Consider the following 57671-nt stretch of genomic DNA (forward strand, 5'->3'; position numbering starts at 1 on the left):
TATTTGCCTATCTATAATGAATGTATAAAAAAAGTGGAGGGATGAAGATGGCGAAAAAATTCTTTAATCGTATTTTATATGGAGGAGATTATAATCCGAATCAATGGCCAAAAGAGATTTGGGAAGAGGATATGCGGATATTTAAAAAGGCGGGGATTAATTCAGCGACGATTAATGTTTTTTCATGGGCAAAAATTCAACCTTCTGAAGATGAATACTACTTTGAGGAGCTAGATGACATAGTTGAAATGCTAAGCCGGGATAAGTATGATATCATCCTGGCCACGTCAACAGCTTCGTTACCAGCATGGATGGTAAAAAAATATCCAGAAGTAGCACGAACTGATTATGAGGGCAGACACCATAAATTTGGACAGAGACATAATGCCTGCCCAAACAGTCTCGTTTACCAAAAGTATGCAAGTAAACTAGCGGGGAAATTAGCAGAAAGATACGGAAATAATCCATATGTTACTTGTTGGCATATTAACAATGAATATGGCGGCGAGTGTTACTGTGAAAACTGTGAAAAGGCATTTCGAGTGTGGCTGAAAAAACGATATCAAACGATTGAAGCATTGAACCAAGCATGGAATTTGGAATTTTGGGGTCATACCATCTATGAGTGGGATGAAATCGTTCTTCCGAATGCATTAAGTGAAGGGATTGGCAGTGATAAAACCGCATTTGCAGGAATATCTATCGATTACCGCCGCTTTAATTCCGATAGTATGCTGGAAAATTACAAGATGGAACGGGATGCTATACGAAGATATGACGCCGATACGCCTATCACCACAAATTTAATGGGCACTTATAAAAATTTAGATTACTTTAAATGGGCAAAAGAAATGGATCTCGTTTCATGGGATAATTATCCAAGCTATAATACACCATTGAGCTACACAGCGATGTGTCATGATTTAATGCGCGGACTTAAAGATGGGCAGCCGTTTATGTTAATGGAACAAACTCCTAGCCAGCAAAACTGGCAGCCTTATAATTCCTTAAAGCGACCTGGGAAAATGCGGGCACAAAGTTACCAAACGATAGCACATGGAGCAGATACGATTCAATTTTTCCAGCTGCGCCGTTCCGTCGGAGCATGCGAGAAATTTCATGGTGCTGTTATTGAGCATGTCGGCCATGAAAATACAAGAGTGTTTCGAGAGGTAAGAGAACTTGGGAATGAATTGCAGAATTTAGGGGATGAATTTTTAGGCTCTACCATTGATAGTAAGGTTGGCATCATTTTTGACTGGGAAAACTATTGGGCACTCGAGTATACGAGTGGACCAAATAAAGATTTAAAATATGTTGATCAAATTCATCAATACTATCAATATTTTTATACAAAGAATATTCCAGTTGATATGATCTCGGTTGATAGTGACCTCTCTAAGTATGACATGGTCGTTGCCCCAGTTCTTTATATGATGAAAGCAGAACTGGCAGAGCGAATCACTGCATTTGTGGAAAATGGCGGACATTTTGTTACTACTTTTATGAGCGGAATTGTTAATGAATCAGATAATGTCTACCTTGGCGGGTACCCAGGACCATTAAGAGAAATAGCAGGAATCTGGGTCGAGGAAATTGACGCATTAGCCCCAGAACAAAAAAACGGGGTTGAATTTGCGGATGGAAATATCTATACCTGTCAGCTGCTATGTGACATTATTCATCTAGAAGGAGCAGAGACCGTCGCTGCTTATAAAAAAGATTTTTACGGAAATACACCGGCTATTACAAAAAACACTTATGGAAAAGGGACTGTTTGGTATGTTGGTACACAAGTAGAACAGACTGGTCTTACTCATTTATTGAACCAAGTGATAGAGGGAACAGAGGCAAAGCCAATTTGTTCAAATGGAGAGGGTTTAGAAATTACGAAAAGAGATACAGACAAAGCTTCGTTTTATTTTGTCATTAACCAACAGGTAAACAAGCAGCAATTACCGGAAGAGCTGGTTGGTAAGGTTAATCTACTAACTGGAGAAGTGGTGAAGGAAGCTGTGGAATTAAAGCAATTTGATGTACTTATATTGAAATAAAAATTACGTGGAGTTTGGCTACATCGAATAAGTCGATGTAGCTTTTTTAAAAGATAAGAAAGTATAAAAATTTGGGTCTACCACAGTCATTTAAGCTGTGGTATTTTCATTTTATGGAGACCAATATATTGAGAAGAATATTTTTTGATAAACACCAACATTGGGAAGCTTTCAAAAGAAAACACGGTGCTAAAATCCGCCCTATCGTAATTAAGGAGGTTGAGAAATTTCGAGATTGTGGGGATATCAAAAATGGATTTAAGTTATTTGTGTGTGAAGGTTGTCATGATGTGCGAAAGGTTCCTTACCGATGTAAAGGTCGATTTTGTACCACGTGCTCTGTTGGAGAAAGTGAAGAATGGAGTAGGTTACTTACTGAAGATGTTCTTCAGGTTAATCATCGGCACGTAATTTTTACGATTGATGAAGGACTAAGAGATGTATTTCTCCTTCACCGACATCTATTAAAAGATTTAATGGATGCTTCTGCAAGACTACTTACTGACTTCTTCAAAAAGAAAGCAAAGGTAACACCTGGGATTATTGCTGGACTCCACACTTTTGGTTCAAGGGTCAACTTCAATCCTCACGTACATATGTTAGTTACAATGGGTGGATTAACAGAAAAAGGAGAATGGAAGCAGTATGATTTCTTGCCATTTACGATGCTTCGTAAACAATGGCAAACGGTCGTATTAAAATTAATTAGAAACGGAGTTTCACCAAGAGAAAAGAAAAGAATCCAACCAAGACTTCAAAAGGCGTTCACCAATAATGGCGAAGGCTTCTATGTGTATGCACCTAAACAGAGGGGAAAAATAAAAGAACAACTTCGTTATATTGGCCGTTATATTCGTCGACCAGCGATTGGAATCAATCGGATTGAGGCATATGATGGGCAATTCGTTACGTTCAAATATAAGGATAAAACTGACGGAAAAGACAAATCCGAAACCGTAAGTGTCGAAGAATTTATTTCACGTTTAATTCGCCATATCCCAGACGAGCAATTTAAAACTATTCGGCATTACGGTATGTATTCAAGAAGATCAAAAAACTTGTGTAAAAAAGTGTTGAGTACTTGGCAACAAAAAGCAAGACGTTGGGTTGTAAAAGTTAAGAAAACCTTACGTCGCCAGACGTGGCGTGAAAGAATAGTAGCCAGTGGCAAGAAAGACCCTCTCGTTTGTCAGAGGTGTGAATGTTACTATGAATACAAGGGAGAAGTCTGCCTTGAAAATGGTAAATTAGAAATAAAGGTAGCCTTATGCAAAACTACAAGAGCTTATTTAGAAAGGATGATTAACGATCTCACCGGTATCAAAAACCCGCAAAAAGGGAAAGAAAAAGAAGAAAAACATAAGCCTAAACCAGTCCAAGCAACAGAGCGTCAGCTATGTTTGTTTGGCGTGTCATGAGAAAGAAGAGATTCCTATTAACGTGGTAAGGGATTTCGATTTAATGGATGATGGAGATCCGACAACTCCTCCTATGTTTGCATGTGAAAAATGTGGGGGTGAAATGTATCCTGAGTATTATAAAGGGGTACATGGCATAGAGTACAAATTATCGGATATTCTCTAACCATGAAAAGGACCGGGCTATGCCCGGTTTTTCTTATTTGGGAGTATGGAGGAAGGCGGATGAGATTTGCTGCTAGATGAAGGGGCGGGCGAGATGATGTTGATGGATGGGATGAAAATCACAATTTGTGAGAGAGAAGGGAAAAGAGGCGTTCATGGAGAGGATGAAAGCCGAAATTTAGGAAGGAAGAGAGAAAAGAGGTGTTCATGAAGAGAGTGAAAGCCACAATCCGGGGAGGCTGAGGAAAAAATGGTGTTCATCAAGTGGATGAACACCACAATCCAGAAAGATCGAGGGAAAAGAGGCGTTCACGGAGAGGATGAAAGCCGAAATTTAGGAAGGAAGAGAGAAAAGAGGCGTTCACGGAGAGGATGAAAGCCATAATCCGGGGAGGCTGAGGGAAAAGAGGCGTTCACGGAGAGGATGAAAGCCGAAATTTAGGAAGGAAGAGAGAAAAGAGGTGTTCATGAAGAGGATGAAAGCCACAATCCGGGGAGGCTGAGGAAAAAATGGTGTTCATCAAGAGGATGAAAGCCACAATCCAGGGAGGCTGAGGGAAAAGAGGCGTTCACGGAGAGGATGAAAGCCGAAATTTAGGAAGGAAGAGAGAAAAGAGGTGTTCATGAAGAGGATGAAAACCACAATCCGGGGAGGCCGAGGGAAAAGAGGCGTTCATCAAGAGGATGAAAGCCACAATCCAGGGAGGCTGAGGGAAAAGAGGCGTTCATGGAGAGGATGAAAGCCGAAATTTAGGAAGGAAGAGAGAAAAGAGGTGTTCATGAAGAGAGTGAAAGCCACAATCCGGGGAGGCTGAGGAAAAAATGGTGTTCATCAAGTGGATGAACACCACAATCCAGAAAGATCGAGGGAAAAGAGGTGTTCATGAAGAGAATGAAAGCCATAATCCGGGGAGGCTGAGTAAAAGAGGCGTTCATCAAGGGAATGAACACCACAATCCAGGAAGACCGAGGGAAAAGAGGTGTTCATGAAGAGGATGAAAGCCACAATCCAGGAAGACCGAGAGAAAAGAGGTGTTCATGAAGAGGATGAAAGCCACAATCCGGGGAGGCTGAGGGAAAAATGGTGTTCATCAAGAGGATGAAAGCCACAATCCAGGGAGGCTGAGGGAAAAGAGGTGTTCATCAAGCAAATGAACACCAACAATCTCAGGACTAAACAAAAAAATGGTGTTCATTAAAAGAAGATTTAAAACAAAAAGAAAAGGTGCTTTTCTTCAAACACCTTTTCTTTAGACGTAAAGTTTTATTCTATTAATTTGTACGACTTTTATCGAATCGACTACACGGGATTACTATAATACGTAATGAAATTTATATCTTGATCGTAATTTCCAAACCCTTTTCCGAATAAAGTAACGCCGCCAAGATTTTCTGCATCTTCTTTTACTGCTACTTTTAAATCCCACATTCCACTTTGTTCTTCGCGAAACTGATCAATAGTAGTATCGGATAATTTTTTGCCATCAGCATAAACCCCGTGCTTGGTGATGCGAATAGTAAGCAAGATACCGTATTGGTTGGTTTCATTTGGCCACCAATCGGGGGTAAAACGGCCTCTTGTGTCAGAGAAGTCTCCTGGACTAGTCCACGTACACAGTTCTTTACCATTTAAAGAAAATGTAATATCAGAAGGCCAGACATTATTCGAATAAGGAAATTCAGAAGAAGCTTCCAAGACAATATCAATCATCTCTAGTCTATCTTTTTCTTTCAGAATAGAAGGAATGCGATATTCAATAAATCCTTTCGTGAACCACAGGATAGCTGCCTGATTTTTTTCTGGATCCATAAAGTATTTAGGATCATCGTATTCGCCAATAGCTTTAGCGGTAGTCGCCAGGCCGCAGGTTGGGTAAACTTCAAAATTAAAATAGTGACCAACTGGAATTGCCTGTTTATAGGTTTCAAAAGCAGAGTAAATCTTTTGAGGAAATTGTATTTCGATTCGATCTACTTTTAAGATAGCAATTTTTTGCAGACCAGATTTGCCAGGGATTGTTTCGGTTTTTACTAAACCTGCATCACTCATTTTTGTAATATGTCTACTGACTATGGCACTGCTTATATTCAATTCTTTTGCGAGCTCGCCAATATTCATTTTTTTCTTGGATAATAATTTAATAATGTTTATTCGTGTAGGGCTGGATAGAACCTCGTACACAGGGATAGAATTTTCCGATATATCTAATTGCATCTTTGGTACCCCCTTTATTACTATTATATTACTACAAGAATAAGTTAATAGCAAAATCAAATATTATATATAACTAATTAGTTAATTAAAAATAATGATATTATCATAATAGTATACCAGTAAGTTATTGACAACGCTTTCTTATTGTATTATATTTTAGTCATGAGTTTATCTTTTTAACTATGTAACTAGCAATAGTAGAAAGGAGGATATTATACATAGAATTGTGAACAACTTAGTAATTTGTTATTGTTTTTCCAAAAATTAAAAATGGAGGAATCACAACATGCAAGTGAAATTATTAGTAGATAAACAAGGACCAACAATAAGTAAATATATTTATGGACAATTTGCAGAACATCTAGGACGGTGCATTTATGAAGGTGTTTGGGTTGGTACCGACTCTGATATTCCAAATGAAAATGGAATTCGTAAAGATGTTGTAAATGCATTAAAAGAGATTCAAATTCCTGTAGTTCGGTGGCCAGGTGGTTGTTTTGCTGATGAATATCATTGGAAAGACGGGATTGGACCAATAGAGAATAGAAGTACAATAGTGAATACACATTGGGGTGGAGTAACAGAAAATAACCACTTTGGTACCCATGAATTCTTTGAATTGGTCCGCCAATTAGATTGTGAAGCTTATATTAATGGAAATGTAGGAAGCGGGACAGTTCAAGAAATGCAAGAATGGGTAGAATATATGACCATGAATGGCGAATCTCCAATGGCAAATCTCCGCCGGCAAAATGGCCAGGAGGAAGCATGGAAAGTAGAATTTTTTGGTGTTGGTAATGAATCCTGGGGCTGTGGCGGAAATATGCGTCCAGAATATTATGCGGACCTTTACCGGAGATATCAGACCTATGTTCGGAAATATGGAGAGCATAATATCTACAAAATTGCCTGTGGGGCAAGTGTAGATGACTATAATTGGACAGAAGTATTAATGAAAAATGCAGCAAGGTTTATGGATGGAATTAGCCTCCACCATTACTCCATTCCAACAAGAGTATGGGAGGATAAAGGCGATGCTATAAATTTCCCAGAAGAACAGTGGTATTCTGTATTAGAGCATGCTCAGTACATGGACGAATTGATTACCAAACACAGTACAATAATGGATAAATATGATCCAGAAAAACGTGTTGGTTTAATTGTAGACGAGTGGGGAGCTTGGTATAACGTAGAACCTGGTACAAATCCTGGCTTCTTATATCAGCAAAACACTATTCGTGATGCTATGCTTGCGGCAATTACATTAAATATTTTCCATAAGCATGCAGACCGAGTTCATATGGCGAATATTGCACAGATGGTGAACGTTTTGCAAGCAATGCTATTAACAGAAGGGGAGAAAATGATCAAAACCCCTACTTATCATGTTTTTGATTTGTATAAACATCATCAGGATGCAGAGTTAGTTGATTCCTATGGGGATGAAAGTAATCATGTAACATATACAGCTTCTAAGAAGGATGGAAAATTAACGGTTTCACTATGTAACTATGATTTAACGGAAACGAGAGAAATTACCCTTTCCAGAGAAGAAGGGGAGTTTGAAATAGTGGAAGCAGAATATATTACGGCAGATGCAATGAATGCTCATAATACATTTGAAGAACCAGAGGCTGTAGCAAAAAAAGAGTTTACTAGCTATATAGTTGAGAAAGGAACATTAAAGGTTACTTTACCACCTAGGAGTGTTGCAAGCATCGTAACAAAGGAAAACTGAGATGGCTTGTGTAGGCTGCGAGCTAAAGGAACAAGTTAGTCAATTAGATGTTGATGCACTTGTTCAAGAACAGCTTTCCTTCGAAGTAGATTTAGCGCGAGAGGAAATAAGAGATCTACGATTGAGCATATGTGTCCAGTGTGAGCACCTAAATCAACATACCTGTGGAAAATGCGGATGTTTTGTCCGCTTCCGTGCTAGCTTAGACAAAAAAAGCTGTCCTGATAAAAAATGGTAGGACTGACAAAAATGAAATATTAAGTGAGATAAAGGAAGGCAGCACATTGCTGCCTTCTTTCTTTATGGATAAAAGTACAAACAGATATTTTTAGAGAAAAAGGTGTAATCTTTTTAAGAGAAGGGAAAGAAAAAAGCAAAAAAATGTATGGAAAAAAATTGGCTGCAACCTTATAATAAACTTTTGAATTTAAATGGAAAAATAAAATTTTAATAAGATGACCTTATGCAAAAGAGTAATAAAAATTTATTAGCGTTTGTCTAAAGGCCAATATTTTTTAGGATGATAAAAAATGAAGAGCCTTCTTTTTAAATGAAAATTCTAATGAAAACAGTCTGTATCAAATGTTAGTTAAATTCATTCAAAATCATTCGACAAGGAAATATAAAAATCTATCAAATTTAAGCGATAATTGTTGACAAAAAAATATAAAAGTACGTTATTGACTCTTACCTCAAAAAAGGATTATATAGTCTTAGACACAATATATTGAAACGGAATATCGACATCTATCTATATTTAGTAGACTTTGTAAGAAATGGAGCGTATTGCTTAAAATATAGCTTTTTTTCTTTTTTTTATTCAAGTCTTTGTAAGGAGGGAGAATTTGTGCTTATTGTTTATGACAGTAAGACGGGAAATGTACGAAGATTTTTTAATAAATTAGGACTTCCAGCAAATAAAGGAATCGAGATAAGCGCTGGGTTAAAAGTTCATGAACCATATATACTATTAACTTACACAACCGGGATGGGACAAGTTCCTCAAACAACTTTAGACTTCCTTAAAATAAATCATCCAAACCTTCATGCTGTAGTTGCCAGTGGAAATAAAAACTGGGGCCAGAATTTTGCTTTAAGTGCTAATAAAATATCAACCATGTACGGAGTACCAATCTTACATAAATTTGAAATGAGTGGTATGCCTGAAGATGTAGAGATAGTTAGAGAAAGGGTGCAAAGTATTAGCTATGAGACATATAGAACTAAACAACGAAGTGACACAGCTTAATGAAAAGGGGTTTTTCCGCCTCGAAAAAGATAAAGAAGCTGTTGCTGAATTTCTAGAATCTGAAATCAATCCAAAATTGATTCGTTTTGACTCTATTGAACAAAGATTTAAATATATGGTGGAAGAGGACTTCTATTATCCACAGGTTTTAGAACAATACAAGATTTCGGAAATTGAGGAAATTACAAAGCTTGTATATGCATATGAATTTAAGTTTCAATCTTATATGGCTATATCCAAATTTTATAAAGATTATGCCTTAAAAACAAATGACAAGAAGCAATACCTTGAAACGTATGAGGATCGAATTATTATTGTCGCTCTATTCTTAGGACAAGGTGATTTCGAAAAAGCAAAGAAAAATGCAATTGCGATGATTGAACAGCGTTACCAGCCTGCTACACCTACTTTCTTGAATGCAGGTAGAAGTCGCCGTGGTGAGATGGTTTCGTGCTTCTTATTAGAAATGGACGACTCTTTAAATTCGATTTTCCATAATATTAATACATCTGGACAGCTATCGAAAATAGGAGGGGGCGTAGCGCTTAACCTTTCGAAGCTTCGTGCCCGCAATGAGCAAATAAAGGGAATTGATAATGCTGCATCAGGTGTAGTGCCTGTCATGAAGCTTCTAGAAGATACTTTTTCTTATGCAAACCAATTGGGACAGAGAAAAGGCGCAGGTGCCGTCTACTTAAATATCTTCCATTGGGACATTGTGGAATACTTGGATACAAAGAAAATCAATGCGGACGAGAAGTCACGGATTCAAACACTTTCAATCGGCTTAATTGTGGAAAATAAATTTTTCCAATTAGCGAAAGAAAACAAAGACCTATACGTATTCGCACCATTCAGTGTGTACAAGGAATATGGCATTCATATGGATGACATGAGAATGGATGAAATGTATGAGGAGCTTGTTGCTAATCCGAACGTGAAAAAGCGTGTCATTATGTCTGCACGTGAAATGCTGACAAAAATTGCGCAAATCCAATTGGAGTCTGGTTATCCATATTTTATGAATAAATCAAATGCCAATAATGGACATGCTCTTAAGGATATTGGACAAATTAAAATGAGTAATTTATGTACAGAGATTTTCCAGCTTCAAGAGACATCAGAAATTACGGATTATGGACAAGAAGATATTATTCGCCGTGATATTAACTGTAACTTAGGCTCTTTAAACATCCCTAATGTGATGAAGCCAGGCGAAGTATTCAGAGATTCTGTTCATGTTGGTATTGAAGCATTAACTACTGTATCAAATATTTCAGACATTCAAAATGCTCCATCTGTCAAAAAAGCTAATGAAGAACTTCATGCAGTCGGTTTAGGGGCGATGAATCTTCATGGCTATTTAGCAAAAAACAAGATTAGCTATGAATCAGAAGAAGCAAAAGACTTTACGGCGACTTTCTTTATGATGATGAACTTCTATTCAATTGAGAAGAGCATGCTAATTGCTAAAGAAAGAGAAGAAACATTTAAAGAGTTCGAAAAATCGGAGTATGCTAAAGGAACTTATTTTGAAAAATATAAACAAGTAAGCTTTGCTCCGAAAACAGACAAAGTAAAAGAACTATTTGCAGGCATCTATATTCCTACTTGTGAAGATTGGGCAGAATTAGCTGCACAAGTGCAAAAACATGGGATGTATAATGCGTATCGCTTGGCTGTTGCACCAACCCAATCAATAGGGTATATCCAAAATGCGACAGCATCGGTAATGCCGGTTGTTAACCAAATTGAGTCTCGCACTTATGCTAACTCTACGACTTATTATCCGATGCCATATATGGATGAAACAAACTTCTGGTATTATAAATCAGCGTTTGATATGAACCAATTCAAGGTAATGGACTTAATCGCTGCAGCTCAAGAACATGTCGACCAAGGGATATCAACGATTCTTTACGTAAACTCAGATGTTTCTACGAAAGAATTAGCTCGTTATTATATTTATGCAAATGAAATTGGATTAAAATCACTTTACTATACAAGAACTCGCAATCTAGCTATTGATGAGTGCATTGCATGTGCCGTTTAAGAGAAGAATGAAGAAGTAGGAGGAGGGAAACTCCTCCTGTTTTCTGGAATTACTGGGGGTAATAAAATGACAAAGTATGCTGTTAACTGGAATCAGCATGAAGATGATTTCACACAAATGTTCTATACACAGAATACTAGACAGTTTTGGCTGCCAGAAGAAATCAGCCTTTCTTCTGATAAAAATACTTGGGTGGAATTGTCGAAAGAGGAGCAAGATACTTACAAAAAAGTACTTGGTGGTCTTACGCTGCTGGATACAGAGCAAGGTGGCGAGGGAATGCCGCTAATTGGCATGCACATTGAAGGATTGCAGCGTAAGGGCGTTCTTTCGTTTATGGGTATGATGGAGCAAATCCATGCTAAATCGTATTCCACTATTTTTACTACATTAGCATCTGAAGAAGAGATTGACGAAGTATTTAATTGGGTGCATAATCACCCGCAGCTACAAGCAAAAGGGAAACGCATCTCTGAATATTATCAGAAGCTGTTTAGCCCGAAAATAAACAAATATGATCTCTATATGGCAATGGTTGCTTCCGTTTATTTGGAATCATTCCTTTTCTATTCCGGCTTCTTTTATCCACTATTTTTAGCTGGACAAGGAAAGTTAACTGCTTCAGGTGAGATCATTAACTTAATCATTCGGGATGAGAGCATTCATGGGGTCTATGTTGGGCTTCTCGCTCAAGAATTATATGCACAATTGACACCAGAGGAACAAGAACAAGCTACTCGCGAAAGATTAGAATTATTAGAATCTCTATATGAGAATGAATTGGAATATACACAGGATTTATATCAGCAAATCGGATTAGTCGAGGAAGTAAATAAATTTATCCGCTACAATGCTAATAAAGCTTGTATGAATCTTGGCTATGAACCTGTCTATCCTTCAGAACCAATCAACCCGATTGTTGAAAATGGCATGAAGACAGATACAAAGAACCATGACTTCTTCTCTGTAAAAGGAAATGGCTATGTTAAAGCGACAAAAGTAGAACCTATATCAGATGATGATTTTGTTTTTGATTGGAAGTAAGGCAAGCTATTAAAAAGAATAATTAGGTGAGTGCTAGTGCTCGATATCTAGCCTGCCTCGGAATCCCCTCCGGTTGCGGAGGGGATTTTTTTGCCTTCTTCTCATAAGGTTGTGTCTATATTTTACGGTTCGGTACACTGGGATAAACGGAACATGAATTTTTTTACAAAAAGTGCAACTTTATGTATGGGTGAAACGTGGTCTAGGTGAAAGGGGGAAAAAGTTTGGAGCTAGATGATGCATATCGCATGTATGTAAATGAATTATATCGTTATCTATATTCCCTTTCAAAGGACCATCATACTGCAGAGGACTTGGTGCAAGATGCCTTCTACCGAGCATATAAACAATTAGATACTTATGACATTCTGGAAATCAAGCCATGGTTATTCAAAGTAGCTTATCATGCATTTATCGATTACACCCGAAAAAGAAAACGAATTGTTCTAAAGGAATCCTTTCAGGAGGAAATAAACAATTCCACACCAGAAAGCAAAATCGTGCATAAAGAAAGCTTTAACCAGCTCTTATACTATATATCCCAGCTTTCAGAGAAAGAAGCAAATGCGATTATTTTGTGTGATTTCCATCAGTTTCCTTATAAAGAAGCAGCTGCAGTGCTAAATCTAAAAGAAAATACGGTGAAGAGTCATGTCTTCCGCGGAAGAAAAAAATTGAACAGGATGGTTCAAAAGGCAGAGGAAAATAGCATGGGGAAGAAAGGCAGGTAACTTATGAAAAAAGATGGATTTAAAGAAGAAGAAGAGAAAGATTATTTAAATAAAATCCAAGAAGCAATAGATGAATTTGAAGCAGAGACTCCATTTACGGATAAGGATCAGCAATTGATTGTAAGAAGAGGGAAAGTGGAGGCGAGACTTACCAACATTTTATATAGTCTTACTATTCTCCTCCTTATCATCCCGGTTGCAACGCTAGGGAGCTATCTGTACTACGGAATAGGAAATAAGGCGAATGATTTTATTGATATCATGGAGAAAACGATTTATATTACCAAACCGAATGTAAGCTTAGAAGAAATGGAGATTGACAGCAAGATAGGCTTCTTCAATATGGATTTATCCTATGATCTATATAAAAGGGTAGGAAAAAAGGATGTTCGAATTGGAGATTCAAAGGCTCACTTCACCTTCAGTACGCCTTCTTTTCCAGATACAAGTTTTATTACAGAAAAACCATTTACTGAATACCGTGATGAGGATAAGGAAGTATTATTTCACCCCCATAGAGCCATTCCTTATATGGTTAAACAAGACGAAACGGTATTAAAAGGATTGCCGGATGGAACTGTTGCAGAGGCTTTTGTTTCATTTGACCAATTATATACAGAAAAAGAGCTATTTAGTGAATTTCCAAAGGATCTAGATTTAGTATGGTTTGCAGTTGATACAGGTTTAGAAGAGAAAAATTTAAGTGCAGATGGTGATTATATTTCCCCTATTGGATATCCGGCACAAGAAGATCCAGATAATTGGTCTCCTTTTAATAGCGATGAAATTAACAGCAAGCAATTTATGGAGATACTAACGTATCTAAGCAAAAATCAAGAAACGGCAGAAACGATTGCGGAAAGACCATTGGCACTCCCTGAAAGAATTGAATATCTACAAAAAAACGGGATTCACATCTATGGTGCTGTTGTAACAGGGCCAAAAGAATCACTTGTTAAGCTGCAGGACAACGATATGGTTAAAGGAATGAAGCTAGGGGAAGTGAGGTTATGGAATTGGTATTGAAAAAACAAAGAATAAGATCAACAAAAAATACATGGACTGGACTTGTTTCCTTTTTATTAAGCTTAGTTGCATTAACAGGAATAAACTTAGGGCTTATTTTTGAGGTGGATATTCTTCCTGAATTAGTCTTTACAAAAATCCCATTCATTAGTTTGCTTTTAGGGATAATTGGTTTATTCACAAAACGTAGGTCAAGAGCCTTTGCGATTATGGGAATTTCTCTTAGTGTTTTTATTTTCGTTTTCTTCATTATGATGTTTGGCTTAGCCTGGACAATCAATCCAAAACCATAAGCTGAAAAAAGCTATCTATCAAGGTAGCTTTTTTGTTTTAAAAGGAAAGAATTTTCATCATCCGAAAAACTTTTAGAAATTATAGTGAATATTTTCATTATTTGTAATACAATAACTCTTTGTGGGGAGGAGAAAGAATGAACTTATTAAGAACTACTTTACAGCATTTTAAACCATATTGGCGCAAGTTACTGATTGCCTTATTTTTCTCATTAGTTGGCGGTGCGTCTACGATTTTACCTCCAATCCTAGTCGGGAAATTGGTAGACGAAGTAATCGGTGATAAAGCGATAGCCTTTATATTATGGATTGTTTTCGGAATATTAGCAGCATTTCTAGGAAAAGCGCTATTTGAATCCTTACAAGAATTTGTACAGGTGAAGATTGGCTTTGATGTTATTACAGATATGCAGATTCGTGCCTTTAAAAGGCTTCATCGAACACCAATGTCCTTTTTCTCGAATACACCTCGTGGAGACATGTTATATCGCCTGACCCATGATGTAGAATCCATCCAGAATTTGAACAATACCGTTGTACCTCGGATTCTTCAGCAAGTGATTAGTGCAGTAGCAGCTTTTATCACCGTGTTTGCAATATATTGGCCAGCAGCCATTGTGATGTTCGCAGTATTTGCTATTTATATTTTTCCATCCTTTAAATTAGGGAAGACCATGCGGAAGATGAGTGCTGTACAAAGAGATATGAGTGCAGATATGTATCAGCATCTCCAGGAAAGCATTGAGAGTGTTCGACTAGTAAGAACCTATCAAACACAAAAAGACGAAATGGCAACCCAAGAGCAGAAATTAACAAATTGGAAAAATTATTCTATCCGGGCAGCTTTAATCGGAAAAGTCAATTGGCGTCTCGGAAATTTATTTAATATTGCTACACCTGGTGTGGTGATGCTTATTGGTGGATTGGCAATTTGGCAAGGGAATATTACGGTTGGAACACTTATTTCTTGCTTGAATTTTATTCCGATTATGTTTCAGCCAGTTCGTTCCTTAGCGGAAAATGCTTTAACGATTCAGCAGGCGATTCCTGCTTTACAACGAATCTACGAATATTTTGATCTGCCAGAGGAGCATGAACAAAATCTTCCGAATTTTGGTTCAGTTCAAGGTGAAATTGATTTACATAATATTTGGTTCTCCTATCCAGGAAGTGATAAGCAAGTATTAAAAGGTGTGTCGGTATCGGTAGAGAAAGGAAAGCATATCGGTATTGTTGGAACGAGTGGGGGCGGAAAGAGTACACTTATTCAAATACTGCTGGGATTATATGAACCGGAGAAAGGTTCTGTCACCATTGATGGAAAAGATCTCTTTGCTTATAATCGCAATAGTTTTCGCAGGCAGGTAGGTGTGGTCTCACAAGAAACCTTCCTATTAAATAGTACGCTTCGCAACAATCTTTTATATGGCAAACCAGATGCAACGATGGAAGAGCTGGAACAGGCTGTAGAAGCGGCAGGGTTAAAAGAGCTGATTGATTCTTTAGAGGATAAATATGAAACGATTGTCGGAGAACGTGGTTTAAAACTATCTGGAGGTCAAAGACAGAGGGTTGCCCTTGCGCGAGCGATATTGCGCCAGCCGCCAGTATTGATTTTTGACGAAGCGACGTCGTCCTTAGATGGGGAAACCGAAGAGAAGGTTCAAGAATCGCTGGAACAGTTAATTCCAGGGAGAACAACCATTACGATTGCCCATCGCTTGATAACCGTTAGAAAGGCAGATACTATCCTTTTGCTTGATCAAGGAATGGTTGCCGAACAAGGAACTCATGAAGAGCTGCTAGCGTTAAAAGGGCAGTATTACCAATTATACCGAGCACAATATAGCGAGCTAGAAAAGGAGATGATTGGATGAGTAAGCAGAAAATCTCCAACCAAAAGCAAATGGGCGACGGCAAACGTGTTATTCGATTTTTAATGCCTTATAAGAAATGGGTAATTGGCGATTCTATCGTTATTGCAATTAGCCAAGTTTTTTCCGCGTTAATACCAACTTTAGCATTGAGCTGGCTTATTGATACCATCCTGCCAAGTGAGAATCATACATGGCTATGGGGATTAATGTGGTTATTGGTATTATCTGCTGTATTAGATTTAGGAATGATGATAATTGATGAGTATTTTTGCCATATTACAGCAAAGTCTGTTACAAATAGGCAAAAGCTACGATTATTTGGACATCTGCAAGTACTGCCTTTTTCATTTTATCAAAACAATTCATCTGGAGAATTGCTAGCACGAACTTCGGATGATCCAGATACCCTTCATAATTTTTTAGCATGGGAAGGGTCAACTTTTATGGCGAGTGCACAAGGGGTAGTGATTTATAGTATCGTTCTACTTTTCATTCACCCGTATTTAATGATTACAAGTGTTGTGCTTGGAATCATTTTTTACTGGGCATCGAACTATGTTGGCGCAAGAACGAGAGCAGCATCAGCAGACGCTCGGGCAGAAGCCTCTAGATATTTAGAGAGATTAAGAGAATCTGTAACAGGTATTCATCTTTCTCGAGTAATGGGTGTTTCCGATAGTGAAGTGGAAAGTGTTATTTCCATTAGGGATTCTTTTGTGAAACATTCTCTAAAAGAATTAAAAGCAAGAATGCAGTCGGTTGTAGTGATTGCCAGTTATAATGGTTTTGCATTAGGTCTAGTATATTTTATTAGTACATTACTTATTTGGAATAACGATTTAACAAGTGGTCAAATGCTAACGGCAGGTGGTTTAGTAACGATTGCAGCAAATGAAATGCAGCGTCTTCTTCGGAATTGGCTTTCGGTCAGAAGAACAGGACCAGCATTGGATCGTTCGGATATTTTGCTTTCACAACCGGTATCGGAAGCAGAAACGAAGCAAGGGTTGAAGGGAACAAGAGCAAAGGGTGACGTTCGTTTGAAAGATGTTTCCTTTGTTTACCCGGATAAAGAGGAGAATGTCTTAAAGGGTGTCTCATTTACCATTAAGGCAGGGGAAAAGATAGCGTTAGTTGGACCAAGTGGTTCAGGGAAATCAACGATTATTGACTTGCTGTTTCGATTATATGATACGACAGAAGGGGCGATTGAAGTAGATGGTCGAGAAATCAAAGAATGGGATACAGATTGGCTTCGCTCCCAAATGGCCATTGTCACACAAGATGTATTAATGCGAAGTGGGACATTAGCAGATAATTTACGAATTGGAAAAAAAGAGGCGACAGAGGAAGAATTGTATGAGGTTCTCCGTGCGAGTGGTTTAGGTGAATTAGTAGACTCCCTTCCAGATGGACTAAATACAAAAGTTGGCGAAAGAGGAAGCCTTCTCTCTGGCGGTCAAAAACAGCGTCTATCCTTAGCAAGGGCCATTCTAAAAGATGCGCCAATCCTTGTTTTAGATGAAGCAAGTTCGGCACTAGATCCAATAACAGAGGCGAAAATTAATGAAGCAGTTTTAAAAACAACGAAGAAACAAACAATATTCATTATTTCTCACCGGTTATCAACCGTATTAGCAGCAGATCGTATTATCGTATTAGATAATGGAGTCATTGTCGAAGAAGGCACCCATACAGAACTGTTGCAGAATAACAATGGAGTATATACGCGCTTATTCAAGCGGGAAACAGATATAGGAGAAGCAACCGTCAATCATACAAATGCACAGTTGCTATAATTAACGGCAAAGAACAGTAATTTCTTATGAGAGAGATTACTGTTCTTTTTGTAGATGGAAGAGGAGAAAAGGGAAGAGAAGAACCGCGTCAGTTACTGTTTGGTACTTGATGGAGGGAAAAGAAAACATTTATGAAATAAAAGCGCGTTCGTCCACTTTTATAAGAAACAAAAGAATAAACAGATAAAAAATACATCACAGAATATAAAAGTGCTATAGTTATTTTGTAGTCGAAATATTCTGAGAGAGAGTAGGGGAAAGAATGACCAATATATTAAGAGAATCCTATAGCAAAACAACATATAAATTAGGCAATCATGGCAAAAGAAATGTCCAAGTATTAAAAGAAGCGTTACAAGAAATAGATGAAAATGCAGAAAGTGATATTTACGGACAAGGAAAAATAATAGAGGACTTTCAGCAAAAAATGGCTGATCTATTAGGAAAAGAAACGGCTGTATTTTTTCCCAGTGGAACAATGGCACAGCAAATTGCTCTTCGTATATGGTGTGATAAAAAAGATTTAGGAAAAGTCGCTTATCATCCCTTGAGTCATTTAGAAATCCATGAACAAGATGGTTTAAAGAAGCTTCATAAAATAGAAACGATTCTTTTAGCCGATGAGACTAGAGTAATAGAGTTAGATGATATTAAAGAGATGGAGCGTGGAGTTGCCTGTGTGCTGTTAGAATTGCCGCAGCGAGAAATTGGCGGACAACTACCAAGCTTTGAGACATTAGAACAAATTTCATCCTATTGTAAAGAACAAGGCATTAAACTCCATCTTGATGGTGCAAGATTATTAGAGGTGCTCCCTTACTATCAAAAAACTGCTGCAGAAGTATGTGCATTGTTTGATAGTGTCTATCTGTCTTTTTATAAAGGAATTGGGGGAATTGCTGGAGCTATACTAGCGGGAAGCGCTGATTTTACTAGTCAATCCAAGGTTTGGAAAAGAAGATATGGCGGTGATTTAATCAGTTTGTATCCGTATATTTTGTCAGCTGACTATTATTATGAGAAGAGAGCTTCGAAAATGGCTGAATACTATGAATCTGCTAAAGAGCTGGCCGTATTATTTAATGGGTGTGAAGGAGTTCGTACTCTTCCGATTGTACCGGTGTCTAATATGTTCCACGTTCATTTTGAGTTGGGAAAAGAAGAAGTAGAACAAATTTTAACTGCTGTTCATGAGAAAGCAGGAATTGGAATAAGCGGCTATGTGAAGGAGATTGACGAGAAAAACGCCTCCTTTGAAATTAGCTTAGGGGATGCTTATCAAGAAGCTCCGAAAGAGGCTGTCAGGGAAATGTTTAGTTTATTTGCTGAAAAAATCAAGAAGAGAAGAGGATGACATAATGGAAATTATCCAGCAATGGGTTCAAGAAGATAGTGATTATATTCGAAGAAAATTGGTTGCCTATAATATGGAGCAACTACCAGAAAAATTAAAAAGCGCCTATGAAAATATTAGTTTTGTTTTAAAAGATGAGGAGGGCATAATCAAGGCAGGCATTACTGGTCATATGTTTTGGCACCATATGCATATCGATTTCTTATGGGTAGACACGAGTGTTAGAAAAAAAGGATATGGAAGCGAACTGCTGGCAAAAATGGAACAAGCTGCAATAGAAAAAGCATGTACATTTATTTACCTTGATACGTTCAGCTTTCAAGCCCCAGCCTTTTATGAGAAGCATGGCTATGAAGTATTTGGGACATTAGATAACTTTTCGGAAGGTATTAAACAATATTTCTTGCAGAAAAGGCTAGTTGATGAGAAAAAATAGAGGATTTGTTTGGCTGAAACCCCTAGGTTAGCCAAATAAATCCTAAATCTCACTGCTATTAATTAAATTAGAAAACTCTTATTTTGTTATACTCTGTTTGGAAAAAATAGGTTGCTAATTGATTGATATATTCGTATAATTTGAATAATATAAATATTTAGATAGAGGTAAAGAGGTCGATGAGAAAATTCGCGAAAATTATTATCTATTATTTACTTGGCACTATTACGATACTAGCATTAAGTGTTTTTCCAAAATACTTTCAAATGAGAGATTTTCCTGAGGGAGAGGGATATTTCTTCACTCTATTCTCCTTTTTGTCGAAGGAATTTTTTCAGAAAGAAGGCTGGGTATACACATTAAATGGTGTAGATCAAGAACCGATTCTAGATGTACTCTGGCCTGCTTTTATTTATTCGATAGAAATTCTGGTTTGCGCTATTCTCCTCGGATGCTTTGTTGCTTTTATTTTATCCTTATCATCTTTTTTTCTGCCGCAGTTTCTGTTACAGCCATTAAAAAGATTCCTGGATTTAATAGAATCAATTCCAGATATTATTATTGCTACACTTTTGCAAGCTTTAGTAGTTGTTATCTATAAGAAAACGGGTGTTGAGATTTTTACAGTGGCCAGCTATTCGGAAAATGCTTATTTAGGTCCGATTATTACACTTTCCATACTTCCTGCTATTTCGTTATTCAAAATTCTTATTCTTATGATGGAAGAGGAGTATTTGAAGGATTATGTAACATTTGCAAGAAGTAAAGGAATTCGCAATTTTCCAATCCTATGGAAACATATTATCCGCAATATTATTCCTGTGACCTTTCAGCATATGAAAATTATTATTTGGGGATTATTATCCAGCCAATTTATAATCGAAAGGCTGTTTAATGTCCATGGCTTTACCTATTTTCTGCTAGAAAATTTTACGCCGATAACAATTGCTGTATCTTTGCTGTTTATATTTACACCATTCTTTATCCTTTTTCAACTAGTCGATATATTGATTCATGAAGAGCAAGAGAAGGCTCGCGATGTGAAAAAAGGATTGTGGAGACAAAGAATGAGTTTTTCATATCTTTTGTTATCTTTAAAGGTGTTTGGTAGCAATCTAAGGGATGGTGGGCGAAGGTTTAGTTGGAAAAACTTTTCTATGATTCGTCCACTGTCCTGGTTAGGGAAAATAGTTGCCTTACATATGAAAAATTGGAAGGTTGCGGTGGGAAGCTTGTTCTTTATTGTGGTTATTGGATATAGTATTATTTATTCTGTAACGACCAATAATCATATCGATCAAATGCGATTGTTTTACGCAGAAGATGGAGTAACACTAATTTCTGCCATGCCATTTGCCCCTACGGAACCTTTTTTCTTTGGATCCGATAGACTAGGCTACAGCCTCTTTGATCAAATTGTGATTGGTGCTAAGTATACCCTGATTTTTGCCCTGCTTATCGCATTTTTACGGGTAGTAGGTGGGTTATTACTTGCAGTGATTTATTCTTTTTATTTGAAACATCCAGCACAGCAATGGATTGCAAAGATGGTAGATTCCATACATTTTATGCCGCTAAGTTTGATTGCCTATATCTTATTAACACCGATTCTTTTACCAGGTCTTGAAGGATTCAGCTATTCCTTTTGGGAAAGGGTATTTTTGGAAACAATGATTCTGACTTTGCTGGTGGTTCCATTAACTACCGTATTATTAGGCAAAGAAATCAATCGTGTGTCTGATTATGAGTTTATTGCGAGTGCAAAGGTAATGGGTGGAGGGAAATTTCAAATTTTAATCCGTCATATACTCCCTCATTTAGGTCCAAGACTTACCATTTTATTTGGGCAGCAATTTATTCAAGTATTATTAATTTTCATGCACTTAGGCATTTTTGATTATTTTTTGGGAGGAACAAAATTATCGATGGACCAAATGTTTCCTGATCCTCCGCAATCTACGACCTATGAATGGTCTGGATTAATCGGACAGGTAGGCAGAGGAGCAATAGGCTCTGGACAGTTCTGGTACTTATATATTCTTGTGCCCTTTGTGATTGCAATATTTGCCATGCAGCTAATTGTTCAGGGGGTGAAAGAAGTCCAGCAAGTAAAAGTGGGCGTGGTGTTTAAGCAACCAGGCTTGCGTAAAAATAAGGAGATTAAGCAATCAAAAGAAGCAGCACCAACTATTACAAAAGAGAGCTTTACACAGATAGGGAGAGATCCAAATGGAAATCAGGCAATTAGGCCCCGATGATGCAGAAGCATATTTCGCTCTCAGACTAGAAGCATTGCAAACAAATACAGAAGCATTTGGCTCTAGCTATGAGGAAGAAAAGGATTATCCATTAAGTCGAACACAAAGCAGACTTAGTGATCCAGCGTCCTATGTATGTGGGGCATTTGTGGAAAAGGATTTAGTAGGCGTTGTTACGTTAATGAGAGAAACCAAGAAAAAGTTGAGCCATCGTGCGAATATTTACGCTGTCTATGTGACCCCTAAATGTAGAGGGAAAGGTGTGGCAAAGCATTTGCTCAAAGCCACAATAGAAAAATCACGTGATTTACAAGGAATAGAACAAGTATACTTAGCTGTTGTTGCTGAAAATGCAGCTGCCAAAAAAGTATATCAAGCATTTGGGTTTGAAACGTATGGAATCGATCGAAAGGCTATAAAAATAAACGGAAAATACTATGACGAAGAGTTAATGGTTCTCTTTTTATAAAAAAATAAAACAGTGATAACTTTATGAGATAAAGCCATCACTGTTTTTATTATGGAAAGAAATATAAAATGAAAAGATTGAAAATAAAGAGAAATAATATAATAAAAAATTATTTAAATATAAACAAAAGGGTAAAAAGTCCGATAAAATATTTGTAAATAAAATTGAATTATTCTGTAAATTACATTAGTATTATACATATAAAGTAATAAAGTACCTTGCGTTATAAAGAATCTGATTCTATTTTACTAATTACAATCATACATAACCACAATAAAAATAGAGGCGGATAAGTAGAAAGAGCGATATTTAATGAGAAGGAGGAATAAACAAAAAGCAAAAATTACTATTTTGGTATAGAAGAGAAAAATCTCTTTAGTAGTGGAGGTTTGAAATCATCAAAGGGGAGAACTTGTGATGGCGAAAATGAAATTTAAAAAAATAAAAATAACCAGTTTAAAAAAAGAAAAAAAATCGCAGAAATCTATTTTTAGCAAACTCAATATTAGAAAGATATCAAGAAATGGAAATTTAAAAAGAGTTAATGGCAGGTTCACTAAATTAAATAATATTACAATTGGCTGGAAATATGGAATAACTTTATTATTTGTTTTTGCCCTTTTAACAATTACTACTGTATTAGTAACGACACGTTTAATCCATATTAATAATAGTATTGAGCAATTAAATAAAACAGATGAAAAAGCACTTATTATTACGGAAATGGGATCACTTACCCGAGAAAAAAGTCTAAGTATTTTAAATTATCTCGACTATCAAAACCCTACATATGTGGATGAATTTCAAGATATTAGTACTAAGTTTAATGAATATGAAGAACAAATAAAAAAGGATCTTCGAAATAAGGATGAAAAAGCATTATTCGATGAAATTATAGATCGCAATAAACAAATGAATGATTTATTCTTAGAACAAATTATCCCAGCGATTGAAGCAAACGATCGATCGGCCGTTAATTCCTTAAGTTTAACCAATACAACTATTCGCAAGAGAACGATTACGGCTTTAAATAAAATGCAAGAACAGGTCCAAGATAGTCGGACAGAGGCAGCGGAAGACGCAATCGCTAGTGGAAGTGTGGCAACAAAGACGTTAATTATTTCAATGATTATAGCACTTCTAATCGGTACTGCATTAATTATTATCATCAGCAGCAGAATTACACGTAACTTAAAGAAAGTAGTAGAGGTTAGTGATACGATTGCGCAAGGAGATTTAACGGTAGAAGAGGTTAACTACAAAGGTAAAGATGAGATTGGCCAATTAGCTCAGTCTATGAATAAAATGAGCAATAATCTACGAATGGTTATTCAAAAGATATCAGAAGTATCGATTACGGTAAACAAGCAGAGTGAGAATTTATCCCAATCTACTAATGAAGTAACTGCAGGAAGTCAGCAAGTTGCAACGACTATGCAAGAGCTATCGTCAGGAGCAGAAAGCCAAGCAAATACGGCTACTGATTTAGCCTCATCAATGGAATCCTTCTCTGGCACGATTGGTGATGCCTATAACCAAGGGGAGTTAATTTATCAATCATCAAACAAGGTATTAGGCATGACGAATGATGGCAGTCGCTTAATGGGAAATTCAATTGAACAAATGAATGTAATTAATCAAATTATGAAAGAAGCTGTGGAGAAAGTACGTGGCCTTGATACTCAATCGCACGAAATATCTAAGTTAGTTTCTGTCATCAAGGGGATTGCTGATCAAACAAACTTGCTAGCATTAAATGCTGCTATTGAAGCAGCACGTGCTGGAGAGCATGGAAAAGGATTTGCAGTAGTTGCAGATGAAGTAAGGAAGCTGGCTGAACAAGTTGCATACTCTGTCACAGATATTACTGATATTGTCGGAAGCATTCAAAAAGAATCAAGCGTGGTAACAGAATCCTTGCAAGGCGGTTATGAAGAAGTAATGAAAGGAGCGGAACAGATTAAGATGACTGGGGAAACATTCGAAGGCATTAAAGCTGCTGTTAATGATATGGTAAATAGCATTGAAGTTGTTTCCGAAAATCTAGCATCTATCTTAGAAACAAGTAAAGAGATGAATCGTTCGATTGAAGATATTGCTGCAATTTCCGAAGAAGCAGCTGCAGGGATTGAACAAACATCCGCTTCCGTTCAACAAACAAGCAGTTCTATGCAAGAGCTCTCAGATAGCTCACATGAATTATCTAACTTAGCAGTAGATTTAAATGGATTAGTAAAAGAATTTAAAATCAATTGAGTATTAAAAAAGGAGAAACATTGGATTGTTTCTCCTTTCAGACTGTCGACAAACTCCTAATTCAGTAATTAGGAGTTTGTCTTAGTTTATACATATACATTCTTTTAAATAAGAGTTGATTTCCGTTGCAGGGGTTCGCTTTCCGTGGGGCTCGCGCTGAGCCGCTTCGCCCTAAAGGCCTGCAGGGTCTCAGACTGTCTCGCAGATCCCACAGGAGTCTCACCCCTTCCACTCCAATCAATGCATAATAATTCCATTTGCATTTCCTAAATTCCTTTTGTCAACAAGCTGAAAGGAGAAACGTTAGATTGTTTCTCTTTTATTTCGCAGCCTAAATTATTCGGAAAATGGAAATTTCGGGTATAAAAATAAATGGTTGTATGCTATGATGGAGGAAATAAAATCTCATTGGCTTAGTTGTTGATTGCTGATGTTTTAGGAGAGCGATACTAAATGGAAATTTGGAAGCGGAATTTGCTTGTTTTATGGATAGGGGTTTTCTTTACCTCTGCATCCTTTAACATGGTAATTCCCTTTTTACCAATTTTTCTTATTGAATTAAATGTTCATGAAAACACAGAGATTTGGGCTGGAGTACTATTTAGTGCAGCTTTTTTTGCCGGGGCGTTTGCTTCTCCGTTTTGGGGAAGACTTGCCGATAAATATGGCAGAAAACCGATGATTATTCGCGCGGGATTTGTGCTATTTGTCGTTTATACATTAGCTGCATTTGTTACCAATCCCTATCAACTATTAGTGCTTCGTATTCTGCAAGGATTATTGTCTGGATTTATTCCTGGGGCGATAGCTTTAATTGGGACGAATACTCCTTCAGATAAAACTGGTTATGCCTTATCAATGATTTCAACGGCATCTGCATCGGGTGGGATTATGGGTCCGCTGATTGGAGGCGTGATTTCCCAATTAGTCGGAAACCGGCTTTCCTTTGCAAGTGCTGGTCTCCTTGTTTTTATTGCAACGCTTCTGATTATTTTCTGGGTAAAAGAGGATAATTTCTCTCCAAGTAAAGAAAAAGGATCTGTCAGAAACGATTTGCGGATTGCTTTTGCCAATAAACCATTAATGCTTGTGCTCTTGTTAACAATTGTTACCTCATGCTCGATTATGACGATTGAGCCAATACTTCCTCTCTATATATTAGAGATTGGAGGTTCCATGGATAAAGCCTCCTTATTAGCAGGTATAATCTTTTCACTCCCTGGTATTGCTAGTGTCATTATGGCACCATATTGGGGTAAGTGGGCGGATAAGGTTGGATTTAACCGCGTCTTATTTATCGGATTACTTGGTGGCGGTCTTGGTACTTTTTCTCAAATTATTTTCAGTAATATTTGGGGCTTCTCGATTACTCGTTTTATTTTTGGGCTCTTTTTCTGTGCGGTATTCCCAGCATTGAACGGGTTAGTTGTAAAATCAACTGCAGAGGATTTCCGTGGGAGAGCCTTTAGTTTAAATCAAACAGCCAATCAACTAGGAGGAATGTTTGGACCGATGATTGGTGGTTTTCTTGGAGGAGTTCTCCCTGCTCAGTCTGTGTTTATTGTAACAGGTATCCTGCTAATCGTAGCGACAGGGATTGCTTATAAAAAAGGAAATATATTTAGCCCAACCATGAAACAAAAAGTTAAAATAGTTACACATGGAAAATAACCTTATGAGACTTCTAATGCCTATGGCGGGCATAAAAGAGGTCTCTATTTTATTGCAAAAATTCATCTTGCCGCTTACATATTTCAAAAAGGAGCAAGAGAGAATAATGGGTGGAGGTGATAATCATGACAAAAAATAAAAATAAAAATGCGAAGCAAGCAGTACAAAATGATACAGCTCGTCAATATGATCATGAATTTGCCAATGAACCATTAACAGCAGCGGAGAAATTAAATAATAAAAAGACAAAAAAAAGACAATAAAGTGTTCCGAAAAGTATCCTTCAAATGAGGATGCTTTTTTATGTATGCAGGAAAAAATCAAAAAAATAGAAGGAGTAAGTAAACAAAAATTACAAGCTGTTGATATCTAAGAAAATAATTTGTGTGAAGAGAAGTGGAATATTTACTGAATAGCGAAGAAATGAAAAGATGTGATTTAGCGAATATAGGATGCCCAAGGGTTAAAGGAAGAAGAAGATATCTATATTCATGGATTGGCAGATAATTCTGCAATAGCTAAAAAGGACGGATGGATATTGCTGGAAGATGGTATATGGGATGTGATAGATTATAAAGTGAAATAAAGGAGGAGAAAAGAATGGATGCAAGAATCGAAAAATTAATTAATTTTACCAGGAGACAATGGGGGTTAGAAGATTATTATTTAGGTAGACACCATCTATTTAGACAGCTTACATTGGATGGCGAGACAGTGTATTTCTTAAATATGGAATGGTTTCCGAATAAATATGCCGATTGGACAGATGAAGAGGAGAATCCGGAAGGGACTGCTTCGATTGATATAAATATACATACGGAGGAATTCGAATCTGTTATTTTTGTCCAAGGAGTAACCTATGCGAAAAATGGGGTAGTATTTCCACATAAAGACGTAAAAGAGGTAAAAAAATGGCTTGCCGAATTCGCAGGTATAAATATAGAGAAGGACTTTATTTGCAAGCGAAGAGATGAAAGAGAGTATTACTTTGAGGAACAGTGGAATGGTATTCCATTATCTCCATCCTCTTCAATTACTGTAGAGTTTAATGAAGACGGAGAGCTAACATTTTATTCGAAAGATATCATGGTGTTAACGAATAAGAATGAGTTAGAAGAGGAATATACTTTATCGCTGGCGAATATCGAGGATATAGCGAGTGATCAAGTAGTTTTAGCTAAATTTCCTAAAGAGGATGGCATGTTAATCGTATATGGAGTGGAAGAAACTTATATTAGAAATGATCGGAAAGGAAGCCTTCCATTTATGGAGGAGAAGTTTGGTCTTCGAAAAAACATCAACAAAGAGATAATATGGCAGGAAGGAAAAGAGGATGATTTTGAAAGGAAGTTCTTAGATTGGGACGATGAAGTAAGTGTGGAAGATGCATATTTAAAAGTGACACATCCAGATTCGTTGCCAATAACGGACGAAGACACAGAAAAATGTATCCAAGAAGTAACCGATTTTTTGCGCATGAAGTATCCGAATGATTCAGGTAAATGGATGCTTAAATATTTATATAGAGAAAATTTTAATTTGCTTGCACGGATTGAGAAAAGTGCGCCTAAAAGTATATTTGCAGGAAAAATCCTTACTTTTCATGATCAAGAAGGCAAAATAGTGAATTTTATGGATAAAAAGGAATTTTGGGATGAAATTCTCGATAAAGAGGAAAAGGAACTAATTAAGAAAGAGAAGGAGATAAAAATTACTAAGGACGAAGCTTACAAAAAGCTGAAGCCGTATTTCACCTTAACCCCTTACTATGTGTTTGATCCAGCTGATAGGAAATGGGTGCTGTGCGGGAAGTTGGACTGTAACTACTGCGTCGATGTAGAAAGTGGAGAAATCAGTAATCTAGAGGATTCTTTTTCTTAAATTAATGATACATTACTAGTATTAAATACACCAAAGACTGCTGAACACAAGGAGGAAGAAAAATGAACTCTTCCCTAGAATTGCAAATGCTCATTCAATTATTTGAACGAGCTGCCCTTTTACTCATTACTTTATTTTTTATGACAAGAGTCCCGAAGTTTAAAGAGACCTTGCAAAAGGATCATCACTCGCCAACAGAGCTGACATTAATTACGATTATATTTTGTGCCTTCGCTCTGTTCGGGACCTATTCGGGAATACAAGTAGAAGGTTCGATTGTCAACATCCGCACAATTGCCATTATGTCAGGTGGTATCCTGTTTGGCCCATGGGTTGGAATTGTGACCGGAATTGTTTCCGGTCTACATCGTTATTTAATTGACATTGGTGGCGTAACCTCTATTCCTTGTTTAATTACAAGTATTTTAGCAGGGATTGTATCTGGTTATATTCACCTTCGCGTGAAAAAGAGTAGTCGCTGGATTTATGGAATAGTTGCTGGAATGCTATGTGAAATGCTAACAATGATTTTGATATTGTTTATGGCAGATCCTTTCGACTTAGGAATAGATATTGTTTCGATCATTGCTTTACCGATGATTTTAGGGCAAGGGAGCATTGGGCTAATTGTCTTGATGATTGCCAGCGTAGAAGGAGAAAAGGAAAGAATCGCGGCACAGCAGGCGCAATTAGCCCTTAACATTGCGAATAAGACCTTGCCTTATTTTCGTTCTATTAATGGGAATTCTTTGCGAACTATTTGTACCATTATAAAAGAAGATATTCAAGCAGACGCAGTAGCTATTACGGATACAAAAGATGTTCTTGCATATGTAGGGTTTGGGGAGGAAAAATATAAGATCGGCCAAGAGATTATCAGTGATTTAACGAAAGACACCATTCGAAGTGGCAAGATTACGATTCGGAATAATATTGCCGATCATCATACTCCGCAAATTCATTGTTTATTAATTATTCCGTTAGAAGAAAGAGGCGTTGTAACCGGTACCCTAAAAATTTATTACCGCAAAGCTTATACAATTACCAACACATTGCAAACCATGGCAATCGGATTGGCGCAAATTATTTCAACCCTTATGGAAGTGTCGCGAGTGGAACAAATGAAAGAGGAAGCAAATAAGGCCGAACTAAAAGCACTACAAACAAAAATTAATCCCCATTTCTTATTTAATGCGCTAAACGCGATTGCATCCACAACCCGTCGCGATCCTGAAAAAGCACGAGAATTAATTATTAATTTATCGGGGTATATGCGCTATAACTTAGAGGTTGGAGAAGAGCTTATTGATATCCAGCTCGCACTCAAGCAAGTGAGAGACTATATTCAAATTGAAAAAGCTCGTTTCGGAAACCGCCTGCAAGTGAACTATGAGATAGATGATATACATATTAAACTTCCGAGTCTTCTCATCCAGCCATTGGTCGAAAATGCGGTTGTGCACGGAATTTTAAAGCGAAAGGGTCCTGGAGTTGTAACGATATCAGTCAAAGATTTAGGAGAGACAGTAAGGGTTAGTGTGCGGGATACTGGAGAAGGGATTGCCCAGGAGGTAATTGATCGTTTAGCAAAAGAAGAGGTATCCTCCAAACAAATCGGTTTAACAAATGTTCATCAACGAGTAAAATTAATGTATGGAACAGGCTTAAACATTCGTAGATTAGAGCCAGGTACGGAAGTTTATTTTGACATAACGAAGGAGATAGCATGAAGGCAATAATAGTAGAGGATGAAATTCCAGCAAAAGAAGAATTAGAATATTTAATTCAAACCCACAGCAAAATTGATATTGTCGCCACTTTTGAAGATGGCTTAGATGTGCTTAAATTTTTGCAAGCAGAAGAAGTGGATGCCATCTTCCTAGATATTAATATACCTTCTTTAGATGGGATGCTTTTGGCAAGCAATATTAGTAAATTTGCGAAAAAGCCCTATATCATTTTTACAACTGCGTATAAAGAGCATGCAGCACAAGCTTTTGAATTAGAGGCATTTGATTATATTCTTAAGCCGTATGAAGAAAAGCGGATTGCCGCGATGCTGGCAAAATTAGAAGCATCTTTCAAAAAAGAAAGCGGTGGAGAAGAAGAGATTACGACAGAAGTAACACGTCGTATAAACTTGCGTAAAAATGAAAATATCATTGTGACAGATGTTAATGATATTTATTATGCAGAAGCGAGCGAAAAGGTAACATTAGTTTATACGAAGACAGATGAATATATGATGCCAATGAGTATCTCTGATTTTCATGATAAATTGCCGCAGGATACCTTTTTCCGCTGTCATCGCTCCTACACCGTGAATCTTTCAAAAATCCATGAAATTGTCCCATGGTTTAACCATACATATCTGGTGAGATTAAAGGATATTAAGGCGGAAATTCCTGTTAGCAGAAGCAAAGCAAAAGCATTTCGACAAATTATGCATCTATAAATACCATTCATTCCGAATAAAGGGCATTTCATTCTGATACCGGTTTCGAAAATGTTTCAGGCGGTATAATTTAACTATCAAAAGAAAGCATAAACAACCTTTTATAGTAAAAAATACTGTTTATAAACCGAGTAGAAAGAGGAGATCGGAATGAAAGAACGAAATGGCAATCGCTTACTGATAGTTATTGGTACCATTATTGTGCAAATGGGATTAGGAACAATATACACATGGAGCTTGTTCAACCAACCTCTTGTTGATAAATTTGGATGGGATTTGAGCGCAACGGCTATCACTTTTTCCATTACTAGTTTTGCGCTTGCCTTCGCAACCCTTTTTGCCGGGAAAATTCAAGATAAATGGGGACTCCGCCGCTTAATTGCCTGTGCTGGAATCATGCTAGGTGGAGGATTAATGGTTACTTCCCAAGTATCTTCTTTATGGATGCTTTATCTTGTAGCAGGTGTTTGTGTAGGTTTTGCAGACGGAACTGCGTACATCACGTCTTTATCTAATTTAATTAAATGGTTCCCTGAGAAAAAAGGATTAATTTCTGGTATCTCTGTAGGAGCATATGGAACCGGTAGCTTAGTTTTTAAATATATTAATACAAGCTTAATCGCAGCTTATGGTGTTTCAACAGCCTTCTTAATTTGGGGAATTATTGCTTTAGCGATGGTTGTCGGCGGATCATTCCTTTTAAAAGAAGCACAGGAAGTAGAAACAACTACAAATTCTTTAGCACCAGAGCAAAAGAATTATACAGTGAAAGAAATGCTAAAAACAAAGCAAGCATATTTACTCTTTGTTATTTTCTTTACCGCATGTATGAGTGGATTATACTTAATCGGTATTGTAAAAGATATTGGTGTCAGTCTAGCGAATCTAGATGTGGCGACAGCTGCCAATGCCGTTGCTTTAGTAGCGATATTCAATACAATCGGTCGTATTATTCTTGGAGCATTGTCTGACAAAGTAGGTCGAATAAAAGTTGTTTCTGGAACATTAGTTGTAACAGCTGTAGCAGTCACTGTATTAAATGTTGTTCCGTTAAGCTTTCCATTATTCTTTGCTTGTGTAGCCGCAATTGCATTTTGTTTCGGAGGTGTTATCACCGTATATCCGGCTATTATTGCTGATTTCTTTGGACTGAAAAATCAAAGTAAAAACTATGGTGTAATCTATCAAGGCTTTGGATTTGGAGCTTTGGCAGGAGCTATGATTGCAGCAGTACTTGGAGGATTCCATGCAACCTTTACAGTCATTACTGTTTTATGTGTCGTTTCCTTTATCATTACTTTAATCATAAAGCCGCCACACATGAAGCTGCAGCCAAAAGAACCAAAACAGCCGCAGCCTAGACTTGCAAATCGCCTTGGATAAGATAGCAAGAAAAGAACCCCGTAAATGGTAAATACCATTTCGGGGTTTTTGCTGTAAACTGGTTGCTTCCACATCTATCCAATAAAAGAGAAAACATGAAACAAGAGCCTAGATTTGATAGAATAAAAGCATCAAATCATTTTTTTATGCTTTTCCACATACACATAATGTAAGGACACATAACAAAATACGTCTTTAGTCGTAGAAAAGATTCCATTTAAAGTCTATAGCAAGAAAGAACTTGGTTACGTTAAAATAGAAGTAGATAAATCATCGATTTTTGAAACAAAAGCTGAAATGAAACGTATAAAAAATAAAGGAATACGAAGGCAGGAGTCGATTATAGTGAACTCATTTTTAATGTTTTTAGTACGAACAGGCATTTCTTTTCCTGTAGGTGCTTTAACATGGCTAATCAGTTATGTGGCATTTGACCAATATTTTATCCTATCCGTTCTATATGGAGTTGCGGCAACTGGAGTCTCTTATTTCATCTCAGATGGAGTAATTAAACATCAATTAATGGTAAGGCAAGGTTTATCAAGAAAAGAATATAAATTTATTCAAACACAGCTAAAGGAAGCGAATGAGAAAATTAGTCGATTAAATCGACATGTTTTTGCCATCCGCCACTTTCCTTCTTTTAAGCAAAGAATCGATTTAATGAGAGTAACAAAGAAAATCTATCGATTAACGAAGGAAGAACCGCGCCGTTTCTATAAAGCAGAGAAATTCTATTATTCGCACTTAGATTCATTAGTAGAAATTGCAGAAAAATATGCCCTTTTATCTGCCCAGCCGAAGAAAAACAGAGCACTGCAGGCAACCTTAAATGACACAAGAAGAACATTAGAGCAGCTTTCTAGAACGCTGGAAGACGATCTTCATGGCATTCTATCAGATGATATTGATGATCTGCATTTTGAATTAGATGTAGTAAAACATACTTCTAATAAGGAGAAGGACACTGATTTGTTAGATGAAAGCAGGCGGACTAAATGACAGATGAACGACAAATGAAAAACATTACAGATGATTATTTCTCCGATCCTTTAGGAGAAAGCAATAATTTGTTCATGCAAAAAGGCGAAACAGCTGAAACTGTTCGCCTTATTGATGTTTTATCTCCACAAAATCAAAAACGAGCATATGAACTTGCAGATAAACTAGATCCAACCAATCACCGTACGATGATTGCTTACGGGGCAGCAGCGCAGAAAAAATTACTTTCTTTTTCCCATACAATGATTGAGCATGTGCAGCGCAAAGATGTTGGAGAAGTCGGGGATATCGTTAGTGATTTAATGGAAAAATTAAATGAAATCAATCCTGATGAATTACGGGTGGAAAAGAAGGGTTTTTTCCGCCGATTATATAGTAAGCCTTCTAAAAGTGTCCATGAAGTCCTATCAAATTATCAAAAAGCAAGTGCCCAAATAGATCGCATGAGTGTGCGTCTTGAACGCAGTAAAAATGTATTGACTGCAGATATTCATTTATTAGAACAGCTTTATGAACATAATAAGACCTATTTTGAAGATTTAAACGTATATATTGCAGCAGCGGAAATGAAATACGAAGAAATGACGAAAAAGCTTATTCCGGAGCAAAAAAAACTTGCAGAGGAGTCCGGTGATCGAATGAAACTGCAAGAGGTCAATGATTTAATTCATTTTGCGGAATTACTAGAGAAACGTATTTATGATTTAAAAGTCAGCAGAGAAATTACCATACAAACAGCGCCACAAATCCGCTTGATTCAACATACGAACCGTACGGTTATTGATAAAATCCAGTCGTCGATCATGACATCGATCCCATTATGGAGAAACCAAGTTTCCATTGCTTTAACGCTTTTAAGGCAGCGTCATGCGATTGAAACACAAGCAAAACTGAATACAAGCAGAATGGATGCCAACGCAAAAGAGATGGTACAAATCGCCAAGGAAAACCGTCCGGCAATGGTCGAAATCGATTCGCTAAAAGAAACACAGCATAAACTGATGAGCTCATTAGAAGAGACTCTACATATCCAAGAAGAAGGAAAACAAAAACGTAATCAAGCAGAACAAGAGATTACGGAAAGAGAAGGTAATTTAAAACAAGCATTAGATACGGTTGACAATAGGTATTAAAAAAAACTAAATACATGAAATTTTGTTCCTTTTTTGTGGAGACCAACCACACGAAATATAAAAGTAGCAAAAAGACCAAATAGCATACGATTTGGTCTTTTCTTCTGCCAAAAGCGCAGTAAAACTGATGGGCAAGTTAATAAAAAGGATATATATAGAAGTTTCCGCTGAATTTTAATAAACTTTGACTACAAAATAAGGAGAATAAAAACTATGAAATTAAAAGTATATACAGCCCATTCATTTGCTAAAACATTAGAAGGGGGGAATCCAGCAGGTGTTGTGCTGGATTCAGATGCTTTATCTGATGAGAATATGAAGAAGATTGCAGGCGATGTTGGTTTTAGTGAGACAGCTTTTGTCATGAAGTCAGAATCAGCAAATTTTAAAGTGAGGTTTTTCATCCCTGAAGAGGAAGTAGACCTATGTGGACATGCTACGATAGCAACATTTTATGTACTCCTGAATAAGGGGATAATTAAGCCAGGGGTATTTCTTCAAGAAACAAAGGCAGGAATTTTAAGTGTGGAAGTAAGGGAAGATTCGACCATTATGATGGAACAAAACACACCAAGGTTTTATGAAACAGTAAATGAGAAGGAAATTGCTGATTCTTTAAACATTAATCAATATGATCTGATAGATGAATTACCAATACAAATCGTTTCAACAGGTCTAAGAGATATACTTGTACCGGTGAAAAATATAAATATTGTGAATTCTATTACCCCAAATCTTAAAAAAGTATCCCAAATTTGTAATAAATATAATAGTGTTGGATATCATGTTTTCACACTTGAAACTCTGATTGGGTCTCATAGTTACTGCAGGAACTTTGCCCCTTTATACGGTATAAATGAAGAGTCTGCTACTGGTACATCCAATGGCGCCCTTGCTAGTTATCTATTTAAGTATAAAAATCCAGAAATGGGATGTGATTATTCCTATTTAATGGAACAAGGTTATTCGATGAAAAAGCCTTCAGAGATAAAAGTTGAATTAATGGTTGAAGGAAAAGAAGTAATAGATGTCAAAGTTGGTGGAAAGGTAATGAATTTATCGGAATTAATAGTGGAAATATAAATTCTAGTTAACGGATAATTGAATAAGAAAATAAACAAAGAATGATTGGATTATATTTCATATAAAATAAAGAGATCAAAATAATCTTAAGGAGCAAGGTTATTTTGATCTCTTTGTATTTAATCCATTAACTTCCCAAAGGGAATTCGCTTGTTTAAGAAATGCATAATAGGTATACCGATTGCCATGACAACAAATTCACCAATAGCTGTTGTTCTCCAAGTGATTAAGAAAGGGAATCCAAGTGCAAGATGTAATTGATAGGCAATAATAAACATATTAAAGGTAAACACAAGGGTATTAATAATCATTCGTAAAAGGTGACTTTTAATAAACTTGCTTATACCAATTGTGATTAACAAACAAATAATAGAATGAGCAACCCCAAAAGTTAAATCGTATAACTTAATGGTTGACAGGAATAAGTTTGCTAAAAATACGCCAACGACTATTCCATAAATATATTTTTTGTTAAATACAACAAGATGATTAAATAATTCCGAAACACGATATTGAATACTGCCAAAACCAATCGGCGCAATCGCAATCGTAACAGCGACATACAATGCAGCCACTAAACCGTTCATTGCAAGTGTTTTTGTTTTCATTTTTTCTCTCCCTTAGTTTTTTTACGTGGGATGGTCTCGAACCACGTTATCCAATAACTTTCACACAATAAGTTATCATATAATAGGAAGCCTATGTTCGTCAATGGAATTTTATCCCGTGATGATGGAGGGATAAGGTTGGGTGATTAGAGAGGTATCGGATTAATTGAATATTAATTAATAAAAGCGGAGAAAGTTAACAGAGAATCCGTCTCTGTAACCACAAACAAGAAGAAAAGCAACAGAGCCCAATCCCCTGCACCCCCAAAACAAAATTGTAAATCCTAAAAAAGTTTTCCCCTGACTTCTTCCTGACACATAACTCTTTTATTCTATTACTTGTAAACAGCAAGACAATGAATCAAGTAAATTCATTAAAATAGAATAGAAAGAGGTTGAAGCAAAAAATGAAGAAAAGTATAAAGAAGTGGATTATTAGTGGAGTAACAGTTTTGGTAATAGGGACGGGGATTGGGTCTTATTATTATTTTAGCAATGATAATCAAACAGAAGTAAGAGCACAGGCTAGGTCGCAAACAGCAACGGCAGAAGCTGGTGATGTTGAAATAGAGGTAAGTGGTACTGGAAGCATTGCAGCTATCAATAAAGAGACTTTCACTTCTGAAGGAAATGCAACAGTAGACGAGGTGTTAGTCGAAGTAGGGGATGAGGTAGAAGAAGGCGACGAGCTAGTAACATTCGAGAATGATACACTCGACCCAATTGTTGCAACTTTTTCTGGTGAAATTACAGCTCTAAATGTTGCAGAAGATGGCAATGTATCAATGGGAACAGAAGTTGTAACAGTTACTGATTATGACAATCTAGAAATGGTAGTTAACGTAGATGAATTAGATATTTCGAAAGTAAAGGCGGGACAAGCTGTTAATGTAAAAGTGAGTGCACTGGAAGACAAAGAGTTTACTGGAAAAGTTACGAGTGTAGCAAAAGAAGCAAACAGTGACAGTACTAGTGTCGCAAAATATGCGGTTGCGGTGAAAATAACTAAGCCCAGTGGATTGTTGGTTGGAATGACAGCAGAAGCTACTATCACAACCGATAAAGCGGAAGATGTCGTGACGGTTCCTGTAGAAGCTGTACAAAAGGAGAATGAAGAATATTATGTTCTAGTAGCAAATGGCACAACTACTAATGAAGATGGCACAAAGGAAACTGCCTCAACAAAACAAACGGTGGAAGTAGGATTACAAAATACAGAAGTTGCGGAGATTAAAAGTGGTTTAGAGGAAGGAACAACGGTAGTACTGCCAACATTTGAATCATCAAGTGATAGTGAAACACAAGGAATGTTCCCTGGTGGTGGCCAAATGCCAAATGGAGAAGGTAGAGGTCAAATGCCAAATGGTGAATTCAGAGGCCAAGGCGGCGGAATGCCTTCCGGTGGATTTGGAGGTAGAAATGAATGATAGAAAAGCATGCAATTGTCGAAATAAAAAATGTGAAAAAGGAATATACACTTGGAGGAGAGACAGTTACGGCATTGGATAATGTAAGCTTTACAGTCAATAAAGGGGATTTTATTGCTATCATTGGGCCGTCTGGTTCAGGTAAATCAACATTAATGAATATAATCGGTTGCTTGGATACACCCGATTCTGGTGAATATTACTTGGACGGGCAAAATGTTTTTTCGTTAAAAAGCAAACAGTTAGCAGAAGTGAGAAATCATAAGATCGGTTTTATTTTCCAATCCTTTAATCTGCTTACGAAACAATCTGCCTTTGAAAATGTGGAGCTGCCCTTGGTTTATCGAGGAATCGGAAGTAAGGAAAGAAAAGAAATTGCCATGCAGGCATTGAAAAAAGTAGGATTACTGGAAAGAGCGGGACATAAACCAACAGAATTATCTGGTGGACAGCAACAGCGCGTGGCCATTGCCCGTGCTCTTGCGGGGAATCCGCCAATCCTGCTTGCTGATGAGCCGACTGGAGCGTTAGACAGTAAGACAGGAGTCGAGGTAATGAATTTAATGAAAGACCTAAATAGACAAGGACATACCATAATTTTAATCACCCATGATTTAGAAATCGCTAAACAGGCTAAGCGAGTTATTCGCATTCAAGATGGTCGCCTAGCAGAGACAAAGGAGGTAGTTGTCTCTTGAAATTAGGACAAGCAATCAAGATAGCTTTTAAAAATATAGCAATGAATAAATTAAGAGCAGTGCTTACCATGCTCGGTATTATCATTGGTGTGGCAGCGGTTATTGCTTTAACCTCATTAGGAATGGGAGCCTCCAATTCTGTTTCCGATGACATTGCCGGCTTAGGAACGACAACAGTTTCTGTAAATTTATCGGGAAACTCTAGTGAGGAAGAGGTTGTCGATTATAATGAACTGATGGCATTTGCAGAATTTGACGAAGTAAAGGCTGTTTCACCAACAGTGACAACATCCAGTACACTCAGAAATGGAACGACATCAAGCTCTGGAGTTACTGTTACAGGTGTTACTACTTCTTATGAAGAGGTACAGGATATTACTTTGAAGTCAGGAAGAAATGTCATGGACATTGACTTGGATAATCGCAATAAAGTAGTGGTGTTGGGGTATAATATAGCAACCGAGTTATTCGGATTCGCAAATCCAGTCGATAAAACCGTTCAAATTGATGGAACAACATTTAAAGTAATCGGAGTACTTGCTGAAAAAGGGGAAGAGTTAACTGGATCTGTAGATGATTCTGTCCTGATTCCATTTACAACAGCACAACGCTTTATCGGTCAAACCTATGTAACTTCAGCAACAGTGCTTATGACGGATGAGGATTCAGTTGAAATGGGAATGGCAAAAATGAAGCAAGAATTATACAATCAGTTTGATGGAGATGAAACTACTTATTCTGTGCGGAATCAATCTTCTGTATCGGAGGCCCTTGATTCTGTTTCCAATACGATGACATTGTTATTAGCCGGCATAGCAAGTATTTCCTTAATCGTTGGAGGAATCGGAATTATGAATATCATGCTTGTTTCGGTTACAGAAAGAACAAGGGAAATTGGGATTAGAAAAGCAATAGGTGCTCGGAAAAAAGATATTATGCTCCAATTTTTAATTGAAGCTATTGTACTTAGTGCATTAGGCGGAATTTTAGGAGCAGCTATTGGAATCGCTAGTGCAGACATATTGTCGAGCACATTAGAGATGACTTCCCAGATTACGTGGTGGGTTGTCAGTGGTTCCGTTAGTTTCTCTGTACTAATTGGCATTATCTTTGGGATTTTTCCAGCGAACAAAGCATCTAACTTAAGTCCCCTTGAAGCATTAAGATATCAATAAGCGGAATAGATCAGCTGGATAGAAGGCTGATCTATTTTTTCTTCTGACAATAATAGGTATAATGAGTTTCATTAGGAAAAAATAAAGCATAAGGAAAAAATGATGAGAAAAATTCTAATTGTGGAAGATGAACTAGCAATTTCTATGGTTTTAGGAGCTTATTTAGAAAATGCAGGCTATGATGTAGATTATGCTTATAATGGAGAAGAGGCTTTACGGAAGCTAGAGGAAGAAACTCCTGCCCTTATTCTATTAGATATTATGATGCCATATGTAGATGGCTGGAGCGTTCTTTCGTTTATTCGTAAGAAATCGGCATGTCCTGTTATTATGCTTACAGCTTTATCAGATACAGAGCAAAAACTAAAAGGGTTTGAAAATGGAGCGGATGATTATATTACCAAGCCGTTTGTAGGGGAGGAAGTCATCGCCCGTGTCCAAGCGGTACTAAGAAGATCCTCCCATTATCAAGAAGATGAGCGAGTGAAATACTATGGCGATTTAAAAATAAATTATGTCTCCCATCAAGTTTTTCTTAATGGAATTGAGGTTCCCTTCACTCCGCGAGATCTTTCTGTCTTTCTCTTTTTAGCAAGCAATCCAAATCAAACATTTACAAGGGATCAGCTTCTGGATCATGTATGGGGAAATAACTATGATGGAAGTGATCGGGCGGTTGATCTAGCGATTAAAAGAATAAGGAAATTATTAAATGGGTGGGATCCAAAAGATGGCGAAATTAAAACATTACGCGGATTGGGCTATCAATTTTATATTCAGGAAAAACAATAAAGAAAAAACGCCTCTTCTCTATTATTGGACAAAAAGATATTTGCTGACATTATGTGGAGGACTTTTGATTATCGGGATTATTTCAATTTTGTGGATTCGCCATAATGCTTTGGAAAATCGCTTAGAATTAACAAAATTAGTTGCCCAGGAAATAGCGGAGCATGCTAATGAAATGGTAGAAGGCAGATTGAAGGATATTCGTCTGCCATTTTTGCAGGATAGACAGAAGTTTATCAATGAAGGGCAGCCACTAGATGTTTTTCTAAAAGATGCTGCCGGTAATATCCGCTCTATGAATCAGAACTTCCCACCAGATTCTCGCGAAAAACAGCAGCTAATTGAGTCTTTGCCCTTAGTCAGTGAATTAACGATTAAAAAGGTCACGCTCTGGAATAATCAAAAAGCATCAGTTGTCATAGCCCCTATTCTAAAGGATGGGACGCCAACAGGTTCAGTCTATATCATTCAGCCGCATAATCAACTGCAGCATTTAAATAAGGAAGAATATCAATTACTGGGATTGTTGCTTCTTAGTTTGGCGCTGCTAGGCTGGTTCGTTATTTATTCTTTATCTAAAAAGATGGCAAAGCCGGTTGAAGAGGTTGCCAACGCTGCTCAACAATTAATGAATGGTAACTATCACATTACATTAAATGAAGAAGTGCAGGAAAAAGAGTTATACCAATTGATGCTGTCTTTTAACGAAATGACTAAGCGCCTCTATGCATTGGAAAGTTTACGGACACAATTGCTCGCAGGAGTTACCCATGAATTAAAAACACCGATCACCTCTATCAGTGCTTTAATTCAAGCTGTCAATGACAATGTCATTCCAGAAAAGAAGAAAAGCCAATTTTTATCGATGAGTTTAAAAGAAGCTGGCAGACTGCAAAGCATGGTAGAGGATTTACTAGATTTTAATAGCTTTAGTGCTGGTTCAATTAAAGTGAATAAGGAAAAGCTGAATGTACAGGCGACTTTAAAAGAAATTATTTATCAATGGGAAATTGTCCATACGGAGTCTTTGTCCTCTGCGAAACTTACCTTTATAAATCCAGAAAAGCCGATTTTTACCATGCTTGATAGTGTTCGTTTTCAACAAATTATCGTAAATTTATTAAATAATAGCTTACATGCAATCAAGGGGAAGCAGGGTGGAAAAATAACAATCCGATTAACCCATGATGACCAGAACATCAAAATTTTAGTTGAAGATAATGGCTATGGCATACCAAAAGAAGAACAAGCTTATATTTTTGAACGATTTTATCGAGGGAAAAATAAGAAAGATATCGAGCGTGGGCTCGGCTTAGGATTGCCATATAGTCTTCTGCTCGCCAAAGCACAGGGAGGACATTTATCTTTACAAAATTCAGATGGTAGATCTACAATATTTCTATTACAATTTTCAATACTTACTTAAAAAAAGGGGGCTGTTCGGAATGACAGTTCAAGAAGAAAAATATTGCAAGGAATCATTAGTAGTAAAAACAAGCCGAATATTCCCAATTGATACAAATAACCATAATTCCTTATTTGGAGGGAAACTGATGAGTTATATAGATGATGTGGCCTCTATTTCTGCATCGAGACATTCAAGAAGCGATGTAGTCACAGCTTCAACGGACTCCGTTGATTTCCTGTTTCCTATTCGCCCGACAGATTCTGTATGTTTAGAATCCTATGTAACACATACAGGAAAATCATCGATGGAAGTTTTTGTGAAGGTAATAGCAGAAAATTTAAAAACAGGGGAAAGAAAGCTCGCTGCTACATCTTTTTTAACCTTTGTTGCATTAGATGAGAACGGCAAGCCAAGACGGGTTCCTAAAGTAATCCCCCAGTCCGAGGAAGAGACCATGCTTTATAACACAGCAGAACAACGCGTAAAAATACGTAAAGATAGAAGAGAACATAGTAAGGCATTTGCAAGTGTTATTAGTACAGATATGCCTTGGGGATAAGTTGACCCTGGTTTGGCTGATATTGGCGAGAGTTTGGCTGATAAGTCGAGGAGTTTGGCTGATAACGGGCAAGTTGGCTGATAAGTCGAGAGGTTTGGCTGATAAATCAGTAGTTTGGCTGATAAATCGAGAGTTTGGCTGATAAGTTGAAGAGTTTGGCTGATAAATCGAGAGTTTGGCTGATAAATCGGTAGTTTGGCTGATAAATCGAGAGTTTGGCTGATAACTTTGCAAGTTGGCTGATATTGGCGAGAGTTTGGCTGATAAATCGAGAGTTTGGCTGATAAATCAGTAGTTTGGCTGATAAGTCGAGGAGTTTGGCTGATAAGTCGAGAGTTTGGCTGATAAGTCGTAAAGTTTGGCTGATAAGTCGTAAAGTTTGGCTGATAAGTCGTAAAGTTTGGCTGATAAGTTGTAGAGATTGGCTGATAAGTTGTAGAGATTGGCTGATAAGTCAGTAGTTTGGCTGATAAATCGGTAGTTTGGCTGATAAATCAGTAGTTTGGCTGATAAATCGGTAGTTTGGCTGATAAATCGGTAGTTTGGCTGATAAGTCGAGAGATTGGCTGATAAGTCAGTAGTTTGGCTGATAAATCGGTAGTTTGGCTGATAAATCAGTAGTTTGGCTGATAAATCGGTAGTTTGGCTGATAAATCGGTAGTTTGGCTGATAAGTCGAGAGTTTGGCTGATAAATCAGTAGTTTGGCTGATAAATCGGTAGTTTGGCTGATAAGTCGAAAGTTTGGCTGATAAGTCGTAAAGTTTGGCTGATAAGTTGTAGAGATTGGCTGATAAGTTGTAGAGATTGGCTGATAAGTTGTAGAGATTGGCTGATAAGTCAGTAGTTTGGCTGATAAATCAGTAGTTTGGCTGATAAGTCGAGAGATTGGCTGATAAGTCGAGGAGTTTGGCTGATAAGTCGAAAGTTTGGCTGATAAGTCGAAGAGTTTGGCTGATAAGCCGTAGAGTTTGGCTGATAAGTCGAAAAGTTTGGCTGATATCAGCCAAACTCAGACCCTCTACATTCAATTTGAGTGTAGAATTCTATTAATCTCAGAAAAAATGCTAAAAAATCACTAATAAAACGATAAAATAGACAATTTGACAACGAAACTACCCCGTTTCCACCACACCCACAAAGCGAATGATCTCCACTCAACCTCCCCATATTAGAAAGTAATGCCCAATCATTTGCTATCTTTTCTCTCATCCAATCCTCAAACTAAATTAAATTTCCCCCCAACAAATGTCCAATATGCGGAACAACCAATCATTCCTAATCATTTCGAAGTACGAAGAAAAGCTTCAGAATATATTAACTTTTCAGAAAAATATACTGTTAAATTTTCTGACAATATGAAAGACACTTGTCTAGAAGAAGATTATAATCCAAACATGGAACAGGAGCAATTGGGAAAATATCCTGTCGTTTCATAGATAAAAAGACAATGATAGGGGGCATATTATGTTATCCAAAAAAGTACTTTCTTTCGCGATGACTGCAACATTAGCTTTAGGATTTATGAGTGGTTGTGCTTCAAACACAAACTCGGATTCAGGGGATTCAGGAGACAAAAAAGTAATTAAAATTGTTACACAATCACCACTTTCTGGAGGCAGCGCTACATTAGGGGAAGCAATTAAATTAGGAGCGCAGCTGGCTATTGATCAACAAAAGGATAAGTTTGCTGAATTAGGATTCGAACTTAAATTAGATGCACAGGATGATCAGGGAGATCCGAAAAAAGGGGTTGCTAATGCTAACTTAGTGGTTGCGGATAAATCTGTATTAGGGGTAGTCGGTCACTTAAACTCAGGTGTTTCCATTCCAGCATCTGAAGTTTATGAAAAAAATAATCTTGTAAGTGTATCTCCGGCAAGTACAGCCACTGACTATACGGATCGCGGTTTAAAAACAGTGAGTCGTGTTGTTGCCCGCGATGATTTCCAAGGTCCTGCTGGGGCACAATATGCCGTGGAAACTTTAGGGGCAAAGAAAATTTTTGTTGTTCAAGATAAAACAGCTTACGGTTCAGGTCTAGCAGATGCCTTTAAAGAAGCAGCGGAAGATTTAGGAGCTGAAGTTGTTGGTTATGAGGGAATTACCGTTGGTGAAAAAGACTTTAACGGTGTTTTAAACCAAGTAGCCTCTAAAAAACCTGATCTAATCTATTACGGTGGCCTTTATGCAGAAGGGGGAATTTTGGTAAAGCAAGCACGTGAAAAAGGATTAGATATTCCATTCATGGGTGGAGATGGTTTAGACTCATCTACTTTTGTTGAAATCGCAGGAGATGCTGTGAAAAATACCTTCATTACTTCCGTTGCCGGTGATACAACCCAATCAGAAGAAGGAACAAAATTTGCTGAAGATTATAAAGCAGCATTCAGCAAAAACATTGAGTCCTATTCTGCCTATGCATACGACTCTGCAGCAGTTTTACTAGCAGGCATTGAAAAAGCAATTAAAGAGAATGATAACAAATTACCAACACGTGAAGAGGTTACTAAAGCTGTGCGTGCTACACAAGATTACAAAGGGGTAGTGACAGAAGTTGGATTTGATGAGAAAGGAGATAATAAATTCGCAAAAATCTTTATTTATAAATTTGATGAAGCCAAATACCCAGCTACATTAGATGGAGAAATTAGCCAATAAACGAGTAAATAAAAAGGACATGAATATCAATCGTCCTTTTTATTTGTAAAGAACTAAAATGCCGGAAATTAATCTTAGCTATTTAGTAGATAGAAATCAGCATATATGGTGATTACGTCAATAGAATGAATCTGTTGAGTAACCGTAGCGGGAAATCTTTCATCTTATGCGGTTAAACTCTATCTACTAAAACCATTAAATCAAAAGTGTGGGGAAGAGAATGCTAACTGAAATTTTACAAACATTACCGCAAGTTTTAATTGATGGATTAACATTAGGAGCGGTGTATGCCGTTATTGCATTGGGATACACAATGGTTTATGGAATATTAGAATTGATAAATTTTGCTCATGGGGAAATATTTATGTCAGGTGCATTCATTGGCACGGCCATCTTAATTACTTTAACAAGTCTAGGATGGACTTCGATGCTGCCTGCTGTACTTTCCTTAATTGTCATGCTCCTAATTACTAGTCTCATCACAGGTTTTTTAGGAATGGGAATCGAAAGAGTCGCTTATCGTCCACTGCGAAAAGCACCAAAGTTAATTGCTCTTATCTCAGCTATTGGTATCTCCTTTTTACTACAGGATATCGTTCGTTTCATTACAGAATTATTCAAAGGGAATTACATAATTACTTCGCCTAATCTATTTTCTGACAAAATAAATATCGGATCTGTTTTCGGTTCTCATGCTGCAAGTTTTAAAAGCTCGTTTTTAGTTGTTATTATAGTAGCCGTTATTTTGATGGTAGGATTAGATTTTTTTGTTAACAAAACAAAGTGGGGCATGGCGATGAGAGCTGTGGCGCAAGATAGAGACACGGCATCTTTAATGTCTATTAATGTGAATAAGGTTATCTCTGTCACTTTCTTTGTAGGATCTGCTTTAGGCGGCGCCACTGGTGTATTATTTGCTGTTCAATATGGAACAATCGATCCGTACATTGGATTTATACTAGGACTTAAAGCTTTTACTGCCGCAGTTTTAGGCGGAATTGGCAATATACGCGGAGCGATGCTCGGCGGTATGTTAATTGGACTGATTGAAATGTTCACCGCAGCGAATCTGTCGGTTATCACAGGCGGGATTATGGGAGCAGAATATAAAGATGTTGTTGCATTTGCCATATTGATTATCGTCCTTATTTTTAAACCAGAAGGCTTATTTGGCAAAGCCGTAGCAGAGAAAGTGTAGGTGGAAAAGATGGCTAACATGATTAAAACCATCCAAACAAATAAAGTTGCCCAAATTATTCTTTTCTTTGCTTATGTATTGGTGACAACTGCTGCATTGGCTTTCTCGCAAAAATCAGTGATTGCCTTTTTACTATTATTGCTATCGCTATTACTCCTATATTATATGAATCTTGGAAATAAAATGAAGTGGGGAATTGCTTTACTTATTTTAGTGATTGTTCTCCCGATTTCAGCTAGTCAAGGGCCATCCTATCAAGCATATATGGAAGTAGCAACTATGGTAGGGATTTATGTTTGTATGGCTTTAGGGCTGAATATCGTTGTTGGTCTTGCAGGGTTGCTTGATTTAGGATTTGTTGCTTTCTTTGCTGTTGGCGCCTACACATATGGCGTGTTTGCGACAGCACAAGCGAATAACTTCATGCCCTTTGGAACATATCCATTGTCCGGAAATAGCTTTTGGTTTTTTATTATCATTGGTTTATTTGTAGCTGCTCTATTTGGGGTTTTATTAGGGATTCCAGTATTAAGAGTAAAAGGAGATTATTTGGCTATTGTTACATTAGGTTTTGGGGAAATAATCCGGATTGTATTTAATAACTTAGATAAGCCAGTAAATATCACGAATGGAGCGATGGGGCTGCCAAGTATTCAACAGCCTGAATTATTTGGTATTACTTTGTCACAGCCGAACCAATTCTATTATATTGTGCTAGTTATGTTTATTATTGTAATTTATGCTGTGACTAGAATGGAACATACAAAATTAGGCCGTTCTTGGAAGGCGGTCAGAGAAAATGAGATTGCTGCACAAGCGATGGGAATTCCCCTTGTAAAAACAAAGTTGACGGCATTTGCTATTGGGGCATCCTTTTCCGGAATGATGGGAGTTGTGTTTGCCGCAAAGCAAATGTTTGTGGATCCAACAAGTTTCACTTACTTAGAATCTACGACCATTCTTGTTATGGTCATCCTTGGAGGAATGGGAAGTGTGCCAGGTGTTATTCTAGGAGCGGCAGTTGTAACGATATTAAACTTACAGGTGCTAACCGAGTTAACGGGGTGGCTAAGCCAAGTAACCACTATTCCTGATGCCTTATCTCCAGCAAAAATGCAAAGATTTATCTTCGGTGCCCTTTTAATTATTATGACCTTATATCGTCCACAAGGATTAATACCGGCAAAAAATAAAAAGGTTAATGCCAAGAAATTAAAAGAGAGCATAGCAGAAAAGCAGGAGTCTACTATATTGCTTAAGGAGGGGCACAAATGAATATACTCGAAGTGAAAGGACTAACGAAAAAGTTTGGTGGACTTGTTGCGAATTCCAATATTGATATGTCTGTCGAGAGGAATTCCATCACAGCGGTAATAGGACCGAATGGAGCGGGAAAAACGACTTTTTTCAATATGATAACAGGGGTGTATAAACCGACATCTGGGGAAATTCTCCTTGACGGAAAAACAATTGCCGGGCTTAAGCCGCATGTCGTAGCGAAACAAGGAATTTCCAGAACCTTTCAGAATATCCGCCTTTTCAGTGATATTACCGTATTGGAAAATGTCATGGTCGGAATGCATAACCATATCAAAGGCAGCTTGGTTGGGACATTGCTTCAATTGCCAAAGGCTAAACAGGAGGAAGAGAAAGCAATGAAAGAGGCATATCGCCTATTAGAATATGTTGGGCTTGCTGATCTATTAAATGAAGCAGCGGCAAATTTATCATATGGAGCACAACGGAGATTAGAAATTGCTCGTGCTCTAGCTACAAAGCCTAGCGTTTTATTATTAGATGAGCCTGCTGCTGGTATGAACCCGAAGGAAACAAGTCTATTAACTGGTTTAATTCAAGATATGTGTAAGAAATATGATTTGACCATTATTTTAATTGAACATGATATGAAGCTGGTGATGGAAATTTCAAACCATATCATCGTATTGGATCATGGAGAAAAAATTGCAGAAGGTGGTCCGGAAGAGATACGTTCCAATCCGAAAGTAATTGAAGCCTATTTAGGAAAAGGAGCAGTATCACTTGCTTAAAGGGGGAAGCAGCATGGAAAAGATACTTGAATTAACGGATATAGAAGCTTGGTATGGAGGAATTCAGGCATTAAAAGGAATTAGTTTACATGTTGATAAAGGAGAGATCGTTACCCTCATTGGAAGTAATGGTGCTGGCAAATCGACGACTCTTAAATCTATTAGCGGGCAGGTTCCAATCAAAAAAGGCAGTATTCTTTTTAATGGAAAAGATATTGCTAATGTAGCAGCCCATAAGACAGCCGTTTTAGGGATTTCCCAAGTGCCAGAAGGAAGGCGGATTTTTCCTAAGCTATCTGTACGAGAAAATCTATTAATTGGCGCTTTTGCTGTAAAGGATAAACAATTAATGGAAGCAAGAATGCAAAAAGTATTTGAGTATTTTCCGAGATTAAAAGAAAGAGTCGAGCAAAAAGGAGGAACCATGAGTGGTGGCGAGCAGCAAATGCTGGCAATAGGGCGAGCGCTTATGATGCAGCCAGAAGTACTAATGTTGGATGAACCATCAATGGGACTTGCGCCAATTATTGTCGAGCAAATCTTTGAAATTATTAAAGAACTCAATAACCAAGGAATGACAATTTTATTAGTAGAACAGAATGCCTTTCAAGCATTGCAAATTGCCAGTAGAGGGTATGTCATTCAAACAGGAGAAATTGTATTAGAAGGAACAGGAGCAGAGTTGATTACCAATAAACAAGTGCAGGAAGCTTACTTAGCATAAGGATAGAGAAAAAGGAGAAGGCTTTTTATGAGACCTTCTCCTTTTTTATGACTGAATTAATTATTTAAGAATTTTACACATACTGGTTCTGGTGCTTCTATCTCTGATTGCAATAAAGTTAGTTTTCCAGTAACTGTATCTCTTTCAAATAAAGTAAGGGTATCTGATTGTTCATTGGATGCAAGCAAGAATTGTTCTGTTGGATCTAGAACGAAATCTCTCGGCCAGTTTCCTTCTGTTGAAGTTCTGTCAATAAAGGTTAATTGACCAGTTTCCCCATTTACTTGGAAAATCGCAATTGAATTATGACCGCGATTTCCTGCATAAACATAGTTTCCGTCTGAAGAAAGATGGATAGCACTTCCTTGGCTATTTTCCGTAAAATCAATTGGTAGTGTAGAGATGTATTGTAATTCCTCGAATGCTCCAGTTTCAGCATTAAAAGATAATGCAATGACTTCATTGCTTAATTCTGTCATGACATAAGCAAATTTGCCATTAGGATGGAAGGCAATATGTCTTGGACCACTTCCAGGTTTAACGGATAAACTGCTGACTTCTTCTAGCTTTCCATCAACAAGCTTGTACGTATCTACTCGGTCTGTTCCTAAATCAACAGAAACTGCATATTGATCATTAGGACTGAATCCAGCAAAATGCATATGGGGTTTTTCTTGACGAGCTGGATTTGGGCCTGTCCCTGAATGCTCAATGATAGATGCAGCACTGCTTAATGAGCCATCTGTATGTACCGGATAGGATTCGGCAGTTCCTTTATGATAGTTTGCAGAAAGAACAAGCGTTTTGTCTGCGTTTACACTTACATGGCAAGGAGATGCTCCTTCCGTATATTCGCTGTTAATAAGGGCAAGACTGCCATCTGAATCAATAGTGTAAGCAGAAACGCCGCCTAAAGAGCCTTCTTTACCGACTGCGAATAAATGTTGATTATCGTTTGTAACCGTTAAATAGGTAGGGTTTTCAATTTCAGCCACTAGAGAAACATATGTGATTTTTTTTGCGTCTGTGTCTAATACAAATGAATAAATACCTTTACTAGTCTTTTTTGTATATGTGCCAATGTAGCCAGTGAATTTTGTCATAAACAGATCTCCTTTAACATTTTTACAAAATTAATACTATTTATTAATTATAGCACGAGCCTAATCAAAACGTACAAATTAGAGTCTGCCTATTTAAATAAAAGTATTAGTTAATTCTATTTTCCCGAAATTGCTTACTTGAAACAAGAGGGAATTTTCAGCTACTTTAAAGGGGAATATTGGAAGAATGAATGCGTTTTGTCGAATTTTTCCTGGATAATAGGAATGTAATAATCTTGTTTTTCCAATATCAGAGGAAACATAACGCTTCTACCGATGAGGGTGGTTTTATCTTATTTTAATTAATAATTATGTTAATTAAGGTGAGGTGAAAAACACTTATCGTTTATTTTTGTAATTTAAAAATAGTACTTATTAGGGGAGATAAACATAGGGTAGTAAGTAGATTAGCATCTTTAAATCTATGAAGTTTCTCTAAAATGCGACTTTTTATATTGTTTAAGAAGTGGGGATATAGTAAGCTAATGGAGAGTAGTGTAAGCTGGAAGCTAAGAAAGGAGTGGGAATATAATTAATAAAAAAGTTAATTTAATGTGGTTAATTAAATGTTAGTATCATCGAAAGGCATCCATATTGTACCCCATTTTACATAAAAAATTTGAACGTTCACTTTGGTTCTGTACACCACGAGACTTCCTATCAAAAAATGTAGATAAGATGGGATTTATTATGGATAGAAATGTATGCGTTTACAAACTAACGCAGTGAAGGGGAGAATGAAACGGTGAAGTGTGTGATAAAAAAATGGCTATTTTTTTTGTTGGTCATAATCGTACTATTTCCATGGCCTTATGTAAAGGAGAAACAGGTAAAGGCAGAAGGCTCTCAAGATGATTCGATCGAATTTCAGCATGTTTCCGTTCACGACCCGTCCATCATTAAAGGGGATAATGGCTCTTATTATGTTTTTGGATCACATATAGCAGCAGCCAAATCAACGGACTTAATGAATTGGACTTCTCTGGTGACAAGTGAATATCAAACGCCAGAAAATAATCCAATCTATGGGAATTTGTCTGAAAATCTTGCAGAGTCTTTTAAATGGGCAGGGGAAAATGATGCAGATAGCACTGGGGGCTATTCTGTATGGGCTCCTGATATTTTTTGGAATAAAGATTATGCTTGGGATGATGGTTCAAAGGGAGCTTATATGTTGTATTATAGTGTCTCTTCTACCTATATTCGTTCAGCGATAGGCATTGCTGTATCGAAAAATATAGAGGGACCTTATGATTATAGGGATACTATTATATATTCTGGTTTTACCAATTATGAAACGACTGATAATAAGAGTGTGATTAATAAACATTGGGAAAATACGAATATCGCAGAGTTGATTGCAGACGGTACTTTAGATAATGTAAATCCAGATTGGTTTACAAGTGAGGGAAATTATAATAACGCCCTTTATACGAATGCGATTGATGCAAATATTCCCTATGATGAGAATGGAGATTTATGGATGACATATGGTTCCTGGTCAGGTGGAACGTTTATTTTGCCGCTAGATAAGAAAACTGGTGTACCCATTTATCCTAGAAAGGATGGAAAAACCTCGGATGGCAGAATAGTTGATCGATATTTCGGTACGAAGATTGCTGGAGGATATGGAAGATCTGGGGAAGGAACATATGCTGTCTACGATAAGGAAACAGGGTATTACTATCTTTACATTACGTACGGTGGATTAGCTTCTGACGGTGGTTATCAAATGAGGCAGTTCAGATCAAAAAAGATTGATGGACCGTATGAAGACGCATCTGGCAATGCTGCTGTTTTTCCAGAAAGCTTTAATTTAGGTCCAGGAAATTTCCCGAGCAATGATGATCATAAAGAAATTGGGAATAAAATGATGGGAAATTTCTTGTTTAAAAGAGATTTTGGAGAAGATGGCAGTGGGATAGGAACAGGCTATATGTCACCAGGACATAATTCTTTTTTGATAGAAGAAGAACTTGGCAAAGAGTTTATTGTGACACATGCTCGATTCCCTCAACAAGGAGAACTGCATCAAGTGCGTGTCCATCAAACCTTTAAAAACAAGGAGAAATGGCCAGTGCCAACTCCATTTCAATATGCGGGTGAAACAATAGAGACTGTGTCTGAGAAAGATATTGTTGGTGATTATAAGTATATCAATCACGGCAAAGAAATTACGGGGAAATTAACAGAATCGCAATGGATTAAATTAAATGCAGATAAGACAGTTTCCGGTGCTGTAAGTGGGACATGGAAGCTATACGATGATTACAGAGTGGAAGTTGAGATAGAAGGGCAAATATATGATGGCGTATTTATTCGTCAATATGATCCTGCGACCGCGAAATGGGTGATGACCTTTAGTGCCATGTCTGGTGAAGGAGTGGTAATTTGGGGGAGTCGTGGGGATAGTAAATCAAACCAAGAAGTGGTAGCAAGTGTGAAAGCGGAACTAATTAAGGCCATTCCGACCGAGGTAATCAAGGATATCTCCTTGCCAACTCAAGCAGCACAAGGTACAGCCATTGTCTGGGTATCTTCACAGCCAGAAATCATTTCCAATGATGGGATTGTAACAAGACCGCCATTTGGTTCTGAAAATGCTGATGTAAAATTAACAGCAACTATTACTTTAGGGGATGCGAAAGAATCATTGTCTGTAATGGTTCATGTATTAGCAGAAGAGGAAGGGAGATTAACTGCCTATTATGACTTTAATGATGGGTTTGCAGATCGATCTGGTAATCAAGCCGATGCAATAGTAACAGGTGATCGCATTCACAATACAGGCGGGGAAGTTACGTTTGCAAAGGGTATTGCAGGGAATGCTGCTAAATTTAACGGAGAATCTGGACTTAAATTGGCAGATGGTTTAATTGCAAGTAATAAGTATTCCCTATCACTTTGGATAAAACCGGAAGAAATCACGGAATTTACAACGACTTTCTTCGGTGCGAGAACAGAGAATAATTGGATTAGTCTTGTGCCGAATGCACAGAATGTGACAAAGGTATGGTCCCATAATGGTGACCAATGGTATGATGCGGTATCTGACTCTATAATCCCCAAAAATGAATGGACACATTTCGGATTTACGGTAAATGAAGGAGAGGCAAAGGTTTACATTAATGGAGAGGAAAAATTTTCTGATGGGAATTTTCCAGATGTCTTTACAACCGTTAATGCCCAATTTAGTTTAGGTGTAAACTATTGGGACATGCCCTTTAAAGGTTTAATGGATGAAGTACGCGTATATGATGGACTTGTTCTTACAGAAACAGAAATCCAATCACTTTTTGAAAATCCAGTAGTAGAAGAGCCAGGAGCAGAAGAGCCAGGAGCAGAAGAGCCAGGAACAGAAGAGCCGGGAGCAGAAGAGCCAGGAGCAGAAGAGCCGGGAACAGAAAAGCCAGGAACAGAAGAGACGGGAGCAGATAAGTCAGGAGCAGAAAAGCCGGGAACAGATAAGCCAAGTGCTGAAAATCCGCAGACTGACAACACAGGGAAAGCATTACCGAACACTGCAACAAACGAATATAATTGGATAATCGGAGGATTATTCCTATTGGCTGCGGGCTTAAGTATATCCTTAGTTAAACGAAAACGGGCCATGAAAGTGAAATAAATCATGATGGACCACTTAATTTCTGCAGTGATTAAGTGGTTCTTCGTTTTTAGAATGGTAGATGGGGAAATAAAATACTCTTTCAGCATTATTTCTAGTGAAAAAACTAAAACAAATTAGGTATAAGAACAGGGAAGCCTTTTGATGTTTTTTTTCAGAAAATAATCACAATAGTGACTGTGGAAAAACGGAGAGGTTATCAACTTAATTACTAACAAGATAAATCCTGAAAATAAAGTATTCCACAGGGTTATCCACATTATCAACAGAATTAGGTTTTGGTTATCCACAAAAATGTAAGGGTTTTAAAAAAAGTGGTAGAGAAAGAGAATGAGATGAATCATCTCTTCCTCTAAACGGTTATTTAGTATCTTTTCTATTAGCTGCTCGATCAGCCATTTTGAATTCATGTTGATAGGTTACGGCTTGCATGCTAGATAGTGTGTGTTTTGTTTTTTGCTTTTTCTTCCCTTCCATATCACAACAATCCTTTCCATTTTTTCTACTATGTTCTTTATTCTTCCCTAGTTATATAAAATAGATTCAAAATGCGAAGGTAAATTAATTGAGAGGCAAAAGTATGTCTTTCCACCTTTTATGTGCTACATTTGAAATAGATAAAGTTCGCATTAGATGATTTAGAGAAGGCGAAAAATAGATAATGTGGTGATTGGAATGATTATAAGCAAAATAACAAGACAGAAGGAATTGAATGACCGTTATAATATTTTTACCCTGAAACAGGGAAAAGATGTGTATGCATTTAGCGTCGATGAAACAGTCCTAATTAAATATAAGCTGCGAAAAGGGATGGAGCTAGATTCGCTCTTATTAAATGAAATCCAATATACAGATGAAATAAGAAAAGGATATCATATGGCCGTTCGGTATTTGTCTAAGGTAAAAAGAACGGAAATGGAAGTAAGGAAGCATCTTTCCGCTAAAATGGAAAATGATGCATTGATAGCAGAGGTAATGACAAAATTAAAGGAAATGAAATTCATCGATGATGAAGATTACGCTTTTTCCTATGTTCGCACTCAACGGAATACGACAACCAAAGGAGCAGAAACGATTAAACGAGAATTAAGGGAAAAAGGGATCCAGCGGGAATTAATCGAACGTTCGATGGAGGAGCTTTCCTATGAGGACCAAATGCAAGCAGCGAAGAAAATTGTTGCGAAGTTTTTGGCTGGCAAGAAAAAGGATTCTAAGAAGATTATCATCCAGAAATTAGAGCAGACTCTTGTTAGAAAGGGATATACCTCTGATATTATCCAACAAGTAAAAAGGATGCCGGAGATTGTGGAAATGGATACAGATGAATTAGAAACCGTTCGTATCCATGGGGAGAAGGCAAGAAGAAAATTTGCCAAGTTCACTGGATATGAATTCAAGCAAAAAATGAAGCAGTTCTTATACCGTAAAGGATTCTCTATGGATCTTATCGAACAGTATTTAGACGAAATAGAAAATGAAGACTAATTAGTTATCAGTGTAGTGTTAACAACAAACTTTATTAGAAATGAAAGCTAATTTTTTGCCGATTCTGAGGATTTTTATTAAACTAGTTGGTAGTGGAGGGGAATATAAATGCTGACAAAAAGATATAGCATGATGACAGAACATGAGCTCCGTATGGAAATATCCACTTTAAATGATCAAGCAAAAAAAGCTGAGCAGCTTGGTATGGTTAATGAATATGCTGTTTTAGAAAGAAAAGCAGTTCTTGCCAAATCGTATTTATTAAATCCTAAAGATTATAAAGCTAATGAAATATATGAAATAGAAGGCGATCCAGGAGTTCTTTTTCAAATCGATTATATGAACGGCGTTTTTGCGTGGGGAAAGCGACAAGTAGATGGAAGCCAAGAAGAGGGGATTCCAATCGCATTATTAAAGAAGAAAGCATAAGGAAAAGAGTGGAGGGACCAAAAGATGGTCTCTCCCTCTTTCCTACAGAATAAAGAACTGTTTATTTTTTTGGTTTGCGATGTGAGGAAGCATGCATTCTCTCTTGAGGATGTGTATTGATTGTGCCATTGGCTCTTTTCGAAGCGTATTCTGTTTTTGCTCTCGGTTCTCCCTCAAGCTTAACATCATTTGTATTATCTACATTTCCCATCGTCATACCTCCAAAGAATCAACTAAGTCAAAGGTAATAAACTTCAACTTTGTTTATTACAATGGATAGTATTTGTTAATCACCTGCAATCTATTAGTAAATACAAAAAAAGAAAGAAGGAATAAAATAATGCATGAAGCACAGAAGAAATTAGTGGAGCGGCTGTTGGAGCTTAATTCGTTTATTTCAGTAGGCCAAGCACAAACATGGGTGGAATTATTATGGGAAGATTTTGAGTCAACCTATGCTAAAGCGGGTCGTAAATATCAAGGAGAAGAAGTAACGGAACGAGTTGTTAGTCAGTGGATTGAGAACTACGGTGGAAAGCTTCATGAATTTGTAGCAGAAAACCCAAAATATAAAGAATTCCTTGCAGATGATAAAAAGAAATTGCATTAAAAGAGAGGCTGGGACATAACTAGCCTCTAATAAAGAGAAAGGTGAATTTGAGTCCACTCAAATTCACCTTTCTCTATTTTTTCGTGTTAATTCTTCTATTATTTTAGTTAATGGCAGTGAATTTTCTTAAATTCACTGCCATTAACGCGAGGCCCATTTCGTTTTCCACCTTCGATTTTCCTCGTACAGAAAATCGAGTGAAACGCAAATTAGCCTTCAAGAATCCAAAAACTGGTTCCACATCGGTTTTGCGTTTTCGATAGATGGCACTCGTTTTCTCTTCTGAAAGCTTCGCTCTCACATATTCTTTTTGCTGTTCCCATTTTTTGTTCACCATTAGTTTTCGATTGTTTCCTTCTTTTGCCTTGGTACATGATGAGCGGAATGGGCATCCTGAACAGTCTTCGCACTCGTAGATTTTGAAACTCCTTTGGAAACCTGTAGCGTCCGTTCGGACAGAATGATATTGAAATTCTAAACGCTTCTGATTAGGGCACATATATGTATCGGTTTCTTGATCATATTCCCAGTTATCAGGATTAAATGTATTTTGTTTGTACTTTTTCTTTTGTTCCTTCAAAAACATGTTATATGTTATCAGTGCTTCTCGGTTTCTGTTTGAGAGAATATCACTAAAGTTTTGTTCACTACCATAACCTGCATCTGCAACAATATGTTTCGGTAACTCGAAATAATGTTGCTCTATCTCATCTAAAAATGGAATTAACGTACGTGTATCTGTGGGATTTGGAAATAAACTATAAGCAAGCGCATATTGACCTTCCGTTGCGATTTGTACATTGTAACCAGCTTTCAATTGCCCGTTTTTCATATAATCATCTTTCATTCGCATAAATGTCGCATCTAGATCTGTTTTAGAATAGCTATTACGTGGTCCAAAGATTTTAAAATCCTGTTGGTACTTCCGTTTTCTCAAGACAAAATCAATCAACTGTTTACGCACTTGTTTCGGGTATTTTCGTTCACTTCGTAAGGCTTTTCGTTCAGTAACGTCTGAAGATTCTTCCATTTGTTTATCATATTCGGTCACTACTTCGTCTACTTTTTGAACCATTTGAGTGAGCTCTCCAAATGATAGCTGTTCATCACTTTCCCGTTCCATTTGGGGTATGATTTCGTTCTCAAGCAACTCATTGTACAACTGGTTTGACTTATCAATTAAACTCTGATGAAATTTCTCAATCGCTTTCTTCCAGACAAACGTAAATTTATTCGCATTCGCTTCAATCTTTGTGCCATCGATAAATATCGCTTCTTGATCGATCAGTTTTTCTTCGATCAATTGGCAGCGAAATTGGATGAAACATTGACGAATTAAATCTTTTACTTCTGGTTGAACGCGAAATCGGTTAATTGTACGATAGCTTGGTTCATACCCTTGAGCTAACCACATCATACGGATACTGTCTTTTAATAGGGCCTCCATTTTACGCCCCGAAAAGACAGATTGAGTGTAGGCACATAGAATAATTTTAAGCATCATGCGTGGATGATAAGCAGGACAACCTTCGTTTCGAAGAAATGGTTCAAACGCTTCTTGAGGAATACTTTCCACTAAATGATGGACATGGAAGGCAATATCATTATTTTGTAACTTTACTTCTAAATCTAGAGGCAAAACGATTTGATTCATGGTATAATCTTTAAACATAAGGACACTTCTTTCTGATTAGATTTGGTATGGTAACTTAATTTTATCAGAAGTTGTCCTTATTTTTTATTGTAAAAATAAGCAAAACGGTGAAATTTTACTTGTCGTAAAATTTCACCGTTTTTTTCGTCTTAGAGGTGGGTTTTGTCCCAGCCTCATTTCCTACGATTAGTCAAGTAGTTATAAAAAAATATTTGAACTTGATAGTACTATTTTTGAGCATGACAAATAACCTCAGCTATTCTATTAAATTTTTCAAACTGAGGTATTGTGTGGTATACTTTTTATGTGTTATTGGTCCTTAGAGACCGTGTACGAGTATTCGTACTTTGTATTGTTCCTGACCATGGAATAGATACATTTCAATAGCTTGTTCATGCAAGCTACAGTGGCAACCCTGTCCTTTTTGGC

At 37.2% G+C, this 57671-nt stretch carries 51 protein-coding genes, 1 pseudogene and 1 riboswitch (1 of these 53 only partly in view); of the genes and pseudogenes, 44 read left to right on the plus strand and 8 right to left on the minus strand.

Translation table 11 applies throughout. The annotated features are described in order from the left end of the window. The first annotated feature begins 47 nt into the window (after window positions 1-47). The 5 genes from NST77_RS00265 to NST77_RS00285 all read left to right on the plus strand — a co-directional run bounded on the left by NST77_RS00265 (window position 48) and on the right by NST77_RS00285 (window position 4627). Window positions 48-2054 carry a beta-galactosidase gene (locus NST77_RS00265; RefSeq protein ID WP_341122621.1) on the plus strand — a complete coding sequence of 669 codons (2007 nt, stop codon included), beginning with the start codon at window positions 48-50 and terminating at the stop codon, window positions 2052-2054. A gap of 113 nt (window positions 2055-2167) precedes the next feature. Further along, complete coding sequence (locus NST77_RS00270; RefSeq protein ID WP_083967595.1) at window positions 2168-3472, plus strand: IS91 family transposase; 1305 nt, start codon at window positions 2168-2170, stop codon at window positions 3470-3472. A 22-nt stretch (window positions 3473-3494) separates the two neighbouring features. Next, a complete protein-coding gene (locus NST77_RS00275; protein WP_341122616.1) occupies window positions 3495-3638 on the plus strand; it encodes a hypothetical protein in 144 nt (47 codons plus the stop codon). 66 nt (window positions 3639-3704) lie between these two features. After that, on the plus strand, window positions 3705-3848 hold the full coding sequence (locus NST77_RS00280; RefSeq protein ID WP_341122622.1) for a hypothetical protein: 144 nt from the start codon (window positions 3705-3707) through the stop codon (window positions 3846-3848). 629 nt (window positions 3849-4477) lie between these two features. Then, window positions 4478-4627, plus strand: coding sequence for a hypothetical protein (locus NST77_RS00285; protein WP_341122623.1), 150 nt, complete (start codon window positions 4478-4480; stop codon window positions 4625-4627). 310 nt (window positions 4628-4937) lie between these two features. On the opposite strand, the gene NST77_RS00290 is transcribed toward NST77_RS00285, so the two are convergent. Continuing rightward, window positions 4938-5852: an ArsR/SmtB family transcription factor gene (locus NST77_RS00290; protein WP_095330909.1), complete on the minus strand. Its 915-nt coding sequence runs from the start codon at window positions 5850-5852 to the stop codon at window positions 4938-4940. Between the two features lie 286 nt (window positions 5853-6138). Here NST77_RS00290 and NST77_RS00295 point away from each other — a divergent pair, with 286 nt between their 5' ends. From NST77_RS00295 to NST77_RS00410, 24 genes are all read left to right on the plus strand, one after another. Continuing rightward, window positions 6139-7590, plus strand: a complete 1452-nt coding sequence (locus tag NST77_RS00295; protein ID WP_163187957.1) for an alpha-N-arabinofuranosidase — start codon at window positions 6139-6141, stop codon at window positions 7588-7590. A gap of 1 nt (window position 7591) precedes the next feature. Beyond that, window positions 7592-7828 carry a DUF6171 family protein gene (locus NST77_RS00300; RefSeq protein ID WP_095330913.1) on the plus strand — a complete coding sequence of 79 codons (237 nt, stop codon included), beginning with the start codon at window positions 7592-7594 and terminating at the stop codon, window positions 7826-7828. Window positions 7829-8437: 609 nt separating this feature from the next. Continuing rightward, complete coding sequence (gene nrdI / locus NST77_RS00305; RefSeq protein ID WP_047945020.1) at window positions 8438-8839, plus strand: class Ib ribonucleoside-diphosphate reductase assembly flavoprotein NrdI; 402 nt, start codon at window positions 8438-8440, stop codon at window positions 8837-8839. Beyond that, window positions 8799-10892, plus strand: a complete 2094-nt coding sequence (nrdE, locus tag NST77_RS00310) for a class 1b ribonucleoside-diphosphate reductase subunit alpha (protein ID WP_095330915.1) — start codon at window positions 8799-8801, stop codon at window positions 10890-10892. The genes nrdI and nrdE overlap by 41 nt, the downstream gene beginning before the upstream one ends. Before the next feature lie 66 nt (window positions 10893-10958). Next, window positions 10959-11936 (plus strand): class 1b ribonucleoside-diphosphate reductase subunit beta, encoded by a 978-nt coding sequence (gene nrdF / locus NST77_RS00315; protein ID WP_095330917.1) that lies wholly within the window; start codon window positions 10959-10961, stop codon window positions 11934-11936. A 224-nt stretch (window positions 11937-12160) separates the two neighbouring features. Beyond that, window positions 12161-12667: a sigma-70 family RNA polymerase sigma factor gene (locus NST77_RS00320; protein ID WP_047945023.1), complete on the plus strand. Its 507-nt coding sequence runs from the start codon at window positions 12161-12163 to the stop codon at window positions 12665-12667. Between the two features lie 3 nt (window positions 12668-12670). Further along, window positions 12671-13693 carry an anti-sigma factor gene (locus NST77_RS00325; protein WP_095330919.1) on the plus strand — a complete coding sequence of 341 codons (1023 nt, stop codon included), beginning with the start codon at window positions 12671-12673 and terminating at the stop codon, window positions 13691-13693. Then, window positions 13690-13986, plus strand: a complete 297-nt coding sequence (locus NST77_RS00330; protein ID WP_204259925.1) for a hypothetical protein — start codon at window positions 13690-13692, stop codon at window positions 13984-13986. Before NST77_RS00325 ends, NST77_RS00330 begins: the two co-directional genes overlap by 4 nt. A gap of 137 nt (window positions 13987-14123) precedes the next feature. Further along, window positions 14124-15863, plus strand: a complete 1740-nt coding sequence (locus NST77_RS00335) for an ABC transporter transmembrane domain-containing protein (protein WP_163187959.1) — start codon at window positions 14124-14126, stop codon at window positions 15861-15863. Continuing rightward, complete coding sequence (locus tag NST77_RS00340) at window positions 15860-17662, plus strand: ABC transporter ATP-binding protein (protein WP_341122624.1); 1803 nt, start codon at window positions 15860-15862, stop codon at window positions 17660-17662. Before NST77_RS00335 ends, NST77_RS00340 begins: the two co-directional genes overlap by 4 nt. A 262-nt stretch (window positions 17663-17924) precedes the next feature. Further along, window positions 17925-19016: a threonine aldolase family protein gene (locus tag NST77_RS00345; RefSeq protein WP_163187961.1), complete on the plus strand. Its 1092-nt coding sequence runs from the start codon at window positions 17925-17927 to the stop codon at window positions 19014-19016. A gap of 4 nt (window positions 19017-19020) precedes the next feature. Beyond that, entirely contained in the window at window positions 19021-19452 is a 432-nt protein-coding gene (locus NST77_RS00350; RefSeq protein WP_341122625.1) for a GNAT family N-acetyltransferase, read from the plus strand. 179 nt (window positions 19453-19631) lie between these two features. Continuing rightward, the gene (locus NST77_RS00355; protein WP_341122626.1) at window positions 19632-21710 is read left to right on the plus strand and encodes an ABC transporter permease subunit; all 2079 of its coding nucleotides are present in this window, start codon (window positions 19632-19634) and stop codon (window positions 21708-21710) included. Beyond that, entirely contained in the window at window positions 21682-22179 is a 498-nt protein-coding gene (locus NST77_RS00360; RefSeq protein WP_123259961.1) for a GNAT family N-acetyltransferase, read from the plus strand. The genes NST77_RS00355 and NST77_RS00360 overlap by 29 nt, the downstream gene beginning before the upstream one ends. 417 nt (window positions 22180-22596) lie before the next feature. Continuing rightward, entirely contained in the window at window positions 22597-24435 is a 1839-nt protein-coding gene (locus NST77_RS00365; RefSeq protein ID WP_303981390.1) for a methyl-accepting chemotaxis protein, read from the plus strand. A gap of 453 nt (window positions 24436-24888) precedes the next feature. Next, a complete protein-coding gene (locus NST77_RS00370; RefSeq protein WP_095330936.1) occupies window positions 24889-26106 on the plus strand; it encodes an MFS transporter in 1218 nt (405 codons plus the stop codon). A gap of 125 nt (window positions 26107-26231) precedes the next feature. Continuing rightward, a complete protein-coding gene (gene sspO, locus NST77_RS00375; RefSeq protein WP_047944664.1) occupies window positions 26232-26369 on the plus strand; it encodes a small acid-soluble spore protein O in 138 nt (45 codons plus the stop codon). Between the two features lie 337 nt (window positions 26370-26706). Next, window positions 26707-27987: a hypothetical protein gene (locus tag NST77_RS00380; protein ID WP_341122627.1), complete on the plus strand. Its 1281-nt coding sequence runs from the start codon at window positions 26707-26709 to the stop codon at window positions 27985-27987. A gap of 62 nt (window positions 27988-28049) precedes the next feature. Further along, complete coding sequence (locus NST77_RS00385; protein ID WP_095330940.1) at window positions 28050-29717, plus strand: sensor histidine kinase; 1668 nt, start codon at window positions 28050-28052, stop codon at window positions 29715-29717. After that, window positions 29714-30442: a LytR/AlgR family response regulator transcription factor gene (locus NST77_RS00390; protein ID WP_095330942.1), complete on the plus strand. Its 729-nt coding sequence runs from the start codon at window positions 29714-29716 to the stop codon at window positions 30440-30442. The genes NST77_RS00385 and NST77_RS00390 overlap by 4 nt, the downstream gene beginning before the upstream one ends. A 150-nt stretch (window positions 30443-30592) precedes the next feature. Further along, a complete protein-coding gene (locus tag NST77_RS00395; protein ID WP_163188522.1) occupies window positions 30593-31825 on the plus strand; it encodes an L-lactate MFS transporter in 1233 nt (410 codons plus the stop codon). A gap of 297 nt (window positions 31826-32122) precedes the next feature. Continuing rightward, window positions 32123-32827 carry a 5-bromo-4-chloroindolyl phosphate hydrolysis family protein gene (locus NST77_RS00400; RefSeq protein WP_217279846.1) on the plus strand — a complete coding sequence of 235 codons (705 nt, stop codon included), beginning with the start codon at window positions 32123-32125 and terminating at the stop codon, window positions 32825-32827. Continuing rightward, the gene (locus NST77_RS00405) at window positions 32824-33960 is read left to right on the plus strand and encodes a toxic anion resistance protein (RefSeq protein WP_341122628.1); all 1137 of its coding nucleotides are present in this window, start codon (window positions 32824-32826) and stop codon (window positions 33958-33960) included. The genes NST77_RS00400 and NST77_RS00405 overlap by 4 nt, the downstream gene beginning before the upstream one ends. Window positions 33961-34173: 213 nt before the next feature. After that, window positions 34174-35043, plus strand: coding sequence for a PhzF family phenazine biosynthesis protein (locus NST77_RS00410; protein ID WP_341122629.1), 870 nt, complete (start codon window positions 34174-34176; stop codon window positions 35041-35043). Window positions 35044-35162: 119 nt separating this feature from the next. Here NST77_RS00410 and NST77_RS00415 read toward each other — a convergent pair whose 3' ends face one another. Further along, entirely contained in the window at window positions 35163-35651 is a 489-nt protein-coding gene (locus NST77_RS00415) for a QueT transporter family protein (RefSeq protein ID WP_341122630.1), read from the minus strand. A gap of 6 nt (window positions 35652-35657) precedes the next feature. Beyond that, a riboswitch (PreQ1 riboswitch) is annotated at window positions 35658-35702 on the minus strand. Between the two features lie 356 nt (window positions 35703-36058). Here NST77_RS00415 and NST77_RS00420 point away from each other — a divergent pair. The 6 genes from NST77_RS00420 to NST77_RS00445 all read left to right on the plus strand — a co-directional run bounded on the left by NST77_RS00420 (window position 36059) and on the right by NST77_RS00445 (window position 41707). Continuing rightward, window positions 36059-37078, plus strand: coding sequence for an efflux RND transporter periplasmic adaptor subunit (locus NST77_RS00420; protein ID WP_095330953.1), 1020 nt, complete (start codon window positions 36059-36061; stop codon window positions 37076-37078). Further along, window positions 37075-37776 carry an ABC transporter ATP-binding protein gene (locus tag NST77_RS00425; protein ID WP_217279705.1) on the plus strand — a complete coding sequence of 234 codons (702 nt, stop codon included), beginning with the start codon at window positions 37075-37077 and terminating at the stop codon, window positions 37774-37776. Before NST77_RS00420 ends, NST77_RS00425 begins: the two co-directional genes overlap by 4 nt. Next, window positions 37773-38951: an ABC transporter permease gene (locus NST77_RS00430; protein ID WP_095330957.1), complete on the plus strand. Its 1179-nt coding sequence runs from the start codon at window positions 37773-37775 to the stop codon at window positions 38949-38951. The genes NST77_RS00425 and NST77_RS00430 overlap by 4 nt, the downstream gene beginning before the upstream one ends. A gap of 102 nt (window positions 38952-39053) precedes the next feature. Further along, window positions 39054-39743, plus strand: coding sequence for a response regulator transcription factor (locus tag NST77_RS00435; protein WP_341122631.1), 690 nt, complete (start codon window positions 39054-39056; stop codon window positions 39741-39743). Beyond that, window positions 39682-41166 carry a HAMP domain-containing sensor histidine kinase gene (locus NST77_RS00440; protein WP_341122632.1) on the plus strand — a complete coding sequence of 495 codons (1485 nt, stop codon included), beginning with the start codon at window positions 39682-39684 and terminating at the stop codon, window positions 41164-41166. Before NST77_RS00435 ends, NST77_RS00440 begins: the two co-directional genes overlap by 62 nt. A gap of 19 nt (window positions 41167-41185) precedes the next feature. Beyond that, window positions 41186-41707, plus strand: coding sequence for an acyl-CoA thioesterase (locus NST77_RS00445; RefSeq protein ID WP_047944652.1), 522 nt, complete (start codon window positions 41186-41188; stop codon window positions 41705-41707). Window positions 41708-42565: 858 nt separating this feature from the next. On the opposite strand, the gene NST77_RS00450 is transcribed toward NST77_RS00445, so the two are convergent. Further along, on the minus strand, window positions 42566-42715 hold the full coding sequence (locus NST77_RS00450; RefSeq protein ID WP_341122633.1) for a hypothetical protein: 150 nt from the start codon (window positions 42713-42715) through the stop codon (window positions 42566-42568). A 457-nt stretch (window positions 42716-43172) separates the two neighbouring features. Between NST77_RS00450 and NST77_RS00455 the strand changes: the two genes are divergently transcribed. From NST77_RS00455 to NST77_RS00475, 5 genes are all read left to right on the plus strand, one after another. Further along, on the plus strand, window positions 43173-44366 hold the full coding sequence (locus tag NST77_RS00455; RefSeq protein WP_095330967.1) for a branched-chain amino acid ABC transporter substrate-binding protein: 1194 nt from the start codon (window positions 43173-43175) through the stop codon (window positions 44364-44366). Window positions 44367-44586: 220 nt separating this feature from the next. Beyond that, window positions 44587-45564: a branched-chain amino acid ABC transporter permease gene (locus NST77_RS00460; protein WP_047944649.1), complete on the plus strand. Its 978-nt coding sequence runs from the start codon at window positions 44587-44589 to the stop codon at window positions 45562-45564. Between the two features lie 9 nt (window positions 45565-45573). Next, window positions 45574-46839 (plus strand): branched-chain amino acid ABC transporter permease, encoded by a 1266-nt coding sequence (locus tag NST77_RS00465; RefSeq protein ID WP_095330969.1) that lies wholly within the window; start codon window positions 45574-45576, stop codon window positions 46837-46839. After that, window positions 46836-47612: an ABC transporter ATP-binding protein gene (locus NST77_RS00470; RefSeq protein WP_047944647.1), complete on the plus strand. Its 777-nt coding sequence runs from the start codon at window positions 46836-46838 to the stop codon at window positions 47610-47612. The genes NST77_RS00465 and NST77_RS00470 overlap by 4 nt, the downstream gene beginning before the upstream one ends. A 13-nt stretch (window positions 47613-47625) precedes the next feature. Then, the gene (locus NST77_RS00475) at window positions 47626-48336 is read left to right on the plus strand and encodes an ABC transporter ATP-binding protein (RefSeq protein ID WP_095330971.1); all 711 of its coding nucleotides are present in this window, start codon (window positions 47626-47628) and stop codon (window positions 48334-48336) included. Between the two features lie 56 nt (window positions 48337-48392). Here the strand turns inward: NST77_RS00475 and NST77_RS00480 are convergent, their stop codons facing one another. Further along, a complete protein-coding gene (locus NST77_RS00480; RefSeq protein ID WP_095330973.1) occupies window positions 48393-49439 on the minus strand; it encodes a lactonase family protein in 1047 nt (348 codons plus the stop codon). Between the two features lie 745 nt (window positions 49440-50184). On the opposite strand from NST77_RS00480, the gene NST77_RS00485 reads away from it, so the two are divergent. Next, window positions 50185-53064, plus strand: coding sequence for a lipocalin-like domain-containing protein (locus tag NST77_RS00485; RefSeq protein ID WP_341122634.1), 2880 nt, complete (start codon window positions 50185-50187; stop codon window positions 53062-53064). Between the two features lie 360 nt (window positions 53065-53424). On the opposite strand, the gene NST77_RS00490 is transcribed toward NST77_RS00485, so the two are convergent. Then, window positions 53425-53541, minus strand: coding sequence for a YfhE family protein (locus NST77_RS00490; RefSeq protein WP_341122635.1), 117 nt, complete (start codon window positions 53539-53541; stop codon window positions 53425-53427). A 198-nt stretch (window positions 53542-53739) separates the two neighbouring features. Between NST77_RS00490 and recX the strand changes: the two genes are divergently transcribed. Next, window positions 53740-54549, plus strand: a complete 810-nt coding sequence (recX, locus tag NST77_RS00495; RefSeq protein ID WP_095330977.1) for a recombination regulator RecX — start codon at window positions 53740-53742, stop codon at window positions 54547-54549. Window positions 54550-54657: 108 nt separating this feature from the next. Beyond that, complete coding sequence (locus tag NST77_RS00500; RefSeq protein ID WP_047944926.1) at window positions 54658-54978, plus strand: YfhH family protein; 321 nt, start codon at window positions 54658-54660, stop codon at window positions 54976-54978. A gap of 61 nt (window positions 54979-55039) precedes the next feature. On the opposite strand, the gene NST77_RS00505 is transcribed toward NST77_RS00500, so the two are convergent. Beyond that, window positions 55040-55189: a small, acid-soluble spore protein K gene (locus NST77_RS00505; RefSeq protein ID WP_047944925.1), complete on the minus strand. Its 150-nt coding sequence runs from the start codon at window positions 55187-55189 to the stop codon at window positions 55040-55042. 129 nt (window positions 55190-55318) lie between these two features. Here NST77_RS00505 and NST77_RS00510 point away from each other — a divergent pair, with 129 nt between their 5' ends. Then, complete coding sequence (locus tag NST77_RS00510; protein WP_095330981.1) at window positions 55319-55588, plus strand: YfhJ family protein; 270 nt, start codon at window positions 55319-55321, stop codon at window positions 55586-55588. Window positions 55589-55700: 112 nt separating this feature from the next. Here NST77_RS00510 and NST77_RS00515 read toward each other — a convergent pair. Both NST77_RS00515 and NST77_RS00520 read right to left on the minus strand, forming a co-directional pair. Continuing rightward, a pseudogene (locus NST77_RS00515) lies at window positions 55701-57260 on the minus strand (IS1182 family transposase); the annotation flags it as partial. Between the two features lie 291 nt (window positions 57261-57551). Next, window positions 57552-57671, minus strand: the 3' end of a protein-coding gene (locus tag NST77_RS00520; RefSeq protein ID WP_341122637.1) for an IS110 family transposase. Its footprint extends 1140 nt past the window's final position; 120 of the gene's 1260 nt are visible here — the last part of the coding sequence; its start codon lies beyond the right edge, outside the window; it ends in the stop codon at window positions 57552-57554.

The organism is Niallia sp. FSL W8-0177 (genome assembly GCF_038006285.1).
In the GTDB taxonomy this organism is placed as follows: domain Bacteria; phylum Bacillota; class Bacilli; order Bacillales; family Cytobacillaceae; genus Niallia; species Niallia circulans_A.

Bases quoted from the DNA above. Each gene is read 5' to 3' on its own strand.
- NST77_RS00350 (WP_341122625.1), top strand. From the start codon at position 19,021: ATGGAAATTATCCAGCAATGGGTTCAAGAAGATAGTGATTATATTCGA.
- NST77_RS00445 (WP_047944652.1), top strand. From the start codon at position 41,186: ATGACAGTTCAAGAAGAAAAATATTGCAAGGAATCATTAGTAGTAAAA.
- NST77_RS00400 (WP_217279846.1), top strand. From the start codon at position 32,123: ATGAAACGTATAAAAAATAAAGGAATACGAAGGCAGGAGTCGATTATA.
- nrdE (WP_095330915.1), top strand. From the start codon at position 8,799: ATGAGACATATAGAACTAAACAACGAAGTGACACAGCTTAATGAAAAG.
- nrdF (WP_095330917.1), top strand. From the start codon at position 10,959: ATGACAAAGTATGCTGTTAACTGGAATCAGCATGAAGATGATTTCACA.
- NST77_RS00390 (WP_095330942.1), top strand. From the start codon at position 29,714: ATGAAGGCAATAATAGTAGAGGATGAAATTCCAGCAAAAGAAGAATTA.
- NST77_RS00455 (WP_095330967.1), top strand. From the start codon at position 43,173: ATGTTATCCAAAAAAGTACTTTCTTTCGCGATGACTGCAACATTAGCT.
- NST77_RS00470 (WP_047944647.1), top strand. From the start codon at position 46,836: ATGAATATACTCGAAGTGAAAGGACTAACGAAAAAGTTTGGTGGACTT.
- NST77_RS00465 (WP_095330969.1), top strand. From the start codon at position 45,574: ATGGCTAACATGATTAAAACCATCCAAACAAATAAAGTTGCCCAAATT.
- NST77_RS00410 (WP_341122629.1), top strand. From the start codon at position 34,174: ATGAAATTAAAAGTATATACAGCCCATTCATTTGCTAAAACATTAGAA.
- NST77_RS00380 (WP_341122627.1), top strand. From the start codon at position 26,707: ATGGATGCAAGAATCGAAAAATTAATTAATTTTACCAGGAGACAATGG.
- NST77_RS00300 (WP_095330913.1), top strand. From the start codon at position 7,592: ATGGCTTGTGTAGGCTGCGAGCTAAAGGAACAAGTTAGTCAATTAGAT.
- sspO (WP_047944664.1), top strand. From the start codon at position 26,232: ATGACAAAAAATAAAAATAAAAATGCGAAGCAAGCAGTACAAAATGAT.
- recX (WP_095330977.1), top strand. From the start codon at position 53,740: ATGATTATAAGCAAAATAACAAGACAGAAGGAATTGAATGACCGTTAT.
- NST77_RS00265 (WP_341122621.1), top strand. From the start codon at position 48: ATGGCGAAAAAATTCTTTAATCGTATTTTATATGGAGGAGATTATAAT.
- NST77_RS00295 (WP_163187957.1), top strand. From the start codon at position 6,139: ATGCAAGTGAAATTATTAGTAGATAAACAAGGACCAACAATAAGTAAA.
- NST77_RS00270 (WP_083967595.1), top strand. From the start codon at position 2,168: ATGGAGACCAATATATTGAGAAGAATATTTTTTGATAAACACCAACAT.
- NST77_RS00365 (WP_303981390.1), top strand. From the start codon at position 22,597: ATGGCGAAAATGAAATTTAAAAAAATAAAAATAACCAGTTTAAAAAAA.
- NST77_RS00510 (WP_095330981.1), top strand. From the start codon at position 55,319: ATGCATGAAGCACAGAAGAAATTAGTGGAGCGGCTGTTGGAGCTTAAT.
- NST77_RS00490 (WP_341122635.1), bottom strand. From the start codon at position 53,541: ATGGAAGGGAAGAAAAAGCAAAAAACAAAACACACACTATCTAGCATG.
- NST77_RS00500 (WP_047944926.1), top strand. From the start codon at position 54,658: ATGCTGACAAAAAGATATAGCATGATGACAGAACATGAGCTCCGTATG.
- NST77_RS00335 (WP_163187959.1), top strand. From the start codon at position 14,124: ATGAACTTATTAAGAACTACTTTACAGCATTTTAAACCATATTGGCGC.
- NST77_RS00505 (WP_047944925.1), bottom strand. From the start codon at position 55,189: ATGGGAAATGTAGATAATACAAATGATGTTAAGCTTGAGGGAGAACCG.
- NST77_RS00420 (WP_095330953.1), top strand. From the start codon at position 36,059: ATGAAGAAAAGTATAAAGAAGTGGATTATTAGTGGAGTAACAGTTTTG.
- NST77_RS00360 (WP_123259961.1), top strand. From the start codon at position 21,682: ATGGAAATCAGGCAATTAGGCCCCGATGATGCAGAAGCATATTTCGCT.
- NST77_RS00340 (WP_341122624.1), top strand. From the start codon at position 15,860: ATGAGTAAGCAGAAAATCTCCAACCAAAAGCAAATGGGCGACGGCAAA.
- NST77_RS00385 (WP_095330940.1), top strand. From the start codon at position 28,050: ATGAACTCTTCCCTAGAATTGCAAATGCTCATTCAATTATTTGAACGA.
- NST77_RS00425 (WP_217279705.1), top strand. From the start codon at position 37,075: ATGATAGAAAAGCATGCAATTGTCGAAATAAAAAATGTGAAAAAGGAA.
- NST77_RS00285 (WP_341122623.1), top strand. From the start codon at position 4,478: ATGAACACCACAATCCAGAAAGATCGAGGGAAAAGAGGTGTTCATGAA.
- NST77_RS00395 (WP_163188522.1), top strand. From the start codon at position 30,593: ATGAAAGAACGAAATGGCAATCGCTTACTGATAGTTATTGGTACCATT.
- NST77_RS00345 (WP_163187961.1), top strand. From the start codon at position 17,925: ATGACCAATATATTAAGAGAATCCTATAGCAAAACAACATATAAATTA.
- NST77_RS00435 (WP_341122631.1), top strand. From the start codon at position 39,054: ATGAGAAAAATTCTAATTGTGGAAGATGAACTAGCAATTTCTATGGTT.
- NST77_RS00355 (WP_341122626.1), top strand. From the start codon at position 19,632: ATGAGAAAATTCGCGAAAATTATTATCTATTATTTACTTGGCACTATT.
- NST77_RS00415 (WP_341122630.1), bottom strand. From the start codon at position 35,651: ATGAAAACAAAAACACTTGCAATGAACGGTTTAGTGGCTGCATTGTAT.
- NST77_RS00325 (WP_095330919.1), top strand. From the start codon at position 12,671: ATGAAAAAAGATGGATTTAAAGAAGAAGAAGAGAAAGATTATTTAAAT.
- NST77_RS00290 (WP_095330909.1), bottom strand. From the start codon at position 5,852: ATGCAATTAGATATATCGGAAAATTCTATCCCTGTGTACGAGGTTCTA.
- NST77_RS00405 (WP_341122628.1), top strand. From the start codon at position 32,824: ATGACAGATGAACGACAAATGAAAAACATTACAGATGATTATTTCTCC.
- NST77_RS00370 (WP_095330936.1), top strand. From the start codon at position 24,889: ATGGAAATTTGGAAGCGGAATTTGCTTGTTTTATGGATAGGGGTTTTC.
- NST77_RS00475 (WP_095330971.1), top strand. From the start codon at position 47,626: ATGGAAAAGATACTTGAATTAACGGATATAGAAGCTTGGTATGGAGGA.
- NST77_RS00460 (WP_047944649.1), top strand. From the start codon at position 44,587: ATGCTAACTGAAATTTTACAAACATTACCGCAAGTTTTAATTGATGGA.
- NST77_RS00440 (WP_341122632.1), top strand. From the start codon at position 39,682: ATGGCGAAATTAAAACATTACGCGGATTGGGCTATCAATTTTATATTC.
- NST77_RS00480 (WP_095330973.1), bottom strand. From the start codon at position 49,439: ATGACAAAATTCACTGGCTACATTGGCACATATACAAAAAAGACTAGT.